52 protein-coding genes and 2 pseudogenes (1 of these 54 only partly in view) are annotated in these 56,592 nt (G+C 57.0%); 28 read left to right on the top strand and 26 right to left on the bottom strand.

What is annotated here, in order from left to right:
• From ASE36_RS22410 to ASE36_RS21565, 3 genes are all read left to right on the top strand, one after another.
• A protein-coding gene (locus ASE36_RS22410) for an Atu4866 domain-containing protein (RefSeq protein ID WP_082511327.1) crosses the window boundary here: on the top strand, positions 1-78 show its final stretch. It extends 282 nt beyond the left edge of the window; 78 of the gene's 360 nt are visible here — the last part of the coding sequence; the start codon falls outside the window, past its left edge; its stop codon occupies positions 76-78.
• 108 nt (positions 79-186) lie between these two features.
• Complete coding sequence (locus ASE36_RS21570; RefSeq protein ID WP_062285061.1) at positions 187-690, top strand: carboxymuconolactone decarboxylase family protein; 504 nt, start codon at positions 187-189, stop codon at positions 688-690.
• A gap of 311 nt (positions 691-1,001) precedes the next feature.
• Positions 1,002-1,943, top strand: coding sequence for an alpha/beta hydrolase (locus ASE36_RS21565; protein ID WP_062285059.1), 942 nt, complete (start codon positions 1,002-1,004; stop codon positions 1,941-1,943).
• 447 nt (positions 1,944-2,390) lie between these two features.
• On the opposite strand, the gene ASE36_RS21560 is transcribed toward ASE36_RS21565, so the two are convergent.
• From ASE36_RS21560 to ASE36_RS21550, 3 genes are all read right to left on the bottom strand, one after another.
• Entirely contained in the window at positions 2,391-2,942 is a 552-nt protein-coding gene (locus ASE36_RS21560) for an SDR family NAD(P)-dependent oxidoreductase (protein WP_062285056.1), read from the bottom strand.
• A gap of 320 nt (positions 2,943-3,262) precedes the next feature.
• Positions 3,263-3,562, bottom strand: a complete 300-nt coding sequence (locus ASE36_RS23100; protein ID WP_274533394.1) for a DUF6220 domain-containing protein — start codon at positions 3,560-3,562, stop codon at positions 3,263-3,265.
• 149 nt (positions 3,563-3,711) lie between these two features.
• The gene (locus ASE36_RS21550; protein ID WP_062285054.1) at positions 3,712-4,287 is read right to left on the bottom strand and encodes an NAD(P)H-dependent oxidoreductase; all 576 of its coding nucleotides are present in this window, start codon (positions 4,285-4,287) and stop codon (positions 3,712-3,714) included.
• A 90-nt stretch (positions 4,288-4,377) separates the two neighbouring features.
• Here ASE36_RS21550 and ASE36_RS21545 point away from each other — a divergent pair, with 90 nt between their 5' ends.
• The 4 genes from ASE36_RS21545 (at position 4,378) to ASE36_RS21530 (ending at position 8,720) form a co-directional block, all read left to right on the top strand.
• On the top strand, positions 4,378-5,271 hold the full coding sequence (locus ASE36_RS21545) for a LysR family transcriptional regulator (RefSeq protein WP_062285052.1): 894 nt from the start codon (positions 4,378-4,380) through the stop codon (positions 5,269-5,271).
• 429 nt (positions 5,272-5,700) lie between these two features.
• Positions 5,701-6,579, top strand: a complete 879-nt coding sequence (locus tag ASE36_RS21540) for an alpha/beta hydrolase (RefSeq protein ID WP_244474826.1) — start codon at positions 5,701-5,703, stop codon at positions 6,577-6,579.
• Positions 6,580-6,732: 153 nt separating this feature from the next.
• Positions 6,733-7,407: a response regulator transcription factor gene (locus ASE36_RS21535; protein ID WP_062285048.1), complete on the top strand. Its 675-nt coding sequence runs from the start codon at positions 6,733-6,735 to the stop codon at positions 7,405-7,407.
• Positions 7,407-8,720 carry a sensor histidine kinase gene (locus tag ASE36_RS21530; protein ID WP_062285045.1) on the top strand — a complete coding sequence of 438 codons (1,314 nt, stop codon included), beginning with the start codon at positions 7,407-7,409 and terminating at the stop codon, positions 8,718-8,720. The genes ASE36_RS21535 and ASE36_RS21530 overlap by 1 nt, the downstream gene beginning before the upstream one ends.
• A 62-nt stretch (positions 8,721-8,782) precedes the next feature.
• Here the strand turns inward: ASE36_RS21530 and ASE36_RS21525 are convergent, their stop codons facing one another.
• The 5 genes from ASE36_RS21525 to ASE36_RS21505 form a co-directional block, all read right to left on the bottom strand.
• Entirely contained in the window at positions 8,783-9,463 is a 681-nt protein-coding gene (locus ASE36_RS21525; RefSeq protein WP_062285043.1) for a CPBP family intramembrane glutamic endopeptidase, read from the bottom strand.
• A gap of 640 nt (positions 9,464-10,103) precedes the next feature.
• Complete coding sequence (gene ampC, locus ASE36_RS21520) at positions 10,104-11,246, bottom strand: class C beta-lactamase (RefSeq protein WP_062285040.1); 1,143 nt, start codon at positions 11,244-11,246, stop codon at positions 10,104-10,106.
• A 244-nt stretch (positions 11,247-11,490) separates the two neighbouring features.
• On the bottom strand, positions 11,491-13,545 hold the full coding sequence (locus ASE36_RS21515) for a prolyl oligopeptidase family serine peptidase (RefSeq protein WP_062285037.1): 2,055 nt from the start codon (positions 13,543-13,545) through the stop codon (positions 11,491-11,493).
• A 779-nt stretch (positions 13,546-14,324) separates the two neighbouring features.
• The gene (locus ASE36_RS21510; protein ID WP_062285035.1) at positions 14,325-14,888 is read right to left on the bottom strand and encodes a hypothetical protein; all 564 of its coding nucleotides are present in this window, start codon (positions 14,886-14,888) and stop codon (positions 14,325-14,327) included.
• 260 nt (positions 14,889-15,148) lie between these two features.
• Positions 15,149-15,760: a TetR-like C-terminal domain-containing protein gene (locus tag ASE36_RS21505; RefSeq protein WP_062285032.1), complete on the bottom strand. Its 612-nt coding sequence runs from the start codon at positions 15,758-15,760 to the stop codon at positions 15,149-15,151.
• Positions 15,761-15,818: 58 nt separating this feature from the next.
• Here ASE36_RS21505 and ASE36_RS21500 point away from each other — a divergent pair, with 58 nt between their 5' ends.
• The 3 genes from ASE36_RS21500 (at position 15,819) to ASE36_RS23225 (ending at position 17,551) form a co-directional block, all read left to right on the top strand.
• Positions 15,819-16,259 (top strand): nuclear transport factor 2 family protein, encoded by a 441-nt coding sequence (locus ASE36_RS21500; protein ID WP_062285029.1) that lies wholly within the window; start codon positions 15,819-15,821, stop codon positions 16,257-16,259.
• A 12-nt stretch (positions 16,260-16,271) separates the two neighbouring features.
• A complete protein-coding gene (locus tag ASE36_RS21495; RefSeq protein ID WP_062285028.1) occupies positions 16,272-17,123 on the top strand; it encodes an ergot alkaloid biosynthesis protein in 852 nt (283 codons plus the stop codon).
• Positions 17,124-17,272: 149 nt separating this feature from the next.
• The gene (locus ASE36_RS23225; RefSeq protein WP_062285025.1) at positions 17,273-17,551 is read left to right on the top strand and encodes a DUF4269 domain-containing protein; all 279 of its coding nucleotides are present in this window, start codon (positions 17,273-17,275) and stop codon (positions 17,549-17,551) included.
• A 38-nt stretch (positions 17,552-17,589) separates the two neighbouring features.
• Here the strand turns inward: ASE36_RS23225 and istB are convergent, their stop codons facing one another.
• The 3 genes from istB to ASE36_RS21475 form a co-directional block, all read right to left on the bottom strand.
• A complete protein-coding gene (gene istB / locus ASE36_RS21485; RefSeq protein ID WP_062285023.1) occupies positions 17,590-18,402 on the bottom strand; it encodes an IS21-like element helper ATPase IstB in 813 nt (270 codons plus the stop codon).
• A complete protein-coding gene (gene istA, locus ASE36_RS21480) occupies positions 18,392-19,918 on the bottom strand; it encodes an IS21 family transposase (protein WP_156378747.1) in 1,527 nt (508 codons plus the stop codon). The genes istB and istA overlap by 11 nt, the downstream gene beginning before the upstream one ends.
• Before the next feature lie 404 nt (positions 19,919-20,322).
• Positions 20,323-21,372, bottom strand: coding sequence for an aldo/keto reductase (locus ASE36_RS21475; RefSeq protein WP_062285021.1), 1,050 nt, complete (start codon positions 21,370-21,372; stop codon positions 20,323-20,325).
• 204 nt (positions 21,373-21,576) lie between these two features.
• On the opposite strand from ASE36_RS21475, the gene ASE36_RS21470 reads away from it, so the two are divergent.
• Entirely contained in the window at positions 21,577-22,464 is an 888-nt protein-coding gene (locus ASE36_RS21470; protein WP_062285019.1) for an AraC family transcriptional regulator, read from the top strand.
• Positions 22,465-23,245: 781 nt separating this feature from the next.
• Here the strand turns inward: ASE36_RS21470 and ASE36_RS21465 are convergent.
• Positions 23,246-23,803: an SDR family NAD(P)-dependent oxidoreductase gene (locus ASE36_RS21465; protein WP_062285016.1), complete on the bottom strand. Its 558-nt coding sequence runs from the start codon at positions 23,801-23,803 to the stop codon at positions 23,246-23,248.
• 698 nt (positions 23,804-24,501) lie between these two features.
• Between ASE36_RS21465 and ASE36_RS21460 the strand changes: the two genes are divergently transcribed.
• From ASE36_RS21460 to ASE36_RS21420, 8 genes are all read left to right on the top strand, one after another.
• Positions 24,502-24,726 (top strand): hypothetical protein, encoded by a 225-nt coding sequence (locus tag ASE36_RS21460; RefSeq protein WP_062285014.1) that lies wholly within the window; start codon positions 24,502-24,504, stop codon positions 24,724-24,726.
• Between the two features lie 8 nt (positions 24,727-24,734).
• A complete protein-coding gene (locus tag ASE36_RS23330; protein WP_062285012.1) occupies positions 24,735-25,253 on the top strand; it encodes a Clp protease N-terminal domain-containing protein in 519 nt (172 codons plus the stop codon).
• A gap of 336 nt (positions 25,254-25,589) precedes the next feature.
• Positions 25,590-25,871 (top strand): type II toxin-antitoxin system ParD family antitoxin, encoded by a 282-nt coding sequence (locus ASE36_RS22405; protein ID WP_062285009.1) that lies wholly within the window; start codon positions 25,590-25,592, stop codon positions 25,869-25,871.
• Positions 25,861-26,178 (top strand): type II toxin-antitoxin system RelE/ParE family toxin, encoded by a 318-nt coding sequence (locus ASE36_RS21445; RefSeq protein ID WP_062285006.1) that lies wholly within the window; start codon positions 25,861-25,863, stop codon positions 26,176-26,178. Before ASE36_RS22405 ends, ASE36_RS21445 begins: the two co-directional genes overlap by 11 nt.
• 1,143 nt (positions 26,179-27,321) lie before the next feature.
• Positions 27,322-28,581, top strand: a complete 1,260-nt coding sequence (locus ASE36_RS21435; protein ID WP_062285000.1) for an efflux RND transporter periplasmic adaptor subunit — start codon at positions 27,322-27,324, stop codon at positions 28,579-28,581.
• The gene (locus tag ASE36_RS21430; protein WP_082511323.1) at positions 28,578-31,667 is read left to right on the top strand and encodes an efflux RND transporter permease subunit; all 3,090 of its coding nucleotides are present in this window, start codon (positions 28,578-28,580) and stop codon (positions 31,665-31,667) included. Before ASE36_RS21435 ends, ASE36_RS21430 begins: the two co-directional genes overlap by 4 nt.
• A 448-nt stretch (positions 31,668-32,115) precedes the next feature.
• Complete coding sequence (locus ASE36_RS21425; RefSeq protein WP_062284998.1) at positions 32,116-32,649, top strand: superoxide dismutase family protein; 534 nt, start codon at positions 32,116-32,118, stop codon at positions 32,647-32,649.
• Positions 32,650-32,695: 46 nt separating this feature from the next.
• Complete coding sequence (locus ASE36_RS21420; protein ID WP_156378745.1) at positions 32,696-34,078, top strand: PRC-barrel domain-containing protein; 1,383 nt, start codon at positions 32,696-32,698, stop codon at positions 34,076-34,078.
• Positions 34,079-34,210: 132 nt separating this feature from the next.
• Here the strand turns inward: ASE36_RS21420 and ASE36_RS21415 are convergent, their stop codons facing one another.
• Complete coding sequence (locus tag ASE36_RS21415) at positions 34,211-35,179, bottom strand: hypothetical protein (protein WP_062284994.1); 969 nt, start codon at positions 35,177-35,179, stop codon at positions 34,211-34,213.
• Between the two features lie 502 nt (positions 35,180-35,681).
• On the opposite strand from ASE36_RS21415, the gene ASE36_RS21410 reads away from it, so the two are divergent.
• The 4 genes from ASE36_RS21410 (at position 35,682) to ASE36_RS21395 (ending at position 39,146) form a co-directional block, all read left to right on the top strand.
• Positions 35,682-36,110 (top strand): hypothetical protein, encoded by a 429-nt coding sequence (locus tag ASE36_RS21410; RefSeq protein WP_062284991.1) that lies wholly within the window; start codon positions 35,682-35,684, stop codon positions 36,108-36,110.
• 91 nt (positions 36,111-36,201) lie between these two features.
• Positions 36,202-36,543, top strand: a complete 342-nt coding sequence (locus tag ASE36_RS22725; RefSeq protein WP_062284989.1) for a hypothetical protein — start codon at positions 36,202-36,204, stop codon at positions 36,541-36,543.
• A gap of 106 nt (positions 36,544-36,649) precedes the next feature.
• A complete protein-coding gene (locus ASE36_RS21400) occupies positions 36,650-37,387 on the top strand; it encodes a PRC-barrel domain-containing protein (protein WP_062284987.1) in 738 nt (245 codons plus the stop codon).
• A 226-nt stretch (positions 37,388-37,613) separates the two neighbouring features.
• Positions 37,614-39,146, top strand: coding sequence for a Do family serine endopeptidase (locus ASE36_RS21395; RefSeq protein WP_062284985.1), 1,533 nt, complete (start codon positions 37,614-37,616; stop codon positions 39,144-39,146).
• 69 nt (positions 39,147-39,215) lie between these two features.
• Here ASE36_RS21395 and ASE36_RS23325 read toward each other — a convergent pair whose 3' ends face one another.
• The 11 genes from ASE36_RS23325 to ASE36_RS21335 form a co-directional block, all read right to left on the bottom strand.
• Complete coding sequence (locus ASE36_RS23325) at positions 39,216-39,728, bottom strand: SH3 domain-containing protein (protein ID WP_200945208.1); 513 nt, start codon at positions 39,726-39,728, stop codon at positions 39,216-39,218.
• A 76-nt stretch (positions 39,729-39,804) separates the two neighbouring features.
• Entirely contained in the window at positions 39,805-41,142 is a 1,338-nt protein-coding gene (locus tag ASE36_RS21385; protein WP_062284981.1) for a D-alanyl-D-alanine carboxypeptidase, read from the bottom strand.
• Positions 41,143-41,703: 561 nt separating this feature from the next.
• Complete coding sequence (locus ASE36_RS21375; RefSeq protein WP_082511315.1) at positions 41,704-42,426, bottom strand: L,D-transpeptidase; 723 nt, start codon at positions 42,424-42,426, stop codon at positions 41,704-41,706.
• A 357-nt stretch (positions 42,427-42,783) separates the two neighbouring features.
• On the bottom strand, positions 42,784-43,077 hold the full coding sequence (locus ASE36_RS21370; protein ID WP_062284979.1) for a hypothetical protein: 294 nt from the start codon (positions 43,075-43,077) through the stop codon (positions 42,784-42,786).
• Between the two features lie 301 nt (positions 43,078-43,378).
• Entirely contained in the window at positions 43,379-43,681 is a 303-nt protein-coding gene (locus ASE36_RS21365) for a hypothetical protein (protein ID WP_062284976.1), read from the bottom strand.
• A 409-nt stretch (positions 43,682-44,090) separates the two neighbouring features.
• Entirely contained in the window at positions 44,091-45,494 is a 1,404-nt protein-coding gene (gene chrA, locus ASE36_RS21360) for a chromate efflux transporter (RefSeq protein ID WP_062284974.1), read from the bottom strand.
• A gap of 1 nt (position 45,495) precedes the next feature.
• Positions 45,496-46,314: a chromate resistance protein ChrB domain-containing protein gene (locus ASE36_RS21355; protein ID WP_062284972.1), complete on the bottom strand. Its 819-nt coding sequence runs from the start codon at positions 46,312-46,314 to the stop codon at positions 45,496-45,498.
• Positions 46,315-46,566: 252 nt separating this feature from the next.
• Positions 46,567-47,340 carry an ABC transporter ATP-binding protein gene (locus ASE36_RS21350; RefSeq protein WP_062284970.1) on the bottom strand — a complete coding sequence of 258 codons (774 nt, stop codon included), beginning with the start codon at positions 47,338-47,340 and terminating at the stop codon, positions 46,567-46,569.
• Positions 47,341-47,342: 2 nt separating this feature from the next.
• Entirely contained in the window at positions 47,343-48,320 is a 978-nt protein-coding gene (locus ASE36_RS21345; protein WP_062284967.1) for an ABC transporter substrate-binding protein, read from the bottom strand.
• Positions 48,321-48,367: 47 nt separating this feature from the next.
• Entirely contained in the window at positions 48,368-49,207 is an 840-nt protein-coding gene (locus tag ASE36_RS21340) for an ABC transporter permease (RefSeq protein WP_062284964.1), read from the bottom strand.
• A gap of 11 nt (positions 49,208-49,218) precedes the next feature.
• Positions 49,219-50,571 (bottom strand): LLM class flavin-dependent oxidoreductase, encoded by a 1,353-nt coding sequence (locus tag ASE36_RS21335; RefSeq protein WP_062284962.1) that lies wholly within the window; start codon positions 50,569-50,571, stop codon positions 49,219-49,221.
• Positions 50,572-50,833: 262 nt separating this feature from the next.
• Between ASE36_RS21335 and ASE36_RS21330 the strand changes: the two genes are divergently transcribed.
• Complete coding sequence (locus tag ASE36_RS21330; RefSeq protein WP_062284960.1) at positions 50,834-51,280, top strand: Rrf2 family transcriptional regulator; 447 nt, start codon at positions 50,834-50,836, stop codon at positions 51,278-51,280.
• On the opposite strand, the gene ASE36_RS21325 is transcribed toward ASE36_RS21330, so the two are convergent.
• Together ASE36_RS21325 and ASE36_RS21320 are read right to left on the bottom strand one after the other, a co-directional pair.
• The gene (locus tag ASE36_RS21325) at positions 51,256-52,068 is read right to left on the bottom strand and encodes a hypothetical protein (protein WP_156378744.1); all 813 of its coding nucleotides are present in this window, start codon (positions 52,066-52,068) and stop codon (positions 51,256-51,258) included. The two genes, ASE36_RS21330 and ASE36_RS21325, sit on opposite strands and share 25 nt — an antisense overlap.
• A 96-nt stretch (positions 52,069-52,164) precedes the next feature.
• Positions 52,165-52,719, bottom strand: a complete 555-nt coding sequence (locus ASE36_RS21320) for a flavin reductase family protein (RefSeq protein ID WP_062284955.1) — start codon at positions 52,717-52,719, stop codon at positions 52,165-52,167.
• 140 nt (positions 52,720-52,859) lie between these two features.
• Between ASE36_RS21320 and ASE36_RS21315 the strand changes: the two genes are divergently transcribed.
• The 4 genes and pseudogenes from ASE36_RS21315 to ASE36_RS21300 form a co-directional block, all read left to right on the top strand.
• Positions 52,860-54,320 (top strand): FAD/NAD(P)-binding protein, encoded by a 1,461-nt coding sequence (locus ASE36_RS21315; protein WP_062284954.1) that lies wholly within the window; start codon positions 52,860-52,862, stop codon positions 54,318-54,320.
• Between the two features lie 180 nt (positions 54,321-54,500).
• Positions 54,501-54,944: pseudogene (locus tag ASE36_RS23095) on the top strand (DNA-binding protein); the annotation flags it as partial.
• Positions 54,945-55,094: 150 nt separating this feature from the next.
• Complete coding sequence (locus ASE36_RS21305) at positions 55,095-55,673, top strand: PIN domain-containing protein (RefSeq protein ID WP_062284949.1); 579 nt, start codon at positions 55,095-55,097, stop codon at positions 55,671-55,673.
• 146 nt (positions 55,674-55,819) lie between these two features.
• Positions 55,820-56,592: pseudogene (locus ASE36_RS21300) on the top strand (hypothetical protein); the annotation flags it as partial.

The following is a 56,592-nucleotide window of genomic DNA, read 5'->3' as shown; positions in this document are numbered from 1 at the left end:
ACCGGTTTCACCGCAGATGGCGTCTTCGTTGACGAGAACACGCTTCACCACGCTGGGATGATCTTGCGACGCAAGTGAAGTCGACTTGGCCAAGATAGGCCCGCTTTGGCCTGCGCTCCGCAGGGGCGAGGCCGGACCACTCAATGTCTTCGACCCAGCGTCAACCTGAAAAATTGGAGTAATCAAATGGCTCGCTTTTTCCGTTATCCTGTTGCCGCAATTGGCACCATTGCAGTCCTTGTTCTGGCGCATCCAGCCCTCGCAGATACTGTCGAGGAACGTCGCGCCAAAGGGGCGGCCGTCGTCAGCAAGCTCAACAATGGCGTACCGCAAAACAATCTCGAGACCATGCGCGACGAGTTTCCATTTCTGGCGGAAGCGACCGAGGCCTACGCGCTCGGTGACGTTTGGTCGAGACCGGGCCTTGATGACCGTACAAGGCAACTCGCAGCGGTTGCTACCTTCGCCGCCATGGGCATGACTGACCTCATGACAGTACATGCTCGTTATGCCCTGAACATCGGCGTGACGGAGGATGAGTTGAAGGAAATTGTCTACATGATCACTGTGCCCGCCGGCTTTCCGAGAGCGATTGTCGCGTCGCAGGCATTATCAAGGCTCTTTGCCGAACGAGCGCAGGCCACCTGTAGCGTTGCGAGCTGCGACAACGGAGCCGCGCCGACACCTTAATCCTCAAGTGCTACGAACAGGTGTCTTCTTGCCCGTGGCTCGGTTGGTGAGGGTCGAATCCTGCAACATGTGAAAACGCCAGGCACGGTATGGCTTTTAACGCTTGGCGTTGCACGCGTGTGGCAGCGGTGCTCTTTTGGGGACACCAGTTTGATTGCCCCTAGGTTGGCTAACGCCCAAACCAGCAGCACCTGTTAGCAGCAGGCCACTTCGTCCAAAGCCGCCTAGCTTTCTGCGTCCCTACAGGATCTCGGAAATGTCATGTTGTCGATCGATAAAACTTCGAAGACCATTTTTTACGGAGACATTAGATGCGATCTGCAACGATCACTGCAATGCTCGCCCTTGGCACCTCGATACCGGTAATCGGCGAGATTGAGGCGCCAGGTCCTCAAGGTGCACTGCGAGGGACGATGATCCTTCCCGCGCAAAGTGCGCCTATGATACTGATCATACCGGGGTCCGGCCCCACGGACCGGGACGGCAACAATCCGCAAGGCGTCAGGGCGGCACCATATCGACTTCTGGCCGAAGGTTTGGGTGAACAGGGAATTGGCAGCGTTCGGATAGACAAACGCGGCATGTTCGGTAGCCACGCCGCTGTAGAAGATCCCAACGCGGTAACCGTAGATGATTACGTTCAAGATGCGGGCGCATGGATCGACGTAATCCGTAGCCGGACGGGGGCGGGGTGTGTCTGGCTCCTAGGGCATAGCGAGGGCGGATTGGTGGCACTGGCTGCCGCCGAGAGACTAGAAAATGTCTGCGGCGTCATCCTCGTGGCAACGGCAGGGCGCCCACTCGGAGAAGTCCTTAGAGAACAATTGCTGGCTAATCCCGATTTTGCGCCTCTGATGGATGCAGCACATCATGCCATAGACGAACTATCCGTTGGACGGCAGGTCGACGCCTCGAAGATACCGCCCGAGCTTGCCCCGCTTTTCGGTCAGGCAGTGCAGCAATTTCTCATCAGCACTTTCGCACTTGATCCAGCAGATTTGGCGAAAAAGACCCCCAAGCCCGTTCTTTTCATGCAAGGTGAGCGCGACCTGCAGGTGTCCTTGGCCGATGCGAAACGCCTGAATGAGGCTGCCCCACACGCCACATTGGCTCTACTTCCGGACACCAACCATGTTCTAAAGACAGTCGCATCACATGACCGAAACGAAAACATCGCGACTTATTTTGCCGACAATCTTCCCTTGGCGCCGGGAGTGGTGGATGCGATCTCCCGCTTTGTAAAGCGTCACTGAGATCAGACCGAGGTAGCTCTCGATCATCCTCTTTTCTTAATTGGGCTGGGATGGGGAGAGCCTTGGTGCCGCTGCGGTCGGATGTCGGAACTGATCAGCTTTGGCGCGCGCCACCACCGCGCCGCAGCCAAGTGCTGTATTCCTTCAAGCAAGGGAGACTGCGGAAGCGATCTTGATCTCTTCTGCAAGCTGGAGATGCGCGATCCATTCGCGCGGCAATTCTGAAGCGCAAGGAGAAAATGGCATCATCCCCGAACGCGATCGAAGGTTAGGTTGCCTTGGCATTCGAAGAACCCGGTGACCTCGAAGTCCGCAACATTGATATGCGCCCGACAAAGAGCTGCCTTCAGTCTGGAGCCAATAGTGGCAATCCACCCGGGCCCAAAGGCCGGGAACCTCATGGCTCCCACGCTCTGATTTGTCGATTGGCCGCACTCGACCGCGACCTCATCTTCGCCGAAACCTGCCCAGAGCTAGGGCGAGGCACTTACAGTTTGATCTCCTGTTATGACGCTTTGCGATATGTGGTCGAAGTAAAGATGCGGATCCGTGAGACAGGCCTCGATTTGCGAACGAGGAGATCAGAATGAAATCGCCAGCGTCTGCCAATATGTTGCTCAGCGCTTCGGTGAGCAGGTGGGGTAGCCGAATGTTCATGTCACACAAACGCCGATGGTCTATTTCCACCGCAGCAGCAGGTGTGTCGCACGCCAACCCGGTATTGATGATGATGTGGCTCAATCTGTCAGCTTTGAAGGTTTGTCGAAGTACCTCACTCACTTCTTGTGCAAAGGGAAGCAAGTCCATCAAGCTGAGATCCAGCTTCAGCATGACGGCACTCACCCCAAGCCATTCTATCTCTCGTGATACATCCGCCGGCCTTTCCTTGAGGGACTCATATGTTCCAATGATGTGGAAACCGGATTTCGCGAGACAGAGTGCGGTGGAGTAACCGGCTCCGTTGCATGCACCGATGACCAGCGCGAGCCTGATAGTCATAGTCAAATTCCTTACTTTCCAATCCACGGCCTACGAGGCGCCAGCGACGCATCGATCCCCGTCTCCGGTAGCTTTTGCGACAAAGGTATTCCCGTCCGCCGGTCAGCGGAGTAACTACGCGCAGACGAGATTATGTGTCAGCATCGGGCTGCGCGTAGCGCAAGTTGCAGGTGAGCTATACGCCGCATGCGGCTTGAGTCAGCCGGGCACGAGCCAGCCCGATGATCGAAGCGTCAAGGGGTGTCATCCTGTCGTGATCGACATCCGACCCAGGCAAGCCTGGCTAGGATAGGACGGCCGCTCTCAACACCATGTTGCGGTCAGTCGCCATAACCGCGGCTGAGCCGAGCGCCATCGGCGTCCATGATCACAGGCTGAGCGCGCCTTCTCTCGATCTTGGCCAGAAGTACGAGGCTCGCCGTTAACAGAAGAGCACCGTTGAACGGATGAAACGATAGCGGCAATGGCTGCGATCCCGCCGCGAGTAGCACTTGGCCCACATAGAGGATCAGTACGAGGCCGCTCCACCAACCGAAGCCCCGGAGCCGAGACAGTGACAGGCTGCCGCCAACAAGCGCAAGTGCCGGGATCGCGAGGATGCCACCGACCGCTGCATGAATTCCCTAAAGCTCGCCATCCTGAAAGAGCGCTGTGCCGGCGCTCAGGAACTGAGCGAGAAGGCCGACGGGCAAGAGCCTTGCCGACCATGTAAACCAACCAGGGGTGCCGCGTCCGAGCTGAACAAAAGTGTCATGCATCTTTTTCATCTTCAGGCCACCTCCTCATTTCGCGATGGAGTTGACGCAATCCATTCCGCTAGGCGGTCAACATATTCCGCCGCCGCAGCTTCGAGTGCCTCGGGTGACAGTTTGTGCGCCTCATACAGAACGAAGGGTGACGACCAAGCGAGACCGCAGCGATTGGCTGTGGCACGAAGCGGCGCAAGCAGTGCCTCGAGTTCGAAAATGTTGCTTCCGCCTGAGCGGTAGGCATCGGCCGAATTGCCCAGTGTTACCGCCAACAAGAGTTCAGTCCCCTCGAACACCCGGCCCTCCGCTTCATAGTGCATGTAGAACATGCGTGTAAGGACGGCGTCCTGCCATGCTTTCAGCAAAGGCGGTGTTGAATACCACTGCAGGGGAAACTGAAACACCATGCGGTCGGCTGCAAGCAGGCGTGCCGCCTCGCCTTCACCGTCTCGATGCAAGTCGATCCCGTTGGGATAGACAGATTGCATATCAACGACTTCGACATCTGGTAGCTTTGCCGCAGCTCGAGCCAACGCAGTGTTAGCGCGGGAACGCGAAAGATCGGGATGAAATAGAAGGATGATGGTTTTGGACATGATCTTCTCCACACGTTGGCGATGAAGAAACCATGCGTTCCACAAAGAAATTATTCCAATCGATAAACCATATAGGCTATTATCCATCGAATGAATTTACGATCGCTCGATCTCAACCTTCTTGTCGTACTCGACGCGCTTTTGGACGAAGCTCACGTCTCCCGTGCGGCCGACCGAGTCGGCCTTTCACAGCCCGCCACGTCCGCAGCGCTACAACGTTGTCGCCATCTCTTTCGCGATGAACTTCTGGAAAGAGGTCGCGGAACTATGCGCCTGACGGCAAAAGCCGAGGCTCTGCGCGCGCCTCTGAAATCACTGTTAGCGAGTGTGGTTGAACTGATTGATCCACCAGATTTGCCGCTCAACGAGATACGCCGGACACTTCGGATAACGATGTCGGATTATCCGGCACTTCTCGTTACCGCGCCCTTGCAGCAAGAGCTTCAGAAGTCTGCACCCGGCATAGATGTCGTGATTCAACCATGGCATGGCGCGGATGCCGCCCGAGTTCAACTGGTGCAAGGATCAGCTGATCTCGCCATCTCTGTGTTTCCACCGGCGCAGGACGAACTTCATCGTGAAGAACTGCTCGTCGAGCACTATGTGGTCGCCATGCGCGAGAATCATCCTGTCGCGGCCAACTTGAACCTGGAGACTTGGCTCAATTATCCGCACATACTTGTCTCTGGTCGGGGTGATACGCGGACAGCGTTTGACGACGATCTCGCAGGCCGCCATCTCTCCCGGCGCGTCGGTCTTGTCGTGCCCAATTTCCAAATCGTACCTTCGCTACTTCGCGGCTCCGACATGATTGCGATGCTGCCTTCGCGCGTCGTGGCCGCTGAAAACGGGCTCATGACTTTTACACCACCTATCCCCGTTGGTGGCTTTGCCCTCCATCTCGCATGGCACAACCGTCAAGCCTCAGACAAAGCGCTTCAACACGTTGCGGCTATCGTCACATCGTTGCTTCGCGAAAGATGAGCAAATCGCTGACAGCTAAGCGCTTATGTTCAACGACCCACCCAGATTCGCGCTCTCGCGATTGGACGGGAGAGCAACCTACTGCTGCACAAAGGTGTGTCGAGTGATCGTAAGGTAGCCTGTGTCTCTGCAGTGATTTTCTGCGGCGAAGGCTACGTGACCTTTGGCGCCCACAACGAGGTCCAAGGCGTATACGAGGGCGGTGGCAATCTGCCGGTAATCTCCAATGGTTCGGACGGCCTAAGTTCCGCCCAGCCTTGCTGGCAGAACCTAAGACACGATTGAAGCTAACTGGAGAGGGTAGTGACGAACTGGCGGAATGACTTCAAATTCAATGCAGTGAGCGTGGATCAACGTCGCGTGCCAGTGCCTAATTCGATCAGCACAGAGGCGCAACGACGACTTCATAACGCCGTCCGGGACGACGGGATGCCGATCAACGCACTGTACCCAATGCCTTCGGCGGACGATCATGATTCATGGCACAAGCTAAAAGCAGCCGTAGATGCAAATTACGCTGCAACTGTATCAGTGTTGGACCAAGCGCAAGACGTCCAGTTAACCAGAAAGCGAATTGGCTCCGCCGAAGTTCATTTTGCCAAGCCCGTCCAGCTCGATCACGCGGATTGTGTGTACATCGATCTGCACGGAGGAGCACTTGTCTTTGGGGGCGGGGAAGCTAGCCGCGAGGGAGCCCGGATAGCTGCATCTCGCTGTGGCATTGAATGCTACGGCATCGACTATCGGATGCCGCCTGAGTTTCCCTATCCGGCCGCGCTTGAGGACTGCATGTGCGTCTACAGGCATGCTTTAGAAACATATGGAGCCGACCGCATTGTCATCGGTGGGCGATCTGCCGGCGGCAATCTAGCGTTGGCGACCGTGCTTCGCGCAAAGGATGAAGGGCTGAATTTGCCACGCGCGATTGTGTTGCTTTCACCTGAAATCGACTTGACGGAGTCGGGCGACAGCTTCCAGACTAACAAGACGATTGACGTCAATCTTCCAAACTCTTTGATGTCAGCGAACCTGCTCTATGCCAACGGAGCCAATCTGGACCATCGTTACATCTCGCCACTCTTCGGACAGTTCTTCAAGGAATTCCCCCTGACATTCATTCAGAGTGGCACACGCGACCTGCTACTTTCGAATGCTGTCCGCTTACATAGGGCATTGCGTCAGGTGGAAGCCGTAGCCGAGCTGCATGTATTCGAAGCGATGCCTCATGGCGGTTTCGGGGGAGCACCGGAAGATGAAGAGCTTTCCCGTGAGGTAGCCCGTTTCATAAATGACGCCCTTTCTCAATGAGTTGACTTGGAAATGAATTCGGCCGCACGCCCGGGTTCATCAAGGCGGATTGATGCGCCTGCCACTCGACTGTCAAGAAAGCGTCTTAGTACGCACGGCGACGATGTATCGGAGTCCCTGGCATGACACCGCCAACGGTCCATGGAGGTTTAAATGAGAGTACTCCTCGTTGAAGACGAGGTTCGGCTAGCGGATGCACTGGCTTCAGTCATGCGCCGCGAGCGGTTTATCGTCGACCAAGCAGACAATTTGGGAGCCGCAACGGAAGCCGTTGCAATTGGAGAGTTCGATCTAGTCCTTCTGGATCGGACTTTACCCGATGGAGAAGGGCTGAGCTTGGTGCCCCATGTGCGCGCTCGCAACCCCGGAGTTCACATTATCATCCTCAGCGCACGCAGTGCCGTCGAAGACCGTGTCGTGGGACTTGACGAAGGTGCCGATGACTATTTGGTCAAGCCGTTTTCTGTCGACGAACTCTTGGCACGCATAAGGGCAGTTCGGCGCCGCCCTGCCCAGTTACAGGGCGAGCAGATTAGAGCGGGAACCGTCATCTATGACCTGTCTAATGAGGAAGTCGAGGTGAACGGTGCTCGCATCGATCTACCTCGTCGCGAACTACGGGTTCTAGCAGCCCTCATGAAACGTCGCGGCAGAACGGTACTGCGGGAATCTCTCGAACAGGCTGTCTTCGCTTTCGATGACGAGATACAGTCTAACACACTGGATTCCCATATATCCCGGCTACGCCGACGGCTAAAAGACTCCGGCGCTGGCATAGAGATTCACGCGATTAGAGGGGTTGGGTACCTGCTCCGGGAAGCCGCCTGATGAAACATAGCTCTCTCAAGCGAGCACTGATCATCTACCCGCTGACGTTTCACTTCATAACCTTATACATAGCTTTCGCGATCCTCGTGTCTGTCGCGATACGACTTGATAGTGGTGGTCCTTATGCTGACCAACGAATTACGTCGGTGATCGCGCAAGCAATTGCACACGACGAGGCGGGGCGTCTTTCTATCGTTATGACGCCCGAGTTAGAGCAGTTGCGTGCTAGTTCGCCAACACTCTGGTTCGTTGCGGAAGACAGCAGCCGACAAACCGTGTCGCTTGGCAATGTCCCACCACTTTATCAATCGTTTGTCGGCCAGCTGAGCGAGCTGTCCTACGCTCAAATGCGCGATCGTGAGGCTCCCTATGAACTGGCAGCGGTAATTCGTAGGGAACGAAGCGACATCGGCGAGCTTACCATTATGGGACATGGTGAACTATCGGAATTGAGCTTCATGGTGTTGATGGCCTCAAATACGTTCGCCATCCCAATCTTCTTAATGCTGCTCCTGACGTCGCTGATCGTGACCCCCTGGATAGTAAAACGCTCTTTGGGCGGCGTGGTTCGGGTGGCGCAGGAAGCTGAGCAAATTGATATCAATAGCCGCGGGCACAGACTTGATGCCCATAACGTGCCAAGCGAGATCTTGCCGCTAATCCGCGCTTTCAACAACGCGCTTGCAAGGCTCGATGACGGATATGAACGGCAGCGACGTTTTATTGCTTCGGCGTCCCACGAACTGCGCACACCACTAGCAATTCTACGAAGCAAGATCGAAAGCTCCAAGGCGCATGCGGTGCAGGAGCTGAACCAGGACGTTCACCGGCTTGCCACCCTGACAGAGCAGCTGCTTGACCTTGAGCGACTTGATATCGACACGAACTTTGAGACAGTCGACCTTGCATCTCTTGTCCGGCAAGTCGTTGCGGACCTCGCGCCGATCGTAATCGCTCAGGGTTGTAAAATAGAGGTTAAGGTCGTCAGACGTGGCGTCTGCCGGGGAGATCCCGCCGCACTTGAACGTGTTATTTCCAACCTGATTCAGAATGCCGTTCATCACGGAGGGAAGTCAGTGTTAGTGAGGATTAACGGAGCCATTGTTGAAGTCGAAGATGATGGTCCAGGCATTCCTCCGGATGAACGCGAGCGTGTTTTCGAACCGTTCCATCGATTGCATCCGCGTCAGAGCGGAACGGGTCTCGGGCTGAACCTAGTGAAAGAGGTCATCACCCGACATGAAGGCCAAGTTAGTATTCTTGACGGTGCACTCGGGGGAGCGCTTATCCGCATCGCGCTTGTCGAATGTTAAGCGCGATCAACCCATTCGTCATGTCTCTTGGCAGTACATATCAGATCGGCGAGTTTCACACGCTAGCCTTGAAGCGCTGAGCCGAAGCTGTGAAGCCCATTATACAGGGAGTGGAGAGCGACGGACGGCCAGATCGAACCTGTCATGCGGAACAGAATGCCAGAGAAGAGCCCCATCATGATCGCGATAGGTAGAATTACTCCTACTCCATGGGCCACTCCGAAAATCACGGAACTTAAGCCGACACCTGCCCACATTCCAAACCGATTCAGTGCATTTGCGACAACACCTCTGAATAGCAATTCTTCGCCCAATGGAGTCAGCAGAGCCCCACCAATAAAAGAGAGGAAAAAAGGTACTGCACCTCCCCGCGCTGCGGCATGGAGTATCGCTTGAGGATCGTCGGCTGAGCCCCTGCCCCACTCAGAGAGCCCTTGTAGAATAACAATACTGCAGGCGTATCCAAAGACTGCTAAAGCCGAAGCAACTACGAACCAGCGGAGGTCAACTTGTGTGAACCCGTAGGCTGAGAAGCCTCGTCGACGGATAAGATATGCTATGGCGAACGCACCGAGGCCGGCGACACCTCCGCCGTACGAGCCGATGACTCCTTGCCATACTGGTTCGCCAGGCGCCAGGCCGCCGACTGCAAGAGCCACCAGAACAAGAAGGATCTGAAAGGATATTATTCCGAGGCCCACCTCCCCCAGATTAGGTCGTTTCTCGGATGTCCAGTCATGCATGACAGATTCCTTTGAAGGGTTGGAAGGCCGCAAAGGGCTATGACGCCATCTGTCAACGCGCCTTAGCGACCGATCCCGAAAGGTAAAGAAGCAGAAGGACGAGATCACCGGTTGGATTCACACTGCAGTATCCGCCGGTGATCTCTGCTTAGGCTAGTAGCGGGGATATCGAGGACCGCACTCACGCCGGCTGGGGTCACGCTGGCAGCGCTGATCTCGAGCGCGGTCGCTTATGATCTGGGCGTTGAGTGCTGTTTCGCTTGCAAGATTGGCGCGATAGGCGTTTTCCATCGATCCGCTATCGGATACGCAGCCTGCCGTTGCCATACCCAGCAACGTTACGAGTGCGGCGCTTCTCAGTGCGGATGCGCCTCGTTTCAGTGATTGAAAGACCATTTCATTACCTCAATTATTCGACGTCTCACGCCATCGGATTTGAATGCCGGACGTCAGAGCTGAAAAATACGGTCGAACATTGCGACAACATGGAGTGATCAGGATTTCAAAAGGATGCATCATGCGTAACGCTGAGATCGTCTTCACTGCATCAAGGTCGCTGGCTTAGATGACTTATGGCCCTGTTCAGAAAACGTCAGGCGAAGGCTGGCATCTAGATCTGCCAGCCTTCAAACGAATACAGTCACTCTGCCAACATGGCTTCGATGACCGCCACGGTCGCCTTGACGCGGGCTTCATTGGGGTAGTTTTTGTTAGCGAGAACAACGACCCCGATCTTCTCGCTCGGCACCACCGCGATGTACGCGCCAAATCCGTTTGTCGAGCCAGTTTTGCTGAGGATGACCTCTTCCTCGAAAATCGGACCAGGTTTGAGATCCTCGGTAGACTGAGGGTTCAAGATAAAATCAACTCCATTCCCAGCAAGGATTGTCTGCAGGTCAACGGGCCATGAATACCTTTCCCAAATCATCGCTTGCTCGAAGTACGCCGTGCGATATGCGGGTTGCTGAGTACGGGCGATGGCATTCTTAAGTTCGTCCGCGATGATGTCGACACCCAGTTCTGCGTCGAGCAACTTGAGCATGTCTCGGGCACTGGACTTGATCCCGTACGCCTCCGCATCGAGCAAGCCCGGATTGACCCTGATGGCAGCGTTCGTTTTGCGATCGTAGCCGAAAGCGTATTGCGACATCTTGATCCTTGGCACATCGATCCAGGTGTTCGTCAGGCCGAGTGCCGGGAAAAGAACGTCTTGAACCGCCCTCTTGTATCCCCCCTCGAACGCTTGACCGGTGATATACCCCAGAAGACCAATACTGATGTTTGAATAGCTACGTGCATCCGGCTGCGACTGACGCCAGTGCTCGAGCCAATCTACAAGCTCGTCTTCACTCGATACGCTATCCGGGATTTGCAGAGGCATGCCGCCGGTACGATGGGTTGCCAGATCCATAAGCGTCAAGTCGCCGGCAATTGAGCAAGGTGCTGCGCAAAGGTGTTGCGCCACGGTATCGTCCAGACTGAGATTACCGCGCTCTTCTGCGAGCGCAGCCAAGGTGACGTTGAAGATCTTGCTGATTGAACCAAGCTCGAACAGTGTGTCCGGGTTGACTTTGAGACCGTCAGCCTGGGAGGCGAGCCCAAATGAGTAAAAGCTGTGCTCCCCATTGCGGGTCACACCCACCACAAGTCCAGGGATGGCATATTCTTTTATGACCGGGCCAAACGAAGACTCAGCGATCCTGCTGATATCGTCAGCAAGAGCGCTGGTTGCCTGAGAGCAAAAAGCAAAGACAAATGAAATCAGGCACGAAGCTCGTCTCATGAAACAGTCCTTTTAGTTGTGAGACACTGAAGTTCGGTAACGTATTTGCATCCGCAGCGCTCAAGGCGGCAACGGCTGCGGAAATAGGATTCGGATCGAAGAACAGCCGTTCGCGGATGGATTTCCTTATGCTTTTGTCCTCACGCACAGCGGACACTATGTCAGCTGCGCAAGGCCCCCTGACTTGGTCCACGAGGGCGCAGAACGAAAGGATCTGGGTGGAGTGGCCGTCGTTAATGGACGCTCACCGAAGGCCAGTCCATTGCGCGGCAAAGGACCACCTGTCGGCATATTCATCGATGATTTTCTGAGTTGGCGTGCCGTCACCATGGCCGGCGTTTCGTTCCACCCTCAGCAGCTGCGGTCTTGGTCCGACTTGTGACGCTTGAAGCGTCGCCACGTATTTCAACGAATGGGCAGGAACCACTCGGTCATCGGTGTTTGCCGTCGTGACGAGGATGGCCGGATAATCCTCTCCGGTCTTGATGTTGTGAAGTGGAGAGTAAGACTGGAGGTATTTGAAGCTATCCTCCGTCGACGGCTCCCCGAATTCAGAGATCCACAGCTTCCCTGCAGTGAAGCGATCAAAGCGCAACATATCCATAACGCCGACGCCAGGGAGCGCGACGTCGAACAAGTCGGGACGCTGATTGACGACCGCGCCGACAAGCATGCCTCCGTGCGACTCGCCGTGAATGGCAAGCCCGCCCTCACTGCTAATGCCTTCTCGCTTCAAGAATTCGGCAGCAGCGATGAAATCATCAAAAGCTGTCTTCTTCGACCGACCTCTGCCGGCTTCGTGCCAGGCCTTTCCGTATTCGCCCCCACCGCGAATGTTAGCCACGGCATAGACGCCGCCCTCCTGAACCCAAGCGACCGCTTGTGGCGAATAAGCCGGCAGCAGCGGAATGCCAAAGCCTCCATAAGCGGTGAGCATAGTTGGCGCGGCAGCTTTGGATCCGGCGCGTCGAATAATCGAAATTGGGATGAGAGTGCCATCTTTGGCGGTGAAGAAGCGCTGCTCTACCTCAATCTCGCCTGGCGAACGATCTGCACCAACAAAACCGTCCGGCTCGGCCCACAAGGCGGCTTCATTGGCGCTGACATCATAGCGATAAACGGTCTTGGGAGTGGCGTAATTGGTAAACGTAAAGAATGCTTCGTTGTCACCCGGACGGCCACTGAACGTTCCCGCGCTCCCGGCTCCTGGCAAGTTTACAGCCCCCGCCGCCTTTCCATCCAGCTCATAACGCTCGACTTCAATTCTTGCGTCGACCATGTATGACAAGAGAAGTTTATCGCCGACCAGAGAGGCAAGGCGCAAATATGCACCAGATTTTTCCTCAATGAGATCGGTGAAGACCAAGTTCGGCGCGGCTAAATCTACGGTAACAATCTTTCCTCGTTCGGCTCCATAAGTCGTCAGAATGAAAAGTTTCGTACCGATATTGCCAACAAGTGCGGACAAATGGTCGAAGCGATCAATCACGGGCCGCACCTGCCACTCGGGAACAGTGAGGTCTACCAGCGAGAGAGCACTTCCTCCCATGAGGGCGGTAGAATAGATGACCAAATACCTTCCATCCGCAGTGACATCGACAGTATGTAGAAGCGGATGCTCGGCGACAGCAGAATAAACGAGGCGATCTTCGGACTGCTGTGTGTCAAGCCGATGGAAATAGACGGCGTGTTTGTCAACTTGCGCGTCAGATCGACCACTCTCATCTGGTTTCGGGCTGCCAGAGTAAAAGAAGCCGGAACCATCCGCCGCCCAGGCAATCAGGGTAAAGCGGGCCCAGGCAATCTCATCGGCAAGAACCGCGCCGCTCTGCACGTCAAGAACACGAATGTTTCGCCAATCCGAACCATCCTCCTGAATTGCATAGGCTACAAGCTTCCCGTCTTCGGAGGGAGACCATATAGCCATTGCTTTTGTACCATCTTCGGACCACTGGTTGGGATCCAGGATCGTCCGCTCCGCACCGGTCTCTCCGTCTCGAACGACCAGGACAGGTTGCATGTCGAGCCCCGTGTTCCGGGTGAAGAAGTAGTCCCCTCCTCGCTTGAGTGGGCTCGTCAACTGTTCATGCTGAAACAACGCCGTCAAACGGTCGCGGAATGTATCCCGACTAGCGAGGCTCGACATATAATAGCTTGTTACGCTGTTTTGTGCGTCAACCCATTGGGCGACGGCTGGATCCGCTTTAGGATCACTTTCCAACCAACGATAGGGGTCAGCAATAGCAGTACCGAAGTGCTCCTCGATGACTTCGACCTCTTTCGTTTCAGGATAGGTCATCGGCGTCTCCTCATTCGAACGCACATGCCCAGGCCCCAGCAGAAGATAAACAATAGCCGCAGCGAAGCACATTCCCGCACAACGCCGGTTGCGACATTCATCAAGAGCGCCTGGATTCCTGATCGTCCTGAATCCGGGATGCGCCACTCGCTCAGAACTTGTTTGCAAGAAACTGAAAACTGCGGCCCGCACCATCGCGGGTCCATACTGATATGTCATGCGATATCCTGCCGATGTGGCTACCGGCTAAAATCTAGCCGTAGATTTCTTAGTGACAATCTTCTCCGGCCATGTGACATGCCCTGCCAATTCAGATCCTAGAGTCGATTGAGCCTGTAACGCATTGAAGATGCTTTCCAGCGTGGGCGCGAGATCCCCCAAGCCATATTCGCCGCAGATACAGATTGAAGCGACGATGCGGATTATTCATGCGTTGCAGACTAGGGCCGAAGATTGCGCGAACATGGAGTTTTTCGAGCATCGGCCCTAGTTTTGATCCAATCCGTCGGCTTTGCGCCATCGCGACCGGATCTAAAACCGCGACCTAAGACAACTGACCGCAGACTTTGCGAAGCAAATCAGCAGCATGCTACCGCCTTTGGCGTGTCACCAATTCACAAGACGCCACTGTTCGCTCCTGGTCGACGCCTAACGATAACAGACAGTCTGGGCGCGTCCGCCTTTCAAAGAGTGAAGACATTATCTCAGGCCGATGCGCAGCATCCGGCAGTCATTGCCGAATACTGCGTGAGACCAAAACGTGGGCCGACGGCCCATGTTCACTGGGCGATCATCTTGCCCAACGTCTTTTCAATTGTTTCCGGCTCGACCACCCAAGCATAGTTCAGTTCCTGCTTGATTTTCCAAGCCCCGTTGACGCAAGCCCAGCCGATCTGAGAGCGCGCATCGAATGCAACAACAGTTCCGTCAAGGCGTTCGAGTCGCCCGACAAAACCGACGGCCGAGCTGGCAACCGTTTCTCCCACAACCGCGTGGTGGCCATCGGTCATACCGTGGAGGACAGACCTCGCCGCGTTCTGAAGACCTTCCCAGTTGGGCCCGTAAACGCTCGCGTCGGTGAAGAGTTGCGTGTCGCCAGGCGCAAAGTTGTCCCAGAATACGCCACCCGGCTCTTCGACGTCATAATACTTGCCCATTTTTTCCACGAAGTTGAACTTCGGATCGCCTTCACGACGTTCCCATCCCTTCATGATCCACTCTTCATGAAGCGCCAATGGCGAAGCTGATCCTTCCTGAGGGCAACTGTTGGAATCTTGAGCAGACGCAGGGGTCGCGAGGGTTCCAGCTATGACGATCGCAAACATTGAGTATCGGTTTTTCATTAAGGTATCCTTTCATGCCTCGGTTGACGGGAAGAAGTTACGTCGAGGCATTTATGGGAACTAGGCCCCCATTCTTGCGCGCGCTGGTTAGCAGCCCTGGACAATGGGATGGCGGCGAGAGGTTGCTCTGTTTATGCTTCAGGAGATGGGTCAGTTCTGGCTTGCGCACCTTGAACTGCGACTTGTTTCAGCTGCACATATCTCCAACAGCACTCACCACGTTGGGAAGTTAAAGCGATAGCGCCCCAGATAACAGCGTTCTAGATGGCCTGAAGGCCGACCATCAGCGCGTCTACCTGTCGCTGGATCTGTGCCCGTGTAACGCGACGTCGTGTAACGATCATGCCCCAATAAAGGGATGCGGGTATCATATCCATCGCAAGCTCTCGGTCGATCCCGACGGGAAGTTCGCCGCGGCCAATCGCCCGCTCGATCAAGCTTACCCCGCCGCGCCGGCGGGATACGGATAAATCCTTCAATACTGGAGCGAGCTCGGAGCCACGTGACGCTTCTGCATAAAGATCCGGTAGTATTTTACGCACCAAGCGATGACGAAGCGCGCGCCTTAGCATCAGCAGGTAAGCTTCCAGGTCATTCCTCAGTGTGCCTTTGTCGGCAACATCCGTGAGAACCATGCCAAACTTTTGAACCGCGTCGGCAGCGAGAGCCAGCTTGGAAGGCCAGCGGCGATATATGGCCGCCTTGCCCGCTCCCGCACGTGCAGCTACCCGCTCCAAGCTTAACGCGGCATAGCCGTGAACGGCCCACTCCTCCAGAAATGCGCGCAGGAGAGAATCCGTAACTTCGTCACGCATCACGGCCGCTCCGCTCGGACGCCGCCTGTTTTTTTCGTCGATACGCTTGCGTTCCATTCATTTTACCCCATATTGGCCGGAACGGTATCGTTCCAACGATAAGGAGTAAAGTGAAATGTCCAAATCGATCGATCAGTTTCCAAGCCTATCGACTTTGTTGCGGCAAGCTCTGGGAGATGCGCTGACATCGGATGCGCAAACTCTTCTGGAGATGTGCGCAGAGGACGTGGTGTTCGAATTCCCGTATCACCCACCCGGTTTCACGGAGCGCCTGGAAGGGCGGGCAGAACTTGAGTCCTATCTTCCGTCAGTGTCGAAGCTCATTTCGATCGAGTCTATGACGCTCAAGCACGCATTCATTTCTGGAAAAGGTGACACTGCGGCCATCGAGTTCAGCTGCAAGGGTCATTCGCCGGACACTGATGCCCGCTACGATCAGGACTATGTATCGATCCTCGAGCTGAAAGATGGTCGTATCAGTCGCTACCGTGACTACTGGAACCCACTTGTTGTTCTCTCTGCAATTGAGAGCGCGCCATCCACAGACAAAGATTGAGAGGAGTGGCCCATGTCAACTCAGATTCTGGTCATCGGTGGCAAGGGAAAAACAGGAAGACTTGTCACCCAAGAGCTTGCGACCATAGGAGTACGGGCGAAGGTTACCACTCGGTCGCCCTCCAGCCACAACGATGTCGCCTTTGACTGGGAAGACCATCGTACAGCGGATGCTGCATTCGATGGCGTTGATGCTGTCTATATCGTTGCGCCGACCAACAACAGCGATCATGGGACGATCGTTCCTCCTATCCTTGATATCGCGCGAAAGCGTGGCGTCCGGCGCTTCGTACTGCTAAGCGCTTCATCCCTTGAAGCGGGCGGACCGATGATGGGACAGATCCACTCCTATCTGCGGGACGAGACTCCGGAATGGACAGTCTTGCGACCCACATGGTTCATGCAGAATTTCTCGGAACAGCAACATCTCGAGACCATCCGGCACGAAAACGCAATCTACTCCGCAACGGGCAAAGGTCGCGTTGGTTTCATCGACGCGGCTGATATCGCTAGGGCGGCTGTCAGCGCACTATTGGCGGAAACGTCGTGGAACCGCGATTTCATACTGACAGGACCAGAAACCCTCTCTTACGCGGATTTCGCCGAAAAGATCAGTGACGTGATTGGCCGAATCATCAAACACATCAATCTGACAACACCTGAACTGGCTGAACGGTACGCAAGGGCTGGATTGGACGAAGCATATGCCAGCATCCTGGCAAAGATGGACGAAAGAATTAGCGAAGGCAGTGAGGATCGTCTAAGCAACGGCGTGTTCGCTCTGACAGGCCGATCTCCCAACACTGCAGCTGAATTCGCAGAGAAACATAAAGATTCGTGGGCTGGTCCAGCCCATCAGCGGTAACGGTAGTTAATGGTACTTTTCCAGAGGCTATCTCTGAGAGGCAACAACCGGCTGCCAACTTAGGCAGGCGGATGCCTGTTAGACGAGGACTTCGCTTCTTGAATAGGCTTCGGCATTGAAACGATCCTCGATCTGATCTGACAACGCGAATGCACAGGGCTGCCTTTAAGGGAAGGTCAGGGCACTCCTGGTTTAGGCTGCGGAATCTGGAGAGAGCAGATATTGACGAGCCTACACAGGCGGGGGCAGTAGCGATGAGTATGAGACCAGACTATGAAATCGCGGTACAAGAACTCGGGATCATCGATGCACTGGCAGTTTATGATCCGCACATAGCGGGAACACCGCCTCTGGATATTCATACCGAGGCCAGCGACATAGACATTCTATTCTGCACGCTGGACCATAACGGTGTTGATTTCCACTGAGAGCTGACCCGGCGTTTCCACCGAGAATTGACCCGCCTTTAGGTATCGTTCGTGTTGTTGGTCGGGGTCAAGTTCCTGCGTTTCTCCTTTGATGTTTTGGGCTGATGCGCCGAGCTGTTCTTGAAGCGGAAGCTGTCGTTTTCGGTTTCGAGGATGTGGCAGTGGTGGGTGAGCCTGTCGAGCAGCGCGGTGGTCATCTTTGCGTCGCCGAAGACGCTGGCCCATTCACTGAAGCTGAGGTTGGTGGTGATGATGACGCTGGTGCGCTCGTACAGTCTGCTCAGCAGATGGAAGAGCAATGCGCCACCTGAGGCACTGAATGGCAGGTATCCCAGCTCGTCGAGAATGACGAGATCGGAATGAACGAGCCGATTTGCGATCTGCCCCGACTTGCCCTGAGCCTTCTCTTGCTCGAGCGCGTTGACCAGTTCGACCGTCGAGAAGAACCTCACCCGCTTGTGGTGATGTTCAATGGCCTGAACGCCGAGCGCGGTGGCAATGTGCGTCTTTCCCGTGCCAGGTCCGCCGACCAGAACGATATTGTTGGCGTCATCGAGGAAGTCACAGCGATGAAGCTGTTGCACGAGCGCCTCGTTGATCTCGCTACTGCCGAAGTCGAAGCCATTCAGGTCACGGTAGGCCGGAAAGCGTGCTGTCTTGAGCTGATAGGCCGTTGATCGAACCTCACGCTCCGCCGTCTCTGCCTTGAGAAGCTGCGACAGGATCGGGAGGGCAGCCTCGAACGCAGGCGATCCCTGCTCAGTAAGTTCCCCGACGGCCTGGGCCATGCCATGCATCTTCAACTGCCGCAGCATGATGACGATCGCGCCGCTTGCTGGATTATGACGCATGGCGAGTCTCCGTCTTTCTCAATGTATCGTATCGTTCAACATTAGCCTTGGGTTCATTGGTGAGCGTCAGTGCCTGTGGCGCGTCGAGGGTCGGCGGCGTGAAGGATTTACCGTCAACGAGCCGATGCAGCAGGTTCAGCACATGCGTCTTGGTCGGAACGCCAGACTTCAGCGCCATGTCGACGGCAGACAGGACTGCCTGCTCGTCGTGCTGAAGGACGAGGGCCAGGATATCGACCATCTCTCGATCGCCACCCGGCTTCTTGAGCAGGTATTGCTGCAAGGTCCGGAATGCATCGGGAAGCTCGATGAACGGTGCGCCGTTGCGAAGAGCACCGGGCTTACGCTGCACCACCGCCAGATAGTGACGCCAGTCGTAGATGGTCTGGCCCGGCCGATCATGGGACCGATCTATGACGCGGCGGTGCTCACAAACGATCTGGCCTTCTGCGGCGACCACGACACGATCTGGGTAGACCCGGAGGCTCACCGGTCGATTGGCGAAGGATGCCGGAACGCTATAGCGATTGCGCTCCAGATGCACGAGGCAGGTGGGCGTGACCCGCTTCGTATATTCGACGAACCCGTCGAACGGCCTGGAGAGCGCCATGAGAGCTGGGACTTCCTCGGCCCAGATGTCGGCAATAGTGCCACGCAACTGACCGTGGGGTGTCTTGGTCCAGAACTCCTTGCAACGGGCCTCGAGCCAATCGTTCAAGGCCTCCAGTGATGGAAAGCGCGGGATCGGTTGAAAGAAGCGATGACGCGCATCCTGCACGTTCTTCTCGACCTGTCCCTTCTCCCAGCCGGAAGCCGGATTGCAGAACTCGGGCTCGAACACATAATGGCTGGCCATCGCCATGAAGCGGACGTTGACGTCGCGCTCCTTGCCACGACCGACCTTGTCGATCGCCGTGCGCATGTTGTCGTAGATGCCGCGACCAGGAATGCCACCGAAGACACGGAAGGCATGGTTATGGGCATCGAACAGCATCTCGTGCGTCTGCAGGAGGTATGCCCGGACGATGAAGGCCCTGGAGTAGCTCAGCTTCGTGTGGGCGATCTGCAGCTTGGTGCGCTCATTGCCAATGATCGCCCAATCTTCCGACCAGTCGAACTGGAAGGCCTCGCCTGGTTCGAACGCCAAGGGCACAAATGTCCCGCGGCCCGTCGTCTGCAATTCCCTCTGACGATCATCGCGCCATTCCCGCGCAAAGGCAGCCACACGATTGTACGACCCCTCGTAGCCGAGGCTGACAAGATCAGCGTGTAGCTGCTTCATCGTCCGCTTCTGCTTGCGGCCTTTCTTAGACTCCGTCTTCAGCCAGGCCGATAGACGATCTGCAAACGGATCAAGCTTGCTCGGCCTCTCCGGCACGTTGAACTTCGGCTCCACGTCGCCGGCGCGCAGATATTTGCGGATGGTATTCCGGGACAAGCCGGTCCTGCGGCAAATCTCCCGGATCGATAGATGCTCTCGAAAATGCCAGCGTCGGATTACGCTCAGTAACGCCATGTCGATCACTCCAGAGCCCCCGCTGAAAACATGCGAGGGACGGTTGAAACATGGGTCAATTCTCAATGGAAATATCGGGCTGCGCCGGGTCAGCTCTCAGTGGAAATCAACAGCATAACCACCGGGACCTTTACTCTGGGCAACGCATCGGCTGCCAGGACCGGCATCGATGGCGTGTGCTGGATCATTATCAACGAGGACAATGCGGCATTCGAAAGAAGTCGATCAAAAGTAGCTACGCCCCATGGTTACAGGATAGAGGTTTTCGCTCATCCCGACGCTAATCGACGGGCCCTGAAGCCATCGATTTCACTGTAGGAACAATCCAGCAGAGAAGCCATTGGGACAGTGCCGCTTCTGGCCTGTCCCAATGGCCATCACCATGGGATCTTGGGCTGCGTTGGTCACCAACGCCGGCGCTGCCCCAAGGACACAATCTGCTCACTCCGTCCCCCCTCGAAGATCTGCTGCATCCATTGAGGATAGATCGCGGCGAGTTTGCTCACCGCATCCAGTCGATCAAGATCAGACTGCTGCAGCTCGATTTTCGTTGCGCCGAGATTGTCTTGCAGTTGCTCAACCCGTTTCGCGCCGAGAAGCACCGTTGAAACGGTCTTCCGGTGAAGCAGCCACGCCAATGCAATCTGGGCCGGCGATGCGCCATGCGCAGCCGCAATGCTGCGCAGCTCGTCAATCAGATCATAGGTGCGGTCGATATCGAGAGGCGGGAAAGGCGTCGTGGCTCGACGAGCCTGGTTGTCGCCTTCAAAGTTGCGATCGAACTTGCCACTCAACATCCCCCCGGCCAATGGGCTCCAACAGACGAGACCCAATCCGGTGGCGGACAGGAGAGGGGTGATTTCATGCTCGATCTCTCTCCCGGCAAGCGAATAATAGGCCTGCAGGCTGGAGAGTGGCGAGAGCCCGAGGCGTTCGGTCACTCCCATAGCCTGTGCGATCTGCCACGCAGCCCAATTCGAAACGCCAATGTAGCGTACGGCACCCTGGCGCACGAGGTGATCGAGCGCACGCAAGCTTTCTTCCATCGGCGTCAGTGGATCGAAGCCATGCAACTGATACAGATCGACATAGTCGATCTGCATTCTTTTCAGGCTGGCGTGAAGGCTATCCAGGATATGCGCTCGTGACGCTCCGCGTTCGTTCTGCCCTGCACCCGCTTGCCCAAAAGTCTTGGTAGAGATCAAGACGTCGTGCCTTCGAACGCCGAGGTTGCGAAGTGCCGCACCGGTAATTTCCTCTGACTGGCCGCCCGAATAAATGTTCGCTGTGTCGAGCAGGTTCACACCTGCATCAAGACTGCACTGAACAATCTGGTCAGCGCCATTCTGGTCAACCCCGCCGATTCCGCCCCATTGGCTCACCCCGAAGGTCATCGTGCCGAGGCTCAATTCAGACACGAGCAAGCCCGTTCGTCCCAACATGTTATAGTGCATCTCATCTCTCCTTCGGGGCGGCAGGAGTTGCACGCCATTCAGGAAACTATTCGGGTGCGACCTGGAAGCAGTAGCACGTTTCAATCGTATGATTGCACAATCCTCTCTCGTCGGCGAGGATCCCGTTGTCATAGAAGGGCGGCTAGCCTAGCAAGGATCCAATATCTGAGATAGCCCTGCGCCGCGACTTTGGAATTGTTCAGAATGATCGAGCATATGCAGCAGACCTTGGCAAACGGCTTCAGCCGCTGGGCACCGAATGAGGGCGCGACCTACACGCAGGTGCCCGGTCTTACGTTCCACCGTCACACGTCACCAACGATACCTTATGTGGGAATGATGGAAGCCAGTCTGTCTCTGGTCATTTCAGGCAGGAAGCGTGTTGTTCTTGGCAGTAACTGCTATGACTATGGCAGCACACACTTTCTCCTCACGTCCATCGACCTTCCAGTGACGGCTTGGGTCACGCAGGCCAGTGTGGGCGACCCGTATTTCGGAATCTTGCTGAGGATAGATCTCAGCCTTGTTCGCACCTTGATATCCGAGATCCCGCACGAGACGCGTGGTGAGGCTCCGCTTCTCGGGATAGCCAGCTCAGCTGTAACCCCTGACCTCCTCGAAGCGCTGTCCCGCTTGTGCCGTTTGACAGAGCGACCGAACGAAATCGACCTCTTCGCTCAGTCCATACGACGAGAGATCATCTATCGTCTGATCATGAGCCCGGTCGGTACACGTCTCGCTTTACTCGCGTCGATGGAAGGCGCCTCGAGCAGCATCATCAGGGCGCTGGAATGGCTCAAACAGCACTTCCGCGAACGTCAATCCATAAGTCACCTTGCCGATATCGCGCATATGGGAGTGTCAACGTTTCACCGGCATTTCAAGCAGGTGACCGGCGTGAGCCCCGTCCAGTATCGCAAGCGCCTGCAACTCAATGAAGCGCGCCGCTTGATGATCGTGGCCGGACTTGACGCTGCATCATCAGCCTATGATGTCGGCTACGAAAGTCCTGCCCAATTCAGCCGTGAATACCGACGCGAATTCGGACAGTCGCCGATCTCCAGCGTGATCGGCCTCAGACAATCGATGTAACAACCTCTTTCCCCGCGGCCAAAAGCGGGCCAGATCAGTGGAATTCGGTTTCGATGGCTGCCCGTTTGCCAGGATCGATTTTGAGGATGAAGACACCCATGCAACAAGACGCCCCTGGCCGACGCCGGCGATCAAATCGCCATGTCCCACGACAATAAGACCACCGACAAAGCCTTGACGGGTCTTTACGCGAGAAAATCCGCCGGCGTTCCAGAATCTTCAACCACGACCTATCTCCAACCGGGATGGATGTAGCAATTGTGCCCATCTGCCCGCGTGGCGTTTTTGGAAAAATGGCACTCTTGAAGATCAAGCCATGAGCCACGTCTGTTGATACATCAGCTTTCACAGTGACCTGCCATCCTGGGTTGACGCAAAACCAAACCGAACTAATTGGTTTACGGCAACAGACAACCGGGAGGCGCGACCATGCGATGGGAATATTGTACGATTGAACGAGCTTTGACGGCTGAGGAAATGAACGAGTTTGGATCCAAGGGATGGGAGCTCGTTGCAGTCGTCTCGCCGGGACATTTCGTCCTGCATTATTTCTTCAAACGGGCAATTGACGCTTAAGCTATCTGCGACCGCGGTGACGTCGTGAGTGAGGCCCTTCTGATCTGTGGGATCAGGCCAGTGGTGCCGCGAAGGCGAGAAGAAGGAAGCCGCCAGCATGCGGCTTTTTTAAAGTATTGGAACGCAAGAGCGTGAAGCGGATGTCAAAGCGGCTCAAGCACTTTCGCCGCGTCCCACCCCTGCTGACAGATCTCGAAGCTCTTTCCTAACCGTCCTCGCCCTGCCCGCGGCAAGGATGTGCTGGCCAGACTTCGGCAACAGAAGCTGGAAAAGCCCTGAAGCCAGCCGGAATTGCTTGGCCGTGAGACGATGTGATCTTGCCAGAACCTCGCCTGTCGATCGACGAGATGAGCACGACCTCGCATGTGTCCGTCAAAAGGTCGCCAATTGCTTCGGTCAGCAGGTGAGGCAATCGCACATGCGTGGCGTAAAACTGCCAATGATCCAGTTTTCTTGTCACCGATGGCTCGAATACCGTTCCCGTATTGATAATCACGTTATCGAGCTTGCTGGCCCCGAAGTTTGTTTCGAGCGCTTCAACGATATCGAGAACGAAGGGTTGCAAATCCGGCTGTCTCGCATCCAGTTTCAGCATGACTGCACGGCCACCAATCCACTCGACCTCTCGCACTATCTCTTCGGGAAACTCGGCCTGCGAGGTGTAGGTGCCGATGATGTGAACATCTGACTTCACAAGACTCATCACGCAGGAGTAGCCCAATCCGCTGCAAGCACCAATAACAAGTGCGATCCTCGTGGTCATGACAACGTTTCTCCTTCTCATTTTCTGAGTTGCGCGAAGAGTCAAACCGCGACGCATGGATGCAGATACGCAGACTGAAGTATGCAAAACGGCTTGAGTTGGATCTCCACGCGCCACGCAGCAGACCGAAAAAATCAATGAGCTGCTCTCAAACCGCAGTTTGGAAAAGCTATGCGATGCATTCAAAGAGCACTAGAGGGCCAACCCTCTACTCGTTGGTTAGGGAATGTTGACAAATGACATCGGACGAGAGCAGGCGCCGGTGTGTCTGCTCTGAGGAGCTTGAGCTACGCCCCAATTTTGAGAAGAGGGGGGAGCGAAGACGATGCAGAGTTGCTTTTTGATGAAGTGGCACGCCGAAGCCTGTGGCTCCAAGATATGACATGTGCCCGCACGCATTACTTTTGCGATAGCGTCCGCTCTTCCTTTATCACAGCGCGCGCATTTACCGGTGAACCAAAGCTGCTAGTCTCCCTTGATTCTGGTATCCGCACTATCCACATGAGCGCGCCCGCCAAACCTGTGGCGCTACGAAAGCAGCTACCTGTCGGCAACCTGAAACAGACTTGAACGACGTACAGCAGCATGGTTCACCAGTCGCTCAGTTCGAGTTCGTGCAGACGTCTTGCCTTGACGGCACCCTCAAACATCGTCAGCAAATGTTGACAAATGCGCTGCTCGTCAACATATGTTGACGAATGATTGATCTCAGCGACGTGATAAAATCCGATAATCCCGAAGAAGCCCTCGCCGCCGTGGTGGCTTTACGCAGACTGGCAGACGGTATCGAGCGCGAAGCGGTCCGCGCCGCGCTCCGCCAAGGCTGGACGTGGTCCAACATTGCGCAAGCTCTTGGGGTGTCCAAGCAAGCGGCCCACAGACGGTTGGTGGATATGACTCAAGACATTCCAGAGATAGGTTAGGTAATGTGATGTTCGAAAGCCTCAGAACAAAGTTCCGATCTGCAAAGACAATCACCCGTTTGTGCAAGACAGCTGAAGCGTACGCACTAAAAGACGGACAGCACGATCCAGGCGCCGAACACTTCCTACTGGCGGCTCTTGACTTGCCGGATGGAACTGCTCGCATGGCTTTCGAGGAGCTTGGTGCTGATCCTCGTACGGTTAGATCAGCTATCGCTGATCAGTATCGTGACGCGCTCCGTGCGATTGGTGTTGAGATTACAGAGATGCCGACCCCCTCCGAAGCAGCGCCTCTTCTGTCTAAAGACATACTGTTCGAGGCAGCACCTTCAGGGCAGGAAATCATACAGAAGCTCGCGGCAAAGCGTCACTATCATAGGCCACTTCTCAGTGCTCACATAGTATCGGTCGTAACGGATGCGCCGCAAGGTGTTGCTGCCAGAGCGCTTCGGAAACTGGGTATTGACAGGGATGAGCTAAGAGCGCGGGCAGAAGCCATTGCTGAACGTTGGCAGTCATATCAGTAGCACTGGCGGCGGCCGCTAGTGCCGGAGCCTGTATTTCTGATGGTATCAGATCCGCAGTGTGCATCGATTTCGCAAGACGGCCCTCACCGTCCACGCAGATCATAGTGTCTTTCATATGCCGTCCTCTCTGCTCGTGGTTCGCACCTGTGACGGAAGCGGCCAATTGCCATTCGCCTTGAAAGGATTCGAACCCGCGGCATGTAACTTCCAGCCCCGTAGAGCCGTCTCCTTCATGACCTTGCAGCTGGAACAGTACACCACGAGGCCCAGCAACCATATTGCCTCTCCGGGCCTTTGGTGGTAAAAATTGCTACCAGATGCCTTTGGAGGTCGCCTATGCCAAATGTTGAAAAAATCAGCGTTTCGATGACACCCCAACACGCCGAGTTATTGCGTGACGCTGTGAACAGTGGCGCTTATGCCAGCGGAAGCGAAGTTGTTCGCGAAGCCATGCGCGATTGGTCGGCCAAATGGATGCAAAAGCGCGAAGATATCGCCAAGTTGCGTGCGATGTGGGAAGAAGGCAAAGATAGTGGCCTTGCGGTTGAGGTGGATTTTGATGCGGTGTTGGATGAAGCACGTCAGGAAGTAGCGTCTGCAGCTCCCCATGCCCGTTAAGCTCTTTTGGACCCCAAAGGCGCGCGCCGACGTTAAGAGCATCTACATCGAAATGCGGAAAGAGCAGCCGCGCAGCGCGGAGCGGTACTTCGCCAACTTTCGCCGTAAGACTGAATTGCTGATAGAGCACCCGCGTTTGGGCGAGCGTCACCCGGAAGTGTTCCGCACGGCTCGGATGTTGGTCGAAGCGCCCTATGTGATCCTCTACGAGATGAGGCCCGACACCGATGACGGCCCTGTTGATGCCGTCGAGATTGTCCGAGTGGTGGACGGACGGCGTGACCTCTCCAGGCTGTTTAAGGCATGATGGGCTAATGGCAAAGTGCAGAAGGCCGTGGCAGTTATCGCATCTGCGGCGCGTCCATAAGATAAGTTTCGCCAATTACTTAGCTGCTCTGTGCAGCGGATGCAGAATTATGGAACTGAACGAGCATTGATACTGCTCTTGAAACAGCTCCGAAGGCAAGACCGCCTATGGATAAGTCCGGCGATAGGATACTAAGTTGCTGCCCAAAGCAGTCTCTCACGGAAATTTTTGGCCGGTGAGCATTGCGACAAGTTGATGCCTGTTACGGATGCCGCTCTGGAACAACGTTATCAATATCTTCGCATCTAGGTTTGCTTGAGGCGACGCAACTGCCTGACCACGTATCTCACAGACCCTTTCGAGAGCATTCTGCAAAAGTGCCAGATCCTCAGGTCTGAGCGGCTCCTTAAGCTTTTCAGCGATTTCTTGTATCATCCAGCAGTCATTCGGAGGTAGCGCGCGAGGAATGGCTTTGAACATTTTTTGTAGCATTGGCCTATACCTTGCAAAGGTCGTGTCAACGCTGCCTGGTGCTTTCCCGACAGTTTGGGAATGTGGCTTCAAATTAGTCTGAAATGCCATAACAGCACTACGCCTATCGTCGCTGCTGGATCACCAACCGCTCAGCAATTGTCCACCAGATGTGACACGCGATAAACATCTTGCCCGACCGGTTGCAGCCGCAGACTTGCGATGGATGTCGAAGCCTTACGCGAGTTGGCATCCAACGGCAGTTAAGAATTAGCTCGCCCGGCATCCTCCGCAGTTCTGCCCACGAGGTCGATGCCCAGACTCCACGCGATGTCCGCACCTGCTCTCACCTATGCCGCTGCTGCAGCCAGGCGTCTCGAGCTGCGTATGCTCGCTTTACATCATCAATAGGGGCGACATTAGTATTTGGGACCGATCGGGAGCATGTAAAGTTTTGAACCAGTTGACCCGGGCGATTTCGATACCAGGAGCTCGGGCAGCACGTGCTCCAATTTGCGTGGAGTATCAGTCGATCTCCTTAACAGCCGAACCGAACTGCCAAATCAGTCCCGCCTTCGCCGAGAATTGGCCTACAGTCTTACTTCGAGCAGAAAGCGCTTTCGGTTTGACCATTGTGTCATTGACCCTAGCTAGTCTGCATCAAGACGTGCCATGGATCTGGAGAACGTGATGTCCCCCTTGCTCCACCGCCGGCTCCTCCCAGCCGCAATTGCTCTGACTATCGTGGTGAACGTGGTAGCGCCGCTCTCCGCTGGAGATCAAGAAAGAGAAAAGCCAGAGGTCGGGGTGCGTGTCCCGTTAGTGACTGTGGCAAAGGCGAGTGTCAAAGAGCTGCTGCGCCGTGTCCCAATCTCTGGAACGCTTGTCTCTCGTGAAGAGGCTCTCGTCTACCCTGAGATCGGAGGTTACAAGATCACGCAGCTGGAGCTCGAGGTTGGTGATCGAGTGGAAAAAGGAGAGGTCGTCGCGGAGCTCGAGGACCGCACGTTGCGCACCGAAGTTGCCAGAGCAGAGGCGGAGCTTTCGCGTTCCCAAGCTGCGGCGCAGCAGGCACGCACCACGGTGGCCTCGGCTGAAGCAAGAGCTACACAAGCTCAGCAATCACTGGATCGGACAAGGCAACTGCAGGAGCGCGGGACTTCGACGCAGGCTGCACTCGACGAAGCGACGGCGACTGCCTTGACTGCTCAAGCGGAGCTGGAATCGGCACGTAGCGGCGTTGCTGTCGCAGAGGCTCAACTTCAGCAGGCGGAGACCGCGTTAAAGGTTGCCCTAGACAACCTCGACACGGCGCGCATTAAAGCGCCAGTCGCCGGCGTCATCTCCGCGCGGAATGGCCAGATTGGCGCCACTGCCAGCACCACCGGCGAGCCAATCTACACGATCATCAGAAATGGCGAGGTAGAGGCAGAGGTGGAGGTGATCGAAACCGATCTGGGTTTGTTGAGCGAAGGTGACCCTGCGCAACTCGAAGTCGCGGGCGTAGGCCGGGTTGATGGTACGGTGCGCCTGATCTCCGCCCAGGTCGACCGGACAGATCGAATGGGCACCGTCCGGATCGCCCTCGAGCAGCAGGATGGATTGCGGCCGGGCTTGTATGCGGGCGGCTGGGTCACTGCCGAAAGTCGCAAGAATTTAGCCGTACCAGCAAGCGCAGTAATCAGTGACGCCAGCGGCGCTTACGTTTTGCATGTAGATGGCAATACAGTTCAACGTCTCCCGGTCAAGCCGGGTCTTGTTTGGCAGGATTGGCGTGAGATCGTCTCAGGATTGGACATTGGCGACGATGTCATAGCCACTGCCGGAACCTTCTTCGATGACGGCGATGTAATACGTCCGGTTCGGGAAACAATGTCAGGGCTGGAAGCCGATCAACGCGACACAGCAAAGACCGAGGCCGACTTGCCATGAATCTCTCGACCTGGGCGATTCGCCATCCAGTTCCACCTATCGCGCTTTTCCTCGTCCTGTGCGCAGTGGGGCTGTTCAGCTTCTATCGGATGCCCGTGACACAAATGCCGAACGTGGATCTTCCGATCGTGACAGTGAGCGTGGGCTTGCCGGGAGCCGCGCCTGCAGAGGTCGTCAGCCAGGTCGTTCAGCCGATAGAGGCTCAGGTCAGCGACATCTCAGGCGTTCGCCACGTGAGCGCGACGGCGGACGACGGTGTGGCGAACCTCACGATTGAGTTCAGTGTGGGAACGAACACTGATCGTGCATTGAACGACGTGAAGGATGCCGTGACAGGCGCGCGCGGTGACATGCCCGACAGCATCACTGAGCCAGTAATCCAGCGGTTGGATTTCACAGGTGCGCCAATCTTAAGCTACGCGGTGTCCGATCCGGGACGTTCGATCGAGGCGCTATCTACTTTCGTGGATGATGTGGTCGCGCCGGAGCTTCAGGCAGTCGAAGGTGTTGGTAGCGTTGCGCGGGCGGGCGGTGCCGACCGCGAGATCCGCGTCGAAGTGGATCCCGATCGCCTCTTGGCGCTCGGATTGACGATTTCCGATATCACCTCGCAGCTTGCACAGGGGAACATCGATCTTGGCGGGGGGGCTGGTGATCTTGCTGGTCAGCAGTATTCGATCCGGGCTCTCGGCTCTGCAAACAGCTTGCAGGACCTCGCGGCACGCCCCATCCGGTTACCGAGCGGCAGCACGGTTAGACTCGATCGGCTCGCATCAGTCACCGACGAGGCGACAGAGCCGGAGAACTTTGCGCTTCTTGAAGGGCAGCCCGTAGTGGCGTTTGGAGTTTTCCGCGCGACCGGGGCAAGCGATCTCGTCGCCGCCGAGAATGCCAAGGCACGCCTCCAGACCCTGTCCGAACAGTATCCCGACATGCAGTTTGCACTCGTCGATGATGCCACGATCTACACGGAAGCGAATTTTGAATCCGCGATGGCCACCCTCTACGAGGGGGCTGTGCTCGCGATCGTTGTTGTCTTTCTCTTCTTGCGGGATTGGCGCGCCACTTTGGTTGCGCTGGTCGCATTGCCGCTTTCGGCAATTCCCACTTTCGCCGTCATGGATGCGCTTGGCTTCTCCTTGAACACGATCAGCCTTCTTGGCATCACCCTGGTTGTGGGCGTGCTGGTCGACGATGCGATCGTTGAGATTGAGAATATAGTGCGGCACATGCAGATGGGGCGCGATGCCTACACCGCGTCGGAGGAGGCCGCTTCTGAAATCGGCACGACGGTAATCGCAATCAGCCTAACGATTGTCGCAGTCTTTGCTCCGGTGAGCTTTATGGGCGGTATAGCGGGGCAATTTTTCCAGCAGTTCGGCATCACCGTGGCTGTTGCTGTATTGTTCTCCTTGCTTGTGGCGCGCTTAATTACTCCGATGTTCGCCGCCTACTTTATGAAGAGCTATGCAGAGACGGGCGAGAAGACAGATGGATGGATGATGCGGACGTACCTGGGCATCCTAAGTTGGACTTTGCACCACAAGATCATGACACTGGTTGCGGGCGTCGCGATCTTCGCCGTTTCTATCTATTCAGCGACGCTGCTTCCGACAGAGTTTATACCCCCGTCAGACACTGGGCGCGCGACGGTCACGGTGGAGCTGCCGCCGGGCGCAACCCTGGCCAAGGCACGGTGGGTCGCAGAACGGGTAACGACCCGCGTCTCTCAGGTCGAAGAGATAGAAAGTATCTTCGTTGAGGGCGAGTCGGCCACCCGGCTCACGGTTCAGATCAACTACGGACAACGGGAGGACCGGGAGCGGACGGCGCAACAGATCAAGGAGGACATTGAAGCGCAATTGGCCGAGGTGCCAGACGTGCGTTTCTTCCTCCTTTCCGACAACGGTGCGCGTGATGTTTCTGTCAACATCAGGGGCGACACTGCGGCGGCGGCCTTGGCAGGTGCCCGCGCAATGGCAGACGTTATGAAGACCTTGCCCGAGCTGCGCAATGTCACGACTGACGCCGCGCTTCTGCGTCCGGAAATCCAAATTACGCCGCTACCGGAGCGCGCAGCGGAACTCGGGGTGAGCACGACGGCGCTCGCCCAGACTATCAGACTTGCCACCATGGGGGCCACCGAGCCAAACCTTCCCCGGTTCGATGCTGGCGAGGAACAGGTGCCCATACGGATTCGTCTGGAGGAAGAAGCCCGCGACAACCTCTCGCATCTGGCTGGACTTCGTGTCGAGGCCGCTTCAGGCGCCCAGATCCCGGTTATGGCAGTTGCGGATGTGCGTCTCGCCGCTGGTCCGAGTGTAATCCAGCGTTATGATAGGAAGTATCGGGTTTCAGTCGCAGCTGACCTTGCCGAGGATGTCGCCCTTGGTCCCGCGACGCAAGCGATAGCCAGAGTGTCGGCAGCGGTCAATTTACCCGAGGGGACGACCATACAGCCTGCCGGGGATGCGGAGACGATGAACGAGATCTTCGAAGGGTTCGCATTTGCGATGGTCTCAGGCATTCTCCTTGTCTACGTCGTACTCGTTCTTCTTTTTGGGAGCTTCGTGACCCCAATCACAATCCTTCTTTCGCTACCCTTGGCAATTGGCGGGGCCATCTTCGCTTTGTATCTATACGGCTCGGGGATCGGTTTGCCGGTCGTCATCGGCTTCCTGATGCTCATGGGTATCGTCACCAAGAACGCCATCATGCTGGTGGAATTTGCGATGGAAGCGGTCAAGAATGGCGCGGACCGCGCATCCGCCATGATCGACGCCGGCCACAAACGCGCTCGACCGATCATCATGACGACGATCGCCATGTCCGCGGGAATGGTTCCTTCGGCTCTCTCTCACGAGACAGGCGGGGAGTTTCGTGCACCCATGGCTATTGCCGTGATCGGAGGGCTTTTCCTCTCCACTGTCCTTTCGCTTTTGTTCGTCCCTTCCCTCTTCGTCGTGCTGGAGAAGCTGAAAGATCACCTCAGGCGCTTGCTTGGGTTTGCACTGGGCGGGGAAAGGAAAAGAACCAACAGTCCGGCTAGCCGCCTCGTTAGTCATGAGTATCGCTCAAAGACGTAGCGGGCCCTGGCAGGTAACGCCGGGCTGAAGCCGGTCTGTGCCGAACAGAAGGCATGAACGAACCTTGGGTCTCGCGACTTTCCCAGAGATGCATAACCGGGCGGCTTGACCGACGAGTGCCTTTAAATGCTTCACCCTGGGTGCCGTGATTGCCATATGCTGGCGTCTGGCCTCGGTTCAGCTGCGTGGGGCCGCGCGAAGTGACGCATGGCCGCTGTTCACGGTTCCGCGGGCTGAGTGGCGCTTTCCCACTTCGAGCGTCGAGAATGATTTCCATGGCTTTCCCCACGAACCAATCGTGGACGCAGCAATTGCGGCGGTTTGCGGACTTTTTTCAGGAACAATGCGGTCAATCACCTGTTCGACTTTGAACACAAGCGTGGGCATCTGCCCGCCTTAGACCGCAGCGCGGTCTGTGTCACAGTTGTAAAACAACAGGAGATAAGTCATGAATGGAGCCCTCAAGGCTGCAGGCTTCCTGCTATTGTGCAGTTCGCCGGTTCTTGCACAGGAAGCAACAGCCAGCCCCGATGTTGCGCGTGTCGCATTCATCAAGCCTGACAATACCGCCATTGGCACAGGCACTCTGATTGAGACGCCCCATGGGCTGCTCATCCAGGCTAAGCTTACCGGCCTGCCACCAGGCCCGCACGGTTTCCACATCCACGAAGTCGGTACTTGCGACGGCGGCGACAGCTTCAAGTCGGCGGGCGGACACTACGCTCCGAACGCCAATAAGCATGGATACATGTCTGACAACGGCCCGCATGCTGGCGACCTGCCAAATCAAACCGTCGCGGCTGACGGATCCATGCTGGTAGAGGTGTTCGCGCCAGACCTCAGGCTGACGGAAGGTGAAGCGGCCGTTTTGGACAGTGACGGCTCCGCAATCGTCATCCATGCGACGGCTGATGACTATCGCTCGCAACCCTCTGGCGCTTCAGGTGACCGCTTAGCCTGCGGCGTAATCGAGCAGCGATAAAAGATCCAGGGGGTCTTCCAGCTCCACCAGGAACCCAGGAACCTGGGTGAGCCAGCACCCCTTCATGCATGATTTGGAAAGCAACCGAAGAAAGGACATCCTCATGAGGAAGCTCGAGACAGCAATGATCGTGATCCTGGCTGCGGCGGCCCCATCGGCTCTTGCCCAACAGTCCGCCGAACAGACGGAGCCGGGGCTTGCCTCCGCAACAGCTGACCAGAACATGCAGCAGATGAGCGACTCTGCCTTCTCGCGTTGGGACAGGGACGATGACAACCGCCTGCGAGGCGACGAATTTGCCGCCGGTCTTCATAATGCCTGGGCCGGAGACGATAACACGGTTGATGAAACGGACTTCAACGAACAGTGGAACAACTGGTTTAACGTAGACCTACCAGACTTCGCCTCTCTCGATGAAGATGGGAATGAGGAGTTGTCCGAGGCGGAATTGCGAGCGACCCTTGCAAACGCCGAACTCCGCGGCCCGTGGCAGGGCGCCGATGATGGTTATCTGACGCCGGCGGAATTCCAGAACGGCATGAATACGGTCGCCGATCGTGATGGTAGCGGCGCCCTGAACCAATCCGAAATCGACCGGGTCGTCGCTATTGTCGGCGTGTTTGTTCCCGACCGGATCTCTACGGCTGCCACCTACTCAGCTGCGCAGGAAGCCTCCGACGTACAGGTGGATGACGTCATCTCGCTGGCCGAATGGAACAACGACGCTCTTTATCAGAAGGGCTGGAGCGCCGAAGAACTCTTTGACCGCAAAGTCTTTGGACGCGACGGAGAAGAGATCGGCGACGTGGAAGATCTGATTATAGGCAGCAATGGCGAGCTCCTCGCACTTGTCGCTGAAGTCGGAGGCATCTGGGATATTGGCGACACCCATATCAGCATACCCTGGGAGCAGGTGAAGTTTCGGGAAGATGGAGCTGTTTCAGTCCCGGTGACGGAGGAAAATGCCGATGAATTCAGCATTTTGAATGAGCCTGGCGCGCAAGAGCTGCAACAGGGCGTGGTCTCAGACCTGGATAATCGCGAACTCGGTCCGCGTGCATGGCGAGCTTCGGAGCTGATGGGCGATATCGCACGCATCCTCAGTGATCGGAGCGCTGGATCAGGAGAGCCTGCGCCGGCCGCGGCCACAAAACAGGCAGAGCAGGATGAAGCGCCTTCTACGGCAAATCAGCCCCGTCTTTACCAGGGCTATGGATATGTCAGCGACCTGATCTTCGATGAAGGCCGCGTTGCTGCAGCTGTCGTTGACCGGGATTCCGGATACGGCACGCGTGGTCGCTACGCCTATCCCTACTATGGCTACGACCATGGCTGGACCCCGGGCAGCCGGCACTACGACCTGCCCTATAACCGGCAGGAAGCCGTAACGATCACGTCCTTCGATTACGACCGACTGAACGAAAGCTGATCACGCAGATCACGTCGGATCGATCCCCGCATCCGCGTCGGCGGGCGACCGATACCATGGGTTCTGCCGGATCGAAAAAATCTGGCAGAACTCGGGTCATGTGGCAGCTATTTTCCATCATCAGCGTCTAATTCAAACGAATTCGATACCTTCGCATTTGAAGTCACCCAACTTCTCTTCATCCGCAAGCAAGTCGCCCATGATGTTGGCTGCACCGATCCAGCTTTCTGTGCGACCACCAAGCTCCACGGATTTCATGTAGATGAATTCGTCCGGGTGACCGGGCACCAGCTTAATCGAGGAAGGGCCTCGTTCCGGAATACGCGCTCCGATTGGACGGACTAAAACTTGCGAGAACGCTGCGTCCGCCTCGATCAGCAGATTGTTTCCCTTTTCGCGTTCGTCAGTATTTTCATCGAATGGCGTTTCCGATATCTTGCGTGGAAAGAAGTACCATCTCTCCCTGTAGGGATGCCACTCAGCGGCTTCGTGAACGACGTAACCCTTGTCTCCAACACCTACGGCGTCCCGCATTCGGCGGTAGACGTGGCTCCAGTTCTCGCTGGCGACTGTGTATCCATGAGGACCGATGCGCTTGATCCACTCCTCGCGAAGCACTTTCCCGTGCGAGCCGACAATGAGTTGATCGCCAAACAAGGTGGCCCACTCGCACTTGAAACCCTTTTGAGCTTCATCTCCTGAGCCCGTCATGAGCATCTGACGGGGGATGATCATATGGTTTGTCCCGCGAACCTCTCCGACGATGCCGGTACGGTCGTCGAAGACAAGCATATGGCGGTCCCACTTCAGCAGTTCTGAAAACTCTCCGCCGCGAAAGGTATCTTTCTCCACCTCCCCGAATTTGGAGTAGACATGCACTTCGCCACCCGCATCGTCAGGAATATGCTCGAAACTGTACCGCACGGCACCCACTTTATCGACGTGGCGGTGGGCCCTGTCTATGCGCAAACGAGCCATGAAATAGGTCTCGCCGTCTTCCAGCGTCACCTGGGATTCCCGGTCTTCGTCAGTGATCTGCATGATCGTGTAGGTTGACGTAGAAGCGTCATACCGTTCCAGCCGCTGGCGATCACGTTTCATGTGGCAAAGTCCTTCTCTCTTGTGGCTGCACACTTCTCCCGCTTCATTTGATGATCTGCAGGGAAAATCGGTCGGACGGAGAAGTCAGCAGGTTCGTTTATTCGATCTTCACGTTCCAAAGCCCGGACCCGGGCCCAGCTTTTGCCTTGCTACTGCTTTCTACAAAAACCATGGATCCCAGACCTCCAGATCAGGCGTATAAACCACCCACGCAATGGAATCTGGCACCACAATCCGGATTTACAACACGACAGAACGTATTTTTGAGATTATCGCGTCAATAGCAGAAACTTATGATTCAAGATGAAGCCGCGAATAATGGGAATATATTCAAAACGAGCGTCGCTATCCGTCAACTAGATGATGCTCTCGGGTTCGTGAAGACGCCAATACTCATTTATTCGAACGCAATACGAAACAATCTCAGCTGCTGCTGGTTAGCCATGGGAGCGCCGACGAAGGCGCTCGTTTACAGCAAAGAGAACCAAGAGAGGAGACGACCATGTTCAACAAGGTTGCGACCAAGCTTGCTGCTTCTACGTTTGCACTGTCGCTGGCAGCAGCGCCGGTAGTGGCGGCGGATTACGGCCAATGGGATACTGACGGCACCGCCGGTATCAATGAGTCCGAATTCCGCAGTGGCTTTGAATCCAATGAGGCTTTCAACAACTGGGACGCCGACAATAGCGGCACCTTGACCCAGTCTGAATTCAAGACCGGTATCGGTGACAACGAACAAGCCTTCAATGAGCGCTATGGCGACGGCTGGTTCGGTGAATGGGACGCCAATTCCGACTCGGCCCTTTCCGAGGACGAATATTACGACGGCCTCTACACAAGCTATGACGCCGACAACAACAATGTCATCGAAGAGCCCGAATTTGGCGACCTCGGCGACGACATTGGTGATGGCGGCTGGTTTGACGTCTGACGCTTGCTGCGCAGAGGAGTGGTCGGCCTAGAGCTGGCCATCTCCGTCCAACAACAGCCAAGCTTAGATCATCAAAACCAGGAGAGACACCATGAAACTCTTGATTGCAACATTCGCATCCACCCTTCTTGCCGCGTCCGCTATGGCCCAGTCCAGTGACAGTTCTAGCACTGACGCATCGAAAGACACCTCTACTGAAACGACCAGCGCCTCCAGGCAGTCGGGTGCTGCTGCGATGAACCAGGAGAAGGTCCGCCAGCAGCTTACGGATGCCGGCTTCAAGGAGGTCCAGATCCTTGATGCCTCCTATCTGGTGCGAGCACAGACGGAAGAGGGCAACACCGTACTAATGGTCATCGACCCGCCGCTTGCCGGTTCGACCTCTGGATCGGCTTCAGGCTCCAGTTCCGGTTCGTCTGAGACGAACAACTGATAGCGGTCGACCAATTAACCTTTCTCTGAGGCGCAAGGGGTGGCTGATCACATCGGCCGCCTCTTGTATTTTTTGTACATTGATTGCCAAGCATGAGGACTGTGACATGCCCCGCCCCTCTCTCATCCTTCTTTGGGCTATTTCGATCGCCCTGCCACCGACGTTCGCAGGCGCTCAAGGATCAGGCAATAGCGTCAAGATCTTGCCTGACTGGAGCTACCAGCCGCTCTTTGATCGTGCAGCCAGCGTTAAGGTGCTTCTCGATGAGGCAACGGTCACGGATAGCAGCGGAGAGGTGGTGAGTGACATCGAGAACATCATTTTCTCTGACGACGGCGATGCTCTTGCCATCATAGCCGGGATCCATGGTGACGATGGCGGCCAGATCCACGTCAGCATACCGTGGAAGAGCATCGAGTTCGGCAGGCAGTGGACTGACGTCAATGTTGGCTTCGACTTTGACAAGATCGATCAATACACCGGCTTTGATCCGAGCGGGATTATTGAGAAAAGCGACCTGGCATCAATTGGGACCGTCGAAACAGGCGGCGCGATGGATCTTGGAGAAGATGTCTTCCGAGCAAATGATCTGATCGGAGATGATGCCTACCTGGGAGACAAACGGTCAGGCACTGTAAACGATCTTGTCGTCCGCGATGGGCACCTCGAGGCCATCGTTGTGGAAATGGCTGAAGCCAACGGTCGGCGACATTATGCAGCCCCCTTCGATAAGGGCGCCGGTGTCAATCCCGGAGATCGGAGATACCAGCCACCCCTAGACGAAAACGCCATCAAGAGCTTGGGCGACTTCGACTACGATCGCTTTAAAACGGCACGGGACTAACCCGGATCGTCGCCTCCTCTCGGGCAAGCATCGTGAGTGACCGTTGTCTCATGCATAGTCATGCAATGACGGCTCCCTCATGGCCAGACACCTGGGCCATGTCGACCCGACCTCCAGTCTGTGCCCGAACTTTACCGATCATTCATAAACCTTCCACCTCCTCGTAAGGTCGCGACCCCTAGTCTGTTTCTTATGGAGCCGGTGGCTCGAACTGAAGGAGATAAAATTGACAGGTACATTTACCAGGAATGCTAAACTCAAAACGATCCTCAAAGGCTCGGCAGTAGCGGGTCTCGCCACGGCAATGATCTATGGCGGAGCAATCGGTCATGTTGCACCAGCTTTCGCCGACCCCGTAACTGTAGAAGCGGAGGCAGCAGCCCCCGGATTTGCGGAAGTGGTCACGGCCGTGTCGCCTGCAGTCGTTTCGGTCCGCGTCAAGGGGGATGCCAAGCAGGTGTCTGAACAGATGCCTGGTTTTGGATCGGGTAATGGGCTCGAAGACCTTCCGGAGAACCACCCGCTGCGTCGCTTCTTCGAGCAATTCGGTGGGCCCGGCTTCGGAGGCATGCCACACGGTGAAAGCAGACCCCCGCAGCAAGCTCGTCCGATGTCTCAGGGCTCCGGCTTCTTCATCTCGGAAGATGGGTACCTCGTAACGAACAACCATGTTGTCGAAGATGGTACGGAATTCAGTGTCCTACTCGATGACGGCACCGAGTTGGATGCCAAGTTGATCGGCAAGGACAGCCGCACGGACTTGGCGGTACTGAAAGTCGATGCCAAGCGTAAGTTCACCTATGTGGATTTTGCCGCCGACAGGAAAGCTCGTGTTGGCGATTGGGTCGTCGCCGTGGGCAATCCCTTCGGACTTGGCGGGTCGGTCACTGCCGGAATCGTCTCTGCCCTCGGTCGTGACCTCGGAAGCGGCCCCTATGATGACTACATCCAGATTGATGCAGCGGTGAACCGCGGGAACTCTGGCGGCCCGGCTTTCAACCTCAATGGAGAAGTCGTCGGCATCAATACCGCGATCTTTTCGCCCTCCGGCGGCAATGTCGGCATCGCTTTTGCTATCCCCGCCTACGTCGCCCAGGACGTCGTTCAGGACCTGATTGAAGATGGCGAGGTGGAGCGTGGCTGGCTTGGAGTCCAGATTCAGCCAGTGAACGCGGACGTTGCGGAGTCGCTTGGACTTGAGAAGGATCAGGGCGCCTTGGTTGTTGAACCACAAGAAGGTTCTCCTGGCGCAAAGGCTGGTCTTGAAGCGGGCGACGTGATCCTCGCGCTCGACGGCAAGCCGATCAAGAGCGCCCGGGATCTGTCCGTTAAGGTGGCATCAGCCGGCCCGTCAACCGAAGTTGATCTTTCCGTGTGGCGCAAAGGCGAAACCAAATCGATAGAGGTTACACTCGGTGATCTGGCCAATGCTGGAGGAAATGCCCAGCAGGACGAAGGAGAACGAGCTCCTGCACCGGCCAAACAAGACGACCTGCCAAGCCTGGGGCTGACCGTCGCTCCAACGGAGAGTGGCGACGGGTTGCTGGTTGCAGAGGTCGATCCGGACTCGGAAGCCGCGGCCCGCGGCATCTCGGAAGGCGACCGCATTGCCTCGATCAACAACACCGAGGTCAAGGACGTTGCCGAAGCCAAGGATATTCTCGCCGAGGCACGGAAGTCCGATCGCGATCACGCCCTCTTCCAGATCGAAGGTGAGCGAGGTAGTCGCTTTGTTGCCCTTCCGATCGAGCGAGGATGATCGCTCTACTGCCTAACAGAGGCCCGGCCGTCACCGGGCCTCTTTCTGTTCCTGCAACGTGTGAGCAGGCTACCTGACGACTTCGCCGGGATAGACGCCCCAAAGAGCAATCTGCTGGATGTAACCTTCAAGCTCGGCGCCTTTGATCTGGACTTTACACCAGGTTCCGCTGCAGTCTTCAACTTCGACAAAGACACCACTTTCCAGGCTGGCAGGTATGGACGCGTGAGCGCTGGGATATCGTCTGAGAGAGGTTACACCCGCCCGCCATGGACTGACCACAGCCGTTCGACGCCCCGCGAGGAGCGTGTGATACATCCACCCTTCGGCGCTTGTCCAATCCCGAACCCTACGCCAGTTTCCGAATTCCGCGATGACTTCCAGAGGTATATTGGGAGCCAGGTATTCCCACTTCACCGGGTATTGAACTCCGGGGCCGACGCGAAGGCGCGCCTTGCTCGCCTTCAATGACACAAATCGTGGTAGGTCCAGCCTGGTAACACGGCCGACCCGGCCAGCCTGAGCCTGGGCTTCAAGCACAGGAAGATCGGGAAGGATGCTTGCCAGCAAGAAAGACAGCATCAGAAATGTGCGACGGGTAACCTTTGGAGGCAATGCCATCAAAAGACTAATTCCTGGTACGCGAACAACAGACTGTCTAGGTCTGCGCCTCTCTGGGGGTTGGCACTGCATAGCAGTCAAACGCTGCATTGATCAGGTCGGCACATGCGTTGCGCGCTTCCGACTTTGACTGAAAGCCTCCGAAGCGAGCCCGGTGGTAGACGTTACCGTTCAAGGGGAAAGGCTGAACAAAGGCAGCCTTCCCCTCCATCAGCTTGGTCATCTTATGTTGGATTTGGTTGAGGATTTGGCGTGCCTGGTTAGCTGTCGGCATCGAACCGACCTGGATCACCCAGGTGTTTGCCACAGAGCCCGTCGAGAGATGGGCGATCTCACGCGAATGGGCAACCGACTGAGAGGCCGCATTCAACGAGGCTGGCTTGGCGGCGGCAACCTCAGTAGGTGGCAGTGAATCGCCAATAACATAGGTAGTCGATGGACGCGCCAGCGGGACTGGAACATTGCTTGGAGTTCTTCCTCTCAAAGAAGCCAGTAGATCATGTCCAGGCCTCGGGATTTCGTATCGGTCTCGACCAACGGATGCCTCAGGCAAATGGCGCCTGATCAATTCGATCATATGAGCATTTCTGCTGCGTCCACTGCGCCCTCCCATGACCACTGCCACGATGCTACGACCCTCACTTTGGAGCGAAGTCACCAGATTGAAGCCTGACGCCCGGATGAAGCCGGTTTTGATCCCATCGACACCTTCAACCTTCCCGAGGAGGCGATTGTGATTGCGGTAAGTTCGACCCTTGTAAGTGAAAGAGCGAGTGGTGAAATAATCATAATACTCTGGAAAATGATCTCGAAGCGCCATCCCAAGGCGCGCCATGTCGCGCGCTGTGGTATATTGCCTCGAATTCGGGAGGCCATGAGCGTTCCTGAAGGTGGTTGAGGTCATGCCGAGCTCTCGCGCCGTCGACGTCATCATGGCCGCGAATGCTTGCTCCGAGTTCCCAAGATATTCTGCCAGAACCGTCGCGGCGTCGTTGGCGGACCGGGTTACGAGTCCAAGTATGGCTTGCTCGACGGTAATCTTCTGCCCGACCTTAAGTCCCAGTTTTGTGGGGACCTCCGAGGCAGCATTGCGTGAAACCGGCATGAGCGTCCGCTTGGAAATATGCCCCCGCTGAAGCGCATCAAACGTCAGGTACAATGTCATCATTTTGGTCAGCGAAGCCGGATAACGGCGGGCATCTGCGCGATCAGCATAGAGCGTCCGGCCTGTTTTGGCGTCGATGACTATTCCAGCGTATCGCGTGTTGGCGTAAGACTGAACCGTTGTCAGGCCAGCGCTGACGATGCCTGTAACAGCGATGAGCAAACCGCATCGAGCAACACGTGACCACCGCTTCAGGATTTCCGCTATCATATCGTGCCTCCTGTTTTGATATTCCAAGCCGCCGCAATGCGGCATGGCTTCTGCCAGGAAACTAGGTGTCGCAGGGTTACGAAATGGTTTACGAATGGTGAATTTCGGAACGTGCTCGCTTGCTCTCGGACGCGGCAGGTGCCCGCAAGATGCCGCCACCTCCCAGAAGCAGCGAGCTACCCGTTCAGGGCTCGATATTTCCGGTTCTTCCGGGAAACACGAGTTGCTTCTCTGGATCAGGGTAGAAACGCGGTCCGACCAGCCGGATCCGCCGACCGCGAAGGTCAGTGATGAAATGACGTTCCTGTGTTGCAGCCGCACGCGAATCCGCACGCCTGAGTACGTTGATCGCTTTCGTGCCGAGGCTACGTATTTGCCCTGAGGCCGGGGATATGTTCGCTAAGGCAACCCCAGCGGCGATCAAGATCCGAAAAACTTTCATCACGGTTCCTGGGCCCTTGAATATGCAAATGGGTACGCAAGGTCTGCTTGTGGCTTCGCGCCATCTGCGGTGAGAGAAACCTGCGCAATCAGTAAGGCCTGAAGTTGAGCCTGACCATATCAAATCATGCTGGACGCCAAGGAGGTTTCGAGACCACTCGGTAGTGCACGGACTTTGATGGGTGTCCCAGGCGGAACGCGACTATAGAGATCGACGATATCCTGGTTCATCATTCGGACGCAGCCGGAGGAAACTGACTTGCCAATCGTCCACCATTCCGGGGAGCCATGGACACGGTAGAGGGTGTCACGCCCGTTACGGAATATGTAGAGCGCCCTCGCCCCAAGTGGATTCATCAGTCCTGGCGGCATACCCCCATTTCGCGCGCTGTAAGGCGCAAGCTCAGGTTGCCGCATAATCATCTCCTGGGGAGGCGTCCATGTTGGCCACTCGCGCTTGTATTGGATTACGCCCTCCCCTGACCACCCGAAGCCCGCGCGCCCCAGACCGACGCCGTATCGGATAGCTTTGTCGCCCTCGTAAACCAGGTAGAGAAAATGCTGATTAGTGTCGACAACAAGCGTCCCTGGACGCTCTCCGGTGGGATCGTCGACCAGTTGGCGCAAGTATCTTGGGTCGATTCGCTGATAAGGTATCGCAGGCAGTGGGAAAGCCTCATCGGGCATAGCTGCGTACATGGTGTCATAGACGCTTGGCACCCTTAACGGGACGCTGGACCGGCCTGAGCTTGGAATGGTCGTTGAGCAACCAGTTGCAGCGCTCACGACTACAGCGGCTCCACCAAGGACGATGAATCTCCTGTTCAAACATGCTTCAGACAAAATTCCACTCCTTTCGTGACCCGCTGATGTCACATCGCCGCCACGTAAGAAACACCATCGTGTTCACGTAAACGTCATTACCCTCCATAGAGGGAAACCCAGTCACAGCCGGCGGAGCAAGTTTAGGGAGGGTTTTCCTCGATGAGGCCGCGGAGAACTGTCTCGCGCCGGAGAACATGCTGCACAGGCGGCTGAAGCCTTCATGCCGTTGATTTCCGGCAGAGATTGGCGGTGGCGGGCGCGTACGAAAATCGTGCCCGCCGCAACGTGGCTTTCTGAGCGGTTTCATTTGCCTAGGCACACTACTCCAAACCTGCTTCGATCAGCCAGTTCCGCAGCGGCTACCTGATAAAGCTATCATGCGAGGCTGTGGTTGAGAACATATGCCAGCTTGGTCAAACCACTAAGCGGAGTACCGGCCTTCAAGGTTATGTTGGCGACAACCGAGACGGCGGCGTAAGCCTTCCATATCCCACCCCACCTTGTTAGAGCGTAGATCACGCAAAGGGTATGCACGCTCCAAGCGTAAAAGCTCAACATGTACAACGCTTCGCCTTCGCCGTCGCCATAGGCGCTTGCAAGGTTAGACCAACCGAGAATGCCGGCGAAGGCAAAATGCCGGAATTGTGCCTTCGAGAACGAAGCAGCCATCGATCTTCCCGTTGTTGCATCGTGCCCAACATGTAGAAATTATGAAGGGTGCATTCAAGAGTGCCTTGAGAAGCATGGGAAGATCGCCGGCCGCTACACCCGGGCCGCTATTATAGGCCGTCGTTGAGCAACAGGGCCCACGGGGCAGTGGGTCGAATGCTCTGTCCCTAGTTGCTTCAGCTGGCGTACCAGCCGGGGGCGGAGACGTCCTCTTGTAGAGTTTTGAATTCGGCCTCTTCGATCATTCCATCGCCATCCAAATCATAACTGGCGTAGATGTCGCTGTAGTACTCTCTCTCAGTCAGTGAAGAGTCGGAATTGGCATCCCAAGACTTGAACCACCCGTCGCCATACCGCTGTTGAAAGCGTGCTGACGCTCGCCAACGCCATTTTCAATCTCCATTTGGGTAAGAGATCCATTTTTGTCATCATCCCAGCGCTTGAACGAGCCATTATCCCTGAAGACCCGCTCAAATTGCGCTGCCTCGATCCCTGAACTGCCATAGACATCCCAATCTTCTAGATCCGCAGCGATCGCTGGAATACCAAATAAGCACATGGCTACCGTCGAATCAGTCATCTTGATTGTTGAACCGTTGAACATTGTTGTCTCCTACTTGTCGAAAATCGATGGTTTGCCCGCCACCTCCCACAGCAGGAACTGAGGTCCCGCAAAGCTGTTCCCTCACCAAGCAAGATGCCCAGTCACACCCATCTAGATTCGCATAAGTTCGATCCTCACTGGGGCAGGCATTTCTTGCCGACTTTCTCAACGCAATATGCGCACCTCGGCTTGGCATGGGGCTCCCATACTGAGGCTGCACTCTCCGCAGCCCCCCGCCTTGAGTGGATTTGAACCGCCGACCTCCCATCCCTTCGGATTGCAAGCCGCGGGGATAATCTAGGCATATCAGAGATTTATTTCAGTTGCACTGTCGTTAAATTGGGGCTGGCAGCAGTCCATCCGGTTACCTCCGCTAACCCTTTTCAAGCGTAGTGGAAAAGCAGCATCATTACCGCATGCCTGCAAAGGTCCAGGCCATCCCAAGCACTGCAGTGCCGAGTAGGACCGTCATGACCGACATCTTGAGGCGGAAGATCCCAAAGACCGCCAGAAGCGTCAGCACGACCGAAGCCCATTCGACTGAAGACAGCTCGGGCAACTGCATTGACAGCGGCCCAGCTTGCAAAGTGGCCACCTCCGAAAACAGAATATGCAGCCCAAACCAAATCGCGAGATTCAGGATCACTCCGACAACGGCGGCAGTGATCGCAGCCATACCGCCGGAGATAGCTACGTTGCCTCGCAGGCGTTCGATGAAGGGCGCACCGAGGAAGATCCAGAGAAAGCACGGAAGGAAGGTCACCCAGGTCGCAAGGATAGCTCCCAGAGTCGCGGCCTGCAGGGGGCCAAGCCCGCCGGCATCGCGGTAGGCTCCAAGGAAGCCGACAAACTGTAGCACCATGATAAGAGGGCCCGGGGTCGTTTCGGCCATGCCAAGCCCATCCAGCATCTCGCCGGGCCGGAGCCATTGGTAATTCTGTACCGCCTCTTGGGCCACATAGGCCAGTACGGCATAGGCGCCGCCGAATGTGACGACCGCCATCTGGCTGAAGAAGACACCGATCTGCGTGAAGACGTTATCCGCACCAAGCGTGACGTGGAGCACGGCAACCGGAGCAAGCCAGAGAAGCAGCAGAACCACAGAGACTTTCAGCGACCACCTGAGGTTCGGCCTCGCATGTGCGGGCATCCCCTCGCCAAGGGCGGAATCCGCGTCAGAAAGGATCTTGCCTGCCGCTGCCTTGTGGCCGCCTGTAACCGCAAACCAACTGTGCCGAGTCCTTGCCCCGAGATAGCCAAGAATGCCGGCCGCGATGATAATTAACGGAAACGGCACTTGGAATGCGAATATTGCCAGGAAGGCCACAACGGCTATCAGGATCATGGCTGGGCTCTTCAATGCCCTGCCGCCGATTCGGAAAACAGCCTGAAGAACGATCGCGAGGACTGCAGCCTTCAGGCCGAAGAATAGCCCCCCAACCACAGACACGTCGCCGTAGAGGACATAGACGTAGCTGAGTGCAAGGATGGAAAGAAAGCCGGGCAGGATGAAGAGTATCCCCGCCATAAGACCGCCTGCCGTGCGATGCATCAGCCAGCCGAGATAGACGGCAAGCTGCTGCGCCTCGGGGCCTGGAAGCAGCATGCAATAGTTCAAGGCGTGCAGGAACCGGTTTTCGCCGACCCACCGTTTCTCATCGACGACAATCCGGTGCATCACCGCGATCTGGCCTGCGGGGCCGCCAAAGCTCAAAGCCGCGACGCGGAGCCAAACCCTGAATGCCTCCATGAATGGGATACCGTGTTCAGTTGGCCTGCGCGATGGTTCTGCCGATACGACCGTGTCAGACATCTCAGTTACCTTTCTTTCCAGTAGGCCAGTCGTGTGTTTCGCCGGTTGCATCGCGGCACCAGCGATAGAATGCGTCGTAGAGCGTCATTCCGGCCTCGAGTTGTTGAAGGTCGTCGTTGAACATGCGCGACAGTCCGAGCGATGCGGCGAGCAGGCCCGCCACCTCGGGCGCAAGATCCGGCCGCGCGGTGTCGGCACCGCGGACAATCGTCGCCAGGTGGAGGAGCGGTGCAACCGCAAGTCCGAACTCCTCGATCATCACATCGAAAGTGCAGAGCTCACCCCGGTGGCTCCAGAACACATCGTCGACATCGAATGGCGTTGCGCCAAACCGCTCTGCGACGGCGACCACCTCGCCGGGCGCGACAAACAGAAAGACTGCACCGGGGTCGATAAAGCGCCGGATCAGCCAGGGGCAGGCAATCCTATCAATCTTCGGCCGCGAGCGCGTCACCCAGACCGTCCGGCACTGAGCATCGCGCTTCGGCACCTGAGCCGTCGGTATCAAAGGCAGAGCTGTGGCCTTCCAGGCCTCGAAACCGCCTTCAAGGACTTCCGCAGCAGTCCCTCCCGTTCGCAAATAGGCCGCAACACCGTGGCTGAGCTTCTTACCCTTCTGGCATATGACCACAACCGGGCCATTGATAAGCTCTCCAGCCCACGATGCGACATCTGTATAAGAACGGCGACGAGAGCCGGGGATCAGCCATGGATCGGCCTCAAAATCCGCGTCGGTGCGCACGTCGATGAGCGCCGGGGCGTTCGGCGTACCAACAAGGCGGCTCAATTTTTCGGGTGATATTTCAAGAAATGACGGCATGGCGCGTCCTCCGTAAACCGGGTTGATGGACGCGATTCTTTGGCATGACGCCTCGTGGGGCGATCGCAACCCCATGACTTCGGTTTAAAGCAGATTTAGCGTCTGTCAATTCTCAGACTCCGGCGCATCTCACTTCCAAGCGATAAAGGCACAGCCGCAACAGCGCGCGCGGGCGGCTTTATAGCGCCGCCCACATCGATGGGATGGGACGCGCTGCCGAAGAACGCGCCTCCTCCTTCCTGCTCAGGCATTTCAATGCAATCCAAACAGCCCGAGCAGTTCCTCTCGCTGGCGCACGAAATCCGGCGCGCTGCGATCACGCGGCCGGGGCAAGTCGATGTCGATCAGCCGGGGCTCCCCGCCCTTCTCTCGAGGCAGGATCAGGATCCGGTCGGCAAGGAAGATCGCTTCTTCGAGATCGTGGGTGACGAGCACTGTTGTCACGTCCTCCTCTTTCCAAATCCGCGCCAGTTCCTGCTGCATGCCGATTTTGGTCATGGCATCCAGCGCACCCAGCGGTTCGTCGAGGAGCAGGATTTCTGGCTGGACGGCAAGTGCCCGCGCGATCCCGACACGTTGCGCCATACCGCCCGAGAGCTGACGCGGATATGCTGTTTCAAAGCCCTTGAGGCCAACAAGATCGACGTAGCGCTGCGAGATGAAGTGCGCCTCGTCGCGGGAGAGGCCTCTCGTCTCGAGGCCGAAGCCGATGTTGTCGATGACGGTCAGCCAAGGGAGAAGACGCGGTTCCTGGAAGATGACGGCCCGTTCCGTGCCGACCCCGCGGATGCGACGGCCGTCGATCAGGACATCACCGCTGTCCGCATCTTCGAGTCCCGCCAAGATCCGCAGAAGTGTCGTCTTGCCCGAGCCGCTTGCGCCCACGATCGCCAAGCTTTCGCCCGAACGGATGGTGAGGTTGAGATCCTTCAGGACCGATAGCGGCTTTCCGTTGAGGGTGTAGGTCTTGGAGAGGTGACGGACCGTCACCTCTCCGCGAATGCTGTTGGACTGAGCGAGTGCCATGGTCAATTGCTCGCCGTCTCGGTGGAATAGAGGATCTCGTTGGCCGAGAGCTGGCCCTCCTTCAGCTTGCCTTCACGGACGAGAACGTCGATCCAGAACTGCAGGTCGCGCTCGACTGCCTTGCCGCCGGGACGCACGCCATAGCCGCGGAAGAACTGGGCGATATCGGGGTTCTCGCCGCGCTCGGCCAGTGCCTTGGCGAAGATCTTCTTGGTCTCCTCCGGGTTTTCGCGGGCATAGTCGAGGGCGCGTTCGGATTGTTCGACGAACACCTTCGCCGCTTCAGGATGCTTTTCGATGAAGTCGCGGCGCAGCACGATGAAACCGCCGGCGATTTCTCCGAGAACATCGGTGTCGTCGAAGATCGCGCGGAGCCCACCCTTCTGCTTCGCCGCACCTTCAAAAGTTGTCTGCCAGTAGCCGAAGGCCGATACATCGACCTGGCCCGAGCGCAGGACCTGTTCGAGTTGCGGGCCAGGAACGACGATCTGGTTGGCGGCATCAGACGGCAAACCGACGGAATGCAGCGCCTCACGGATCGTGTAGTCGAGGTGGGCACCAAGCGTGTTCAGTGCGACGGTCTTTCCGGCAATGTCCTTGATCTCGCGGATGGGGCTGTCTTCCAGCACGTAGAAGATCGATTGGACCTCATCGTTGATGCCGTTTGACGGATAGGCGGCGACAAAGTCGTTGCCGCCGATGATCGAGTTCAGAACAGCCGAGGTGGCAGCACTGCCGATTTCGACATCGCCGGAGGCGAGCGCAATGAGCGAGGCCGGGCCGCCCGTGGCATAACCGACATTCTCGATGGTGATGCCGGTGCCATCGAAATAGCCGAGTTCAGCGGCGAGCTCATGGGCGGACAGTCCACCCTGGCTGGCGAGATAACGGAACTTGACCTCTTCGGCGGCGAAGGCTGTGCCCGACAGGGCTATTGCGAGTGCTGCGGAAAGAGCGAGCTTGCGGGAATGGAAGGTCATGGGAGTTTCCTTTGATGACGAGAATGAAGAGATGCGGCGATGTCTGGTCAGGCCCAGCGGCACAGTCGCCGCTGCAGAAGGACGAGGGCGGCGTTCGCGGCGAGGCCGAGCAGCGCCAGAAGCAGGATCGCCGCGAACATCAGCGGGATCTGGAAGTTGTATTGGGCATTCATCACCTGGAAGCCGATGCCCTTGTTGGCACCGATCATCTCGGCTGCGATGAGGAGCAGCAGCGCAGTCGTCGCGGAAAGACGAAGGCCAACGAAAATCGCGGGCACCGAGGCTGGAAGCACGACACGACGGAAGATCTGCAGAGAGCCAGCACCGTAAGTGCGAGCCATCTCGACAAGCTTCTTGTCAACCTCCTTCACCCCACCGATCGTTGACAGGAGGATGGGGAAGAGCGTCGCCCAGAAGATGACGAACACCTTCGACGCTTCGCCCAGACCGAGGAGCAGGATGAAGACCGGATAAAGGGCGAGCGCCGAGGTCTGGCGGAAGAACTGCAAGAGCGGATCGAGTGCCTGCTCGACAGCGCGCACCTGCCCCATGAAGAGGCCGAGCGGAATGCCAAGGCCAACGGCGGCAACAAAGGCAATGCCGGAGCGCTGCAGGCTGATCGCGATGTCATCGACGATGGCGCCCGAGGAGACCGCCTTCCACAAGGCGCCGATGATCTGATCGAGCGGCGGGAAGACGGATGCATTCACCCAGCCGAGTTTCGACGAAGACTGCCAGAGGATCAGGAAGGCGATCACGAGACCATAGCGACCAAGGAATGGCGTGATCGCTGCCGTTGCCTGACTTAGCCAGCGGGGCGCTGGTTCCACATCCGGGGCGAGGTTAAGGCCATAGGCCCTTCCGTGATGGATGTCTTCGTAGGACATGGTGGACCTCCTCATTCGGCGGCCTGCACGACCTGACGGTCGGCGGCATAGCGGTTGATCGGGAACGGCAGGCCGAGGTTTTCGCGGAGCGTCCGGCCCTCATAGGCGGTGCGGAAGAGCCCGCGGCGTTGCAGCTCGGGGATGACGAGATCGACGAAATCGTCGAGGCCTGTCGGGAGCCAGGGCGGCAGGATATTGAAGCCGTCAGCCGCTTCATTCTCGAACCATTGCTGCAGCGTGTCGGCAATCTGCACGGGCGTTCCGACAATGGTGAAGTGACCGCGTGCCGATGCGACCCACTGGTAGAGCTGGCGGATCGAGAAATTGTTCTCGTCGGCGATCTGGCGGATCAGGGCCTGGCGGCTCTTCATACCCTCTGTCGGCGGAGCCGGCGGAAGCGGGCCGTCGAGATCATATCCCTTGAGGTCGAGCGTGCCCCCCGTCAGGCCGTTGAGCAGGCCGATGCCGTCTTCCTCCAGGATCAGAGAGGTCAGGCGATCGTATTTATCGCGCGCTTCTTCCTCGGTGCGACCAACAAAGGGCGAGACACCGGGCATGATCAGCACGTGGTCGGGGTTGCGCCCCAGGCCGCGAGCTCGGTTCTTGATGTCGCGGTAGAATTCCTGCGCCGTCTCAATGTGCTGGTGGGCGGTGAAGATCACCTCTGCCGTCGCAGCGGCCAGACCACGGCCGTCATCGGATTGGCCTGCCTGGACGATGACCGGATGCCCCTGGCGCGAGCGTGAGACATTGAGCGGTCCCTTGACCTTGAAGTGCTCGCCCTTGTGCGCGGCATCATGCAGCTTGCCGGGATCGAAGAAGACACCCGTTTCCTTGTCGCGGATGAAGGCATCGTCCTCAAAACTGTCCCAGAGCTTCTTGACGACATCGACATGCTCTGCGGCGCGCTTGTAGCGGTCAGCATGCGGGAGCTGCGTGTCGCGATTGAAGTTCTGCGCCGTGGCATCGCCTGTCGTCGTGACGACGTTCCAGCCGGCCCGGCCGTCCGAGATCAGGTCAAGCGAGGCGAACTTGCGCGCCGTGTTGTAAGGCTCCTCATAGGTCGTCGACGCCGTCGCGATGAAACCGAGATGGGTGGTGAACGGGGCAAGCGCCGAAAACAGCGTCACGGGCTCAAAGCCGGCGACCCTTGCATTGCCGCCTTCCCTTGCGCCGCCGAACCCAACGGCGAGACCGTCGGCCAAGAAGTAGGCGTCGAACAGACCCCTCTCCGCAGTCAGAGCCAACTGCTTGTGAAACTCGAAACTGACGGCGCCATCCACCGGCTGATCCGGATGTCGCCAGGAGGCGATATGCTGTCCGCCACCGGGAAGAAATGCGCCTAATCTGATCTTGCGTGTCATGGCTGGTCCTCTTTCACTCGATTATCGAATGAGGTCAGCCTACATTGTCTATAATTTACATAGAGAAATGGGATTGCAAAGATTCAGCCGCCCGGCGAATGGATTTTCGAATGTGACGCCGATCTGAGACATCCGCGACGCGGAAGCAAAAAGGCTGGAGCCCTTAGCACTCCGACCGGGAAACGGGCTTGAACGCTTAGTTTATAAAAACTATGTACGATGAGCAAAATTACCCCAGAGGCCTTCGGCCGGATATCTCGCAATGCTCACCAATAAAGGCAAGTATGGTCTGAAAGCGCTGGTCGACCTGGCGGGTCTGGAGCCCGGGCAGACGGCGTTCGTCACCGACATCGCGACCCGCAACAATATTCCGAAGAAGTTCCTCGACACGATCCTGCTGGAGTTGCGCAACAACGGCTTCCTGCGCTCGAAGAAGGGGCCGAATGGCGGCTATGCGCTATCAAAACCCGCCGATGAAATCATGATCGGTCAGGTCATCCGCGCCCTTGACGGGCCACTTGCGCCCATCCGCTGCGCCAGTCGTACGGCCTTCGAAGCCTGCGACGATTGCCGGGACCCGGCATCATGCCAGATCCGGATTTCCATGACGCAGGTTCGCGATGCCATGGCCGCTGTTCTCGACACCATGACGCTCACGCAATTCGTTGCATCGGAACAGCCCGATCAGAATCTGATCGCCGGCGAGTGATCGCCGACACAGCGCAAACGCGCCGTGTCCAGTGCTAGGCAGAACCGATCGATCTGCGCTAAGTCGATTGGCGGGTCGTCCACCTGAATGCCATCGATCAGGGAGGCTGCCTTCTGGATCATTGCGTCCAGAAGTTCGAGTTCGATTGCGGCAGAAGGATCTGCCCCAGAGGTCAGAGTCTTCTCGCCAACTTGCCCGCGGGTTGCGGCAGCCATCAGAAAGGCCGTCATCAGTCGCGCCAGACAGTCCGCATTCACACCTAGGGAGAGAATGTAATCGGGATGGACGGTTAACTCCGGTGATGCGTCTTCGCCGCCCAATAACACGCGCTTGCTGTCCAGAATGGCGGCCATCGGTTCAGATCTGGCGCCAGACGCCCTTATGACTTGCCAGTCCGCAGCACTGGTCTCGAAGTCCGACCCACCATTGTCCAAGGCGAAAGCCAGACCCGACTGTACGAGCCTCGGTGGCGGACCACCCTCGCGAGGGGCGCTCAAGTCGAAGACATCGCCCAGCACAACGCGTCCGTAAATCGCCTTGCGCTGTTCTGTGGATCCGCTGGTGCGGACCAGTTCCAAGGCCACAAGATGTCGGATCAGTTTCTCAGCCGCCTCTGCATCCCAGGTAGTCAGGCGGCTGACGGCTTCGGCGACGATGAGGTTCGAGATGTCCGCGCCTCCAAAGCTCGCGGGGATCGACATGGCGAGAAGACCGCTTGCAGGCAAAATAGAGGCCGGGTCCGGGTTGCGACTGGTCGCCGAAGGTCCCAAGCGATCGAGTGCGGCCAAGACATCGGCCTCCCGCGTCAGCGCAACCGGGACGGGTCGCAATCGATCAGCCGTCGATACCACCATCAAACAGACCCTCCTCCACTCAAGTCAGAGTTACGTCACTGCGTGGTATTTGCCATTCTGATACAGGAGTGAACTCCCACCGCTCAAGCGTATCGAAAGGACGCGACCGATCAGGATGACATGACTGTGTCGCTCGATCGCCTCCTCAACTTCGCAGTCGAGTGCTGCAACCGCATCTTCCAGCACTGGCGCTCCGCTGGCAAGTCTCGTCCATTCGGCTCCAACATAGCGCTCGGGTCCCTTCAATCCACCAACGCCCGCAAAGCGGTTTGCAATATCCTGATGGGCCGCACCAATCACATTGACCGCGAAATGGCGGTAACGCTCCACGACGGGCCAGGTGGAAGAGGATCTGTTGAGGGACACCAGCATACGCGGGGGATCGACGGACAGAGCCGTCGCAGAGGTGACCGTGGCGCCCGAGCGCTCTGCACCTTCACCTGCCGTGATCACGCTGACACCGCCCCCCAGTGTTCTCAAGGCGTCCTTCAAACCAGCCGCGTCGGCTGGTCGATCAGACACTGCCCGATCGCGCACTGGGCGAAGGCGGGGCTCGCTGAATTCGCTTGCGACAAAAACGTTCATCTGACCTCTCCGTGAAGACTGCATCGGAAGCATGGGTAACAGCCGAGGAACCGAAGCAGTAGACAAGCGTTTTTAATCTCCATATATTTTATAGAAAATATGCCCAGATCTGCCACCCGCGAACCGGAAGGAAGACTGCCATGTTGAAGATCAGGATGTCGTCCCCGAGACTGCAGGCGCATATGCCGCGCCCCGGCTCTCGCGTCGCAATCATCGGCGGCGGATACACGGGCGCGATTATTGCCAAGCTTCTGGTGGAGCGTGGGGTTCGGGACATCGAAGAGGTGACCGTCTTCGAGCCCCGGGAGCAGCTAGGCTGTGGCCTTGCCTATGATGTCAGGAACATCGATGTCCGCCTGAATGTCGCGGCACACAGAATGCGCGCCATCCCCGGCTCTCCATCCGCCTTCCTCAACTGGTTGCAGACCAGCGGAACGCTCACCGTCGATCCGGATGCCGTGACCCGGGAAGGCATCTTCGCTCGGCGTAGAGATTTCGGACGGTTCATGCAGGCACAACTTGCGCCCCATCTCGACAGTGGCGCGGTGCGACACATCCGCAATATCGTTCGGGCTGTCGAGCGAGAGAATGAGCAGTGGCGGATATGCGGGGCTGAGGGCACCATCGTCATGGCCGACATTCTGATCCTTGCGACCGGGCATCCTCCTGCATCTAGACCACCTGCCGTCGACAGGCTGAGTGCTTCGGCGACGAGCCGTATCAAGGACGTCCTTGCCGCCGATGGCTTCAACGAAATCGGCAAGTGCGATCCCGTCCTCATCGTCGGCTCCGGTCTCACCGCAATTGATGCGCTCTGCCGCCTGAAGGCCCTTGGCCACACCGGGACCGTCAGCCTTCTCTCCCGCACAGGCCTTATGCCGAGACCGCATGCCGGCGGTGGCTTTTCACCCTTTGGTGACTTCAGCAGCACCGACCTTACGTCGGCCAAAAAGCTTCTATCGAAGGTGCGAGCGACGATCAGCGATGCGCAGGCGCAGGGCATACCCTGGCAGTCCGTGTTCGATGCTCTGCGTCAGCATGCACCGTCATTGTGGCAAGCGCTGCCGATGCGCGAGCGACAAAAGTTCCTGAGGCGCCTCCGCCGATGGTACGATGTTCATCGGTACCGCATGCCACCTCAAGGGGCCGCCGTCCTTGAGCTGGGCATCGACACTGGCCGGGTCAGACTGGAAACCGGCGATCTCGTCTCCATCACTGAAGACAAGCAAGGCCTCATTGCGGGGTTAAAGTCCCGTGCAGGAAGAACAGAGTTTCGCTGCCGCCACATCCTTCTGGCGACTGGCCCTGATTTCCAGGACTATGCGGCCCATCAGCGGTTTCTGCTTGGCATGCAGCGGGATGGCTTCATCCGGTCGGATCCGCTCGGTCTCGGCCTCGCTTGCGACATCGCAGGCCGCGCTATCACCGCCACCGGAACCCCAAACTCCACGCTCTTTATCGCCGGACCGCCCGCTCGCCCAGCATTCGGTGAGCTGACAGGCGTCCCGGAAATTGCCGCACAGGCTGCAAGCCTTGTGGATCGGATTATCGGCTGTTGTGCCCGCGAAACGAGGACCATAGTTATTAGCCCCACGGTGTGAATGGCTGGCGTCAGCTCCCTGGTGGATGCTGACGGCAGCATTACATGCGAACCGAAGGCGCGCAGAAGTCTTAGCGTCGCAGTTGATGTGAATCGAACCAGCGTTCCGACCAACTCCGAGCTTTCAGTTATTGCAGTTAGAGGCCTTGTTCGCTACATTGGCGGATAAGGAGATATCGTCATGGCCAGCCAAATTGTTCATTTCGCCAGACTGTCAGATCACGACCGAAAGACGGCAGCGCCCCTACCAAAGTTTGTTGCCGGCGACAGGCTGGAACTCCACGTTCGTGGCGCAGGTGGCAAGGAGCGGACGCTCCCGATCCCGCCATCAGCCGCCGCAGCTGTTGAAGCCCTTCTGGCGCACATGCTGCGCGGAGAGCGTGTTGCCGTGCTGGCCGAGGACCAGGAACTAAGCCCGAGCGAAGCTTCAGCCATCCTCGGTATCTCCCGCCCGCTCGTCGTCTTACGTATGGACCGGGGCGAGTTGCCATTCCGCTACGTCGGCAAACACCGCCGCGCCCTCCTTAAGGACGTGCTCGCGTTGAAGTCGAAGCTCGACAAACGACAAACGGCGATGGAAGCGCTAGCCGAGGACACAGAGGACCTGATCGAGACCTATGGCCTCNCTCTTCGCGGCCAACGGGCACCACCGACAGTTCGGGCAAACACCGCCGCGCCCTCCTAAAGGACGTGCTCGCGTTGAAGTCGAAGCTCGACAAACGACAAACGGCGATGGAAGCGCTAGCCGAGGACACAGAGGACCTGATCGAGACCTATGGCCTCTAATCCGCCAGTCGCGGTCTACGATGCCTGCGTCCTCTACCCCTTCCACCTGCGCAACATTCTGATCCAGTGCGCTTTCGATGGCCTCGTCGAGGCGCGCTGGACCGATGATATACATGAYGAGTGGATGCGCAATCTCGCCGCCAACACACCAGGCTTGTCCATCGAACGCCTGGAAGCCACGCGCGATCGGATGAACGCTGTCCTCCCAGAGGCAGTCGTGGAAGACCATCGCCCGTTTATTGCGGATCTCACGCTACCGGATCCCGACGATCGACATGTCCTCGCAGCAGCCATCGCCGGCAAAGCCTCCGTCATCGTCACCTTGAACGTCAAAGACTTTCCCGCGAAAAACCTCCTCGCCCATGGTGTGACCAGCAAGTCGCCAGATGATTTTCTTGCCGATCTCCATACGGCGTTTCCGGAAGCGCTAATCTCCAGCGTCAGAAGTGCGAGGCATAATCTGCGTAAGACAGTCCCATCGGTTGAGGCGTTCATCGACGCGCTTGATCAAGGCGGGTTGAGGAAGTTTTCAGCAGTGCTCCGCCGGAACATAGCCGGATTGAAGTGAGCTGGCGCCATCCTTGAACTACCGAGAACGCCCGACGACTTCCCTGGTTTACCGTGTCGCCCTCGCCGGCTTTACGGACTTTTAACTGTCTGCCCCTAATTCCGCACGCCCTCGGCCTGAGGCCCCGAGAAACTGCGGAATGACACATGCCAAACGAAGATCTTTCCAAACATCATTTTCAGAAGAAGATTTTGACCTACTGCGATGTCCGTATCGCACCCGTGGCGCCGGATGGGGTCTTAGAAAACATAAGGCCGTACCTTATCGGTTTGATCACTTTTCGAAAGACACCCGCTCTCGCGAACAATCGCTATGACTGGCGGCACATTGCACATGATTGCGGAATCGATGAAGCCCTGACGACAACGCTGAAGAAGCAACTGCGACCAGCGTTGGATGCGATCATGCGCTGGCTGAAGGAGCCGCCTGTGGAAGACGACGCTCCAAGAGGCAAAAGACCGCATGCAATGCTGAAAGCCGGCGCCAGGAAAAGGGTCGCACCTTCCTCGACGAGCCATCATCGAGAAGTCACAGGGGTCGAGAGCCCGCCATCCCCTAACCACCCCGGCCCCAAGCCGAGACCAGTGTCTGACAAACCAGAACCATTGTTTGAGGCGAACGAAGACCCGAGTTCATTCGCCGATGCACTCGCCTATCAGATGCGCCGCTTTGGCGAGAGTTACTGGCAACTCCACCGGGCTGTCGTTCGCATAGACGAAAACTTTGATAGGAAGACCTTGCTGTCGTGGATTGAGGGCCAGCGTGTGCCTCGATCGGTGGCCAGCTATGACGTACTTGGCCGTATCGAGCGCAGATACGGCCTGCCAAACGGCTACTTCAAAGCGAAACTGCCCCATCAGTCCAGATCGCTATATGGCCACGATTTAGAAGATATCAGTCCCGCGGAGCGGCGCCGGCT

Source organism: Rhizobium sp. Root274, assembly GCF_001429245.1.
Lineage (GTDB): Bacteria > Pseudomonadota > Alphaproteobacteria > Rhizobiales > Rhizobiaceae > Allorhizobium.
This window is presented reverse-complemented; position numbering and strand designations above follow the sequence as displayed.

What these genes read in the sequence shown, in the direction of transcription:
- ASE36_RS21495 (WP_062285028.1), top strand. Translation starts at nt 16,272, where the DNA reads ATGTCAACTCAGATTCTGGTCATCGGTGGCAAGGGAAAAACAGGAAGA.
- ASE36_RS21345 (WP_062284967.1), bottom strand. Translation starts at nt 48,320, where the DNA reads ATGACCTTCCATTCCCGCAAGCTCGCTCTTTCCGCAGCACTCGCAATA.
- ASE36_RS21445 (WP_062285006.1), top strand. Translation starts at nt 25,861, where the DNA reads ATGCCCGTTAAGCTCTTTTGGACCCCAAAGGCGCGCGCCGACGTTAAG.
- istB (WP_062285023.1), bottom strand. Translation starts at nt 18,402, where the DNA reads ATGCGTCATAATCCAGCAAGCGGCGCGATCGTCATCATGCTGCGGCAG.
- ASE36_RS21355 (WP_062284972.1), bottom strand. Translation starts at nt 46,314, where the DNA reads ATGCCGTCATTTCTTGAAATATCACCCGAAAAATTGAGCCGCCTTGTT.
- ASE36_RS21545 (WP_062285052.1), top strand. Translation starts at nt 4,378, where the DNA reads ATGAATTTACGATCGCTCGATCTCAACCTTCTTGTCGTACTCGACGCG.
- ASE36_RS21340 (WP_062284964.1), bottom strand. Translation starts at nt 49,207, where the DNA reads ATGTCCTACGAAGACATCCATCACGGAAGGGCCTATGGCCTTAACCTC.
- ASE36_RS21540 (WP_244474826.1), top strand. Translation starts at nt 5,701, where the DNA reads ATGCCGATCAACGCACTGTACCCAATGCCTTCGGCGGACGATCATGAT.
- ASE36_RS21560 (WP_062285056.1), bottom strand. Translation starts at nt 2,942, where the DNA reads ATGACTATCAGGCTCGCGCTGGTCATCGGTGCATGCAACGGAGCCGGT.
- ASE36_RS21475 (WP_062285021.1), bottom strand. Translation starts at nt 21,372, where the DNA reads ATGCACTATAACATGTTGGGACGAACGGGCTTGCTCGTGTCTGAATTG.
- istA (WP_156378747.1), bottom strand. Translation starts at nt 19,918, where the DNA reads ATGGCGTTACTGAGCGTAATCCGACGCTGGCATTTTCGAGAGCATCTA.
- ASE36_RS21470 (WP_062285019.1), top strand. Translation starts at nt 21,577, where the DNA reads ATGATCGAGCATATGCAGCAGACCTTGGCAAACGGCTTCAGCCGCTGG.
- ASE36_RS21425 (WP_062284998.1), top strand. Translation starts at nt 32,116, where the DNA reads ATGAATGGAGCCCTCAAGGCTGCAGGCTTCCTGCTATTGTGCAGTTCG.
- ASE36_RS21570 (WP_062285061.1), top strand. Translation starts at nt 187, where the DNA reads ATGGCTCGCTTTTTCCGTTATCCTGTTGCCGCAATTGGCACCATTGCA.
- ASE36_RS21315 (WP_062284954.1), top strand. Translation starts at nt 52,860, where the DNA reads ATGTTGAAGATCAGGATGTCGTCCCCGAGACTGCAGGCGCATATGCCG.
- ASE36_RS21505 (WP_062285032.1), bottom strand. Translation starts at nt 15,760, where the DNA reads ATGGAACGCAAGCGTATCGACGAAAAAAACAGGCGGCGTCCGAGCGGA.
- ASE36_RS23225 (WP_062285025.1), top strand. Translation starts at nt 17,273, where the DNA reads ATGCACAGGGCTGCCTTTAAGGGAAGGTCAGGGCACTCCTGGTTTAGG.
- ASE36_RS21515 (WP_062285037.1), bottom strand. Translation starts at nt 13,545, where the DNA reads ATGACCTATCCTGAAACGAAAGAGGTCGAAGTCATCGAGGAGCACTTC.
- ASE36_RS21550 (WP_062285054.1), bottom strand. Translation starts at nt 4,287, where the DNA reads ATGTCCAAAACCATCATCCTTCTATTTCATCCCGATCTTTCGCGTTCC.
- ASE36_RS21525 (WP_062285043.1), bottom strand. Translation starts at nt 9,463, where the DNA reads ATGCATGACTGGACATCCGAGAAACGACCTAATCTGGGGGAGGTGGGC.
- ASE36_RS21435 (WP_062285000.1), top strand. Translation starts at nt 27,322, where the DNA reads ATGGATCTGGAGAACGTGATGTCCCCCTTGCTCCACCGCCGGCTCCTC.
- ASE36_RS21400 (WP_062284987.1), top strand. Translation starts at nt 36,650, where the DNA reads ATGCCCCGCCCCTCTCTCATCCTTCTTTGGGCTATTTCGATCGCCCTG.
- ampC (WP_062285040.1), bottom strand. Translation starts at nt 11,246, where the DNA reads ATGAGACGAGCTTCGTGCCTGATTTCATTTGTCTTTGCTTTTTGCTCT.
- ASE36_RS21410 (WP_062284991.1), top strand. Translation starts at nt 35,682, where the DNA reads ATGTTCAACAAGGTTGCGACCAAGCTTGCTGCTTCTACGTTTGCACTG.
- ASE36_RS21500 (WP_062285029.1), top strand. Translation starts at nt 15,819, where the DNA reads ATGTCCAAATCGATCGATCAGTTTCCAAGCCTATCGACTTTGTTGCGG.
- ASE36_RS21430 (WP_082511323.1), top strand. Translation starts at nt 28,578, where the DNA reads ATGAATCTCTCGACCTGGGCGATTCGCCATCCAGTTCCACCTATCGCG.
- ASE36_RS21370 (WP_062284979.1), bottom strand. Translation starts at nt 43,077, where the DNA reads ATGGCTGCTTCGTTCTCGAAGGCACAATTCCGGCATTTTGCCTTCGCC.
- ASE36_RS21415 (WP_062284994.1), bottom strand. Translation starts at nt 35,179, where the DNA reads ATGAAACGTGATCGCCAGCGGCTGGAACGGTATGACGCTTCTACGTCA.
- chrA (WP_062284974.1), bottom strand. Translation starts at nt 45,494, where the DNA reads ATGTCTGACACGGTCGTATCGGCAGAACCATCGCGCAGGCCAACTGAA.
- ASE36_RS21320 (WP_062284955.1), bottom strand. Translation starts at nt 52,719, where the DNA reads ATGAACGTTTTTGTCGCAAGCGAATTCAGCGAGCCCCGCCTTCGCCCA.
- ASE36_RS23325 (WP_200945208.1), bottom strand. Translation starts at nt 39,728, where the DNA reads ATGCTGTCTTTCTTGCTGGCAAGCATCCTTCCCGATCTTCCTGTGCTT.
- ASE36_RS21365 (WP_062284976.1), bottom strand. Translation starts at nt 43,681, where the DNA reads ATGTTCAACGGTTCAACAATCAAGATGACTGATTCGACGGTAGCCATG.
- ASE36_RS21535 (WP_062285048.1), top strand. Translation starts at nt 6,733, where the DNA reads ATGAGAGTACTCCTCGTTGAAGACGAGGTTCGGCTAGCGGATGCACTG.
- ASE36_RS21385 (WP_062284981.1), bottom strand. Translation starts at nt 41,142, where the DNA reads ATGATAGCGGAAATCCTGAAGCGGTGGTCACGTGTTGCTCGATGCGGT.
- ASE36_RS21335 (WP_062284962.1), bottom strand. Translation starts at nt 50,571, where the DNA reads ATGACACGCAAGATCAGATTAGGCGCATTTCTTCCCGGTGGCGGACAG.
- ASE36_RS22405 (WP_062285009.1), top strand. Translation starts at nt 25,590, where the DNA reads ATGCCAAATGTTGAAAAAATCAGCGTTTCGATGACACCCCAACACGCC.
- ASE36_RS21350 (WP_062284970.1), bottom strand. Translation starts at nt 47,340, where the DNA reads ATGGCACTCGCTCAGTCCAACAGCATTCGCGGAGAGGTGACGGTCCGT.
- ASE36_RS21330 (WP_062284960.1), top strand. Translation starts at nt 50,834, where the DNA reads ATGCTCACCAATAAAGGCAAGTATGGTCTGAAAGCGCTGGTCGACCTG.
- ASE36_RS21465 (WP_062285016.1), bottom strand. Translation starts at nt 23,803, where the DNA reads ATGACCACGAGGATCGCACTTGTTATTGGTGCTTGCAGCGGATTGGGC.
- ASE36_RS23330 (WP_062285012.1), top strand. Translation starts at nt 24,735, where the DNA reads ATGTTCGAAAGCCTCAGAACAAAGTTCCGATCTGCAAAGACAATCACC.
- ASE36_RS21530 (WP_062285045.1), top strand. Translation starts at nt 7,407, where the DNA reads ATGAAACATAGCTCTCTCAAGCGAGCACTGATCATCTACCCGCTGACG.
- ASE36_RS22725 (WP_062284989.1), top strand. Translation starts at nt 36,202, where the DNA reads ATGAAACTCTTGATTGCAACATTCGCATCCACCCTTCTTGCCGCGTCC.
- ASE36_RS21510 (WP_062285035.1), bottom strand. Translation starts at nt 14,888, where the DNA reads ATGAAAAACCGATACTCAATGTTTGCGATCGTCATAGCTGGAACCCTC.
- ASE36_RS21565 (WP_062285059.1), top strand. Translation starts at nt 1,002, where the DNA reads ATGCGATCTGCAACGATCACTGCAATGCTCGCCCTTGGCACCTCGATA.
- ASE36_RS21460 (WP_062285014.1), top strand. Translation starts at nt 24,502, where the DNA reads ATGATTGATCTCAGCGACGTGATAAAATCCGATAATCCCGAAGAAGCC.